We start from the raw sequence: 55,228 nt of genomic DNA, 5'->3' as shown, positions 1-55,228 counted from the left end.
CGCTGTCCGGCGCGCCGCTGATCGCCGTCGGCATGGAGCTGGACGTGATCGCGGCCGTCGTCATCGGCGGCACCGTGCTCACCGGCGGGTCCGGCTACGTCTTCGGCACCGTCCTCGGCGTGCTGGTGCTGGGGGTCATCCAGACCCTGATCACCTTCGACGGGAGTCTCAACTCCTGGTGGACCCGGATCGTGATCGGCGGCCTGCTCTTCGCCTTCATCCTCCTGCAGCGCCTCATCGGCATCCGCTTCAAGTGACCGCCCCTCTCGCGGAAGGCAACTCCATGGCAACGCATCCCGAACCCGAGGTCTGGTTCCTCACCGGCAGCCAGGGCCTGTACGGCGAGGACACCCTCCGGCAGGTCGCCGACCAGTCCCGGCGGATCGCCGCGCACCTCGACGACTCGCCGGGCATCCCGGTCCGGGTGGTCTGGAAGCCGGTCCTGACCTCCAGCGCCGACATCCTCAAGGCCTGTCGGGACGCGGCCGTGCAGGGAGCGGTCGGGGTGATCGCCTGGATGCACACCTTCTCGCCGGCCAAGATGTGGATCGCCGGCCTGGACGCGCTGCAGACGCCGCTGCTGCACCTGCACACCCAGGCCAACGTCCGGCTGCCGTGGGACGAGATCGACATGGACTTCATGAACCTGAACCAGGCGGCACACGGCGACCGCGAGTTCGGCTTCATCCAGACCCGGCTGGGCGTCGCCCGCAAGACCGTCGCCGGCCACGTGAGCGATCCGCGGGTGGTCGCGCGGGTCGGCGCCTGGTCCCGCGCGGCACTGGGCTGGTCGGCGATGCGCGGGCTGCGGCTGGCCCGCTTCGGCGACAACATGCGCGACGTCGCCGTGACCGAGGGCGACAAGGTGGAGGCCGAGCTGCGCTTCGGCGTGTCGGTGAACACCTACGGCGTCAACGACCTCGTCGCGGTCGTCGACCAGGTGGCCGAGGCGGAGATCGACGACCTGGTCAAGGAGTACGACGACACGTTCCGGGTCGACCCGCAACTGCGCCCGGGTGGGCCGCGCCACGACTCCCTGCGCTACGCCGCACGGTTGGAACTGGGACTGCGCGGCTTCCTCGACGAGGGCGGATTCCGGGCCTTCACCACCAACTTCGAGGACCTCGGCGGCCTGCGCCAGCTGCCCGGCATCGCCGTGCAGCGGCTGATGAGCGACGGCTACGGCTTCGGCGGTGAGGGCGACTGGAAGACCTCCGTGCTGGTGCACACCCTCAAGGCGATGGCGGTCGGGGTCGAGGGCGGGACGTCGTTCATGGAGGACTACACCTATGACCTCACCCCGGGCGACGAACTGGTGCTCGGTGCCCACATGCTCGAGGTGTGCCCGACGATCGCCGGTGACACCCCGCGCGTCGAGATCCATCCGTTGAGCATCGGCCGCCGGGAGGATCCGGTCCGGTTGGTGTTCGACGCCGCGCCGGGGCCGGCGGTGGTGCTCGGCCTGGCGGACATGGGGGAGCGCTTCCGCCTGGTCGCCAACGAGGTCGACGTGGTGGCCCCACCGCACCCACTGCGCCGGCTGCCGGTGGCGCGGGCGGTGTGGCGGCCCCGTCCGCACCTCGCCGGCTCGGCGGAAGCCTGGATCACCGCCGGCGCCCCGCACCACACCGTGCTGTCGCAGGCCGTCGGTGTGGAGGAGTTGCGCGACCTCGCCGAGATGACCCGTACCGAGCTGGTCGTCATCGACGCGGACACCGATCCGCGGCGCCTCGCCGACGAGATCCGCTGGAATCAGGCGTACTACCGGCTCGCCCGGGGGTTCTGAGTCGACGGGCTGTTCCGCGAGCGTCGGCCCCGGCAACCGTACGGCGGCGTTGTCGGCCCGTCCGGAAGGGCAACTGCGCCGGGGGTTCGCCGCACCGGGTCCGGCGGGACCGCTGGCGTAGACTGTCGGCGATCAATTATCGACCGCCCGGAAGAACCGCCGTGGCGGCTGCGTGAGCGATTCGCACCGCCCCGGCCGGCCCAGCCGACGCCGACCGGCCGCGGTCGCCGCGGGCACGTGGGGAAGTGAGGTGGCCGTGCGCGGTCCTGCGATGACGGACGTGGCTCGCCTCGCCGGCGTCTCCCACCAGACGGTGTCCCGGGTCCTCAACGGGCACCCGAACGTGCGCGAGCAGACCCGGCTGCGGGTCCAGGCGGCGATCGCCGAACTCGGCTACCGGCCGAACCGCGCCGCCCGCGCGCTGGTCACCGGCCGATCCCAGGTGATCGGCGTGGTGGCGCAGAACACCACCCTCTACGGCCCGGCCTCGCTGCTGGCCGCCCTCGAACAGGCCGCTGCCGAGGTCGGCTTCGCGGTCAGCGTCGGCAGCGTACGCGACCTCGACCATCGGTCGATCTCGGCCGCGGTCGAGCGGCACCTGGCGCACCGGGTCGCCGGCATCGTGGTGATCGCCCCGGTCGAGTCGGCCGGGGAGGCCCTCGAGCGGCTGCCCCACGACGTGCCCCTGGTGACCGTCGACGGCGATCCCCGCCGGCCGATCCCCCTGGTGACGGTCGACCAGGTCGCTGGTGCCCGAGCCGCCACGCAGCACCTCCTCGACGCCGGGCACCGGACGGTCTGGCACGTGTCCGGGCCGTCGGACTGGTTCGACAGCGCCGGGCGGATCGAAGGATGGCAGGCGGCGTTGCGGACGGCCGGAGCCGAGGTGCCGCCCCTGGTGCCGGCGGACTGGTCCGCGGCGGCCGGGTACCGGTGCGGGCAGATGCTGGCCCGGATGCCCGAGGTGACCGCGGTCTTCACCGCCAACGACCACCTGGCTCTCGGCGTGCTGCGGGCGCTGCACGAGCACGGCCGGCGGGTGCCGGACGACATCAGCGTGGTCGGCTTCGACGACGTACCCGAGGCGGCCTACTTCATCCCGCCGCTGACGACGGTGCGGCCCGACTTCGCCGCGGTCGGCCGGGCGAGCCTGGAGCTGCTGCTGACCCAGATCGAGTCGGACGTCGTCGGCCCGCTGAGGCAGACCATCGCACCGACCCTGATTCCACGTAGCAGCGTCGGCGCCCCGCCGCGCCGCTGAGCCGGCGGCACCGATGTGGGCGCCCCCCCGCGAAGCCCGGTCGATCCGGACAGTGGTGCTTGTCGTGCCACCGCACCGTGCTATGGTATCTGCATGCACATGCAGCCATCGGCAAACGGGATCACCCCTGCGGGCGGCGTGAGTTCGGCCTGGTCGCAGGTCACAGCCTTCGTCTCCGCGGTCGATGCGAGTCTGGGCAGGTGGCTCACGGACGCCTACCGGGTCGGACTGACGGAGTACCGCGCGCTGGTCCACCTCAGTCAGGCCGCCGACAAGGAGCTGCGGGTCAACGACCTCGCCCAACGGGTCGGCTTGAACCAGAGCTCCGTCACGCGGCTGGTGAGCCGGCTGGAGGCGAAGGGTCTGACGCGCCGCGACATCTGCCCGGATGACGGGCGCGGGGTGTACGCGGTCATCACCGAGCAGGGCGAGGCTCTGGTCAAGCGGGTGCGGGGTCCGTACGAGGAGCGGGTTCGGGAACTCCTCGGCAGCGCCGCAGTGCACTTTCCGCAGGTGGACGCGCGGCAGCTGAGTCAAGCCCTGGGCGACATCGGCCGCCTGCTCACTTCCTAGTGGGTCGCGGGTGGTGTCGCAGCCCCGATCTGACCCCGAAATATGCATGTACATGCAGATGGTCGACGCTTCGCGGCTGACCAACCTGCACCGGCCCCCGGTCACGCGCCGACTGGAGCCGTTCGACCGCCTCCGCCGCCTCGGACACGCGGGCGCGGATGCCGACCTTCCGTCAACGGACCCGAAAGGACCATCATGAGCTGGCTCTATCTGGGAATCGCCGTCATCTTCGAGGTGGCGGTCGGCCTCTTCGCAAGCAAGGCGACGGGCTTCACGCGCCTGTGGTGGACCATCGCCACCCTCGCCAGCGGCGCGATCGCTACCTTCTTCCTCAGCCTCGCGCTCCTGACCTTCGACGTCGGTGTCGGCTACGCGATCTGGACCAGCGTCGCCGGCGTCGGAATCGTGATCGTCGGCGCGCTCTTCCTCTCCCAGCGCCTCAACTGGAAGAAGGCGCTCGGCATCCTCATCGTCATCGGCGGCGTCGTCGGGCTGCAGCTCAGCGGCGCCGCGTGACCCGCGCCCATCCACCCACCTCACACGAAGGAAAGATTCGATGACTGTGACGACAACCAGGAACGACTCGAAGAAGGCCGGCCCCTGGCTCGTGCTGCTCCTCGCCGGCGCCTTCGAGGTCGGCTACGCGCTCAGTGTCGGCGGAAGCCGGGGGTTCAGCGTCCTCGGATGGTCGATCTCCGCTTTCGTCTTCTTCCTCCTGACGTTGTTCTCCCTCAGCGTCGCACTCAAGAGGATCGACGTCGGGATCGGTTACGCCGTCTGGGCGGGCATCGGCGCCGTCGGGGCGGCGCTGTTGGGCCCGGTGTTCTTCGACGAGTCGCTCACCCCGGTCCGCGCGGTCTGGCTGGCCGTGATCATCGGCGGTGTCGTCTGGCTGAAGCTCGCCGACAGCTCGGCGCTCGACGTACGGCAGGCCGCGGCCCCGTCCGACGCCATGCAGTGAGCGGTGGTCGAAACGGAGGGCTGGCGGTCATGGCCGTAGGGTCGGTGCCGAACTCGGTCAGAGTCGTTCGTCGATCGTGGTGAGCTATCGGCGGTGACCGCGGTGGAAGGGCCCCTTCCAGGTTTCCGCCTGGAGGGGCCCTTCCGGTATTCAGCCTTGAGCCGCGGTCAGGCCGGCCCTCACGGCGAGGTCGGCGGTTCGGCCTGGTACGCCCGGTGCAGCAGCGCCAGGAAGGACTGTGCCTCCGGCAGCGGCACCGAGCCGATCCGATGCACCGCCACGCCCGGCGTCCATGAGTTCATGACTACGGCCCCGGCCAGCATGGGCAGGTCGGCAAGGGTGATCTCCTGGACGCGTTGGGGGACACCGAGGCGATCCAACTGCCGGCGGACGATGCCCATCGTGGTCCCGCCCAGCATCTCGGCCGCGGGCCACACCACCGCGGCGCCGTCCCAGAAGGCCAGGTTCCAGATCGACCCTTCGCTGAGCCGACCCCGCCGGTCGACGAAGGCGGCGTCGTCGAAGCCCTGTCCAACGGCCTGGCGGAGGAAGTACGTCTTTCCCACCTCGCCGACATGCTTCACGGCCGGCAGGACCCGCTCGTACTCGACCGTCGCCAGCGTCAGCGGACCCGGCGGCCCGGACGCGGCCGGCCCGGTGCGGACCAGCACCTCGAGTTCGCCGTCGGGCCGGGCCGCGGTGAACTCGCCCGCCGGCGAGTACACCGTGGCGAGCAGCGAGAGGTCGTCAGGACCGGCCTTCAGTGCCGTCCGCAGGTAGGACCGGACCCGGTCGTCGGGCAGAGCCCGACCGAACATCTCCATCGAGGCGAGCCGTAGCCGGTCCAGATGAAGGTCGAGGCCCCGGACCTGGCCTCCGCGCACCTGCATGGCGGTGAAGTGGGCATAGCCCGCGAAGGCGAGCGGCGCCAACTCCTCGGCAGTCGCCGCACGGCCGTTACGTTGAACAACGAAGGAGGTCATGTCGGCAACCTAGAATTTGACACTGGTGTGAGGTTCAAGCGCGGATGAGGGAGGTCACAGGGAATGAAGATCGGGGAGCTGTCTCGCGAGACCGGCGTCAGCCCGCGCCTCCTGCGCTACTACGAGGAGCAGGGACTGCTCACCTCGTACCGGGTCGGAGGTGGCCACCGGCGGTATACCGACGACGCCCCGGTCGTGGTCGGCCACATCAGGGCGCTGCTCGCCGCTGGCCTGCCCACCAGCGTCATCCGCGAGGTGCTGCCCTGCGTCGAGGGTCCGGGCCCGGAACTGGAGCACTGCGCGGCGCCGACCCTGCGGGAACAGCTTCGTGGCCTCGACGACAAGATCTCGACGCTCCAGAACGCTCGGGCCGCACTCGCCGCGCTCCTCACCACCACCGCCCGCGCGGCCGACGCGCGAGCGACCTCCCGATGACGCGACGATCACGGGCGTCCGGGACGTGATCCACCACGTGGACTCCTCGGCACCGATGAGTTCCGGAGGGCTGACCGGTCTGCCCTCGTGACAGCCGACCGTTCAGGAGAGTTCCGATGACCTCGATCCAACCCGTCGTCAGTACGCCCGACCTGCCCCGCCTGCGCAGCTTCTACGAAGAGGTGCTCGGCGCGACACAGACCCTGCGCGTACCCGAGAAGGGCCCGGAGTTCTACGTCGAGCTGCGGATCGGCGACACCGCGCTCGGCCTCGTGCAGAACGATGACACCCAGATCGGCGCACCGGTACGGATCATCCTCAGCGCCGACGTACCGGACGTCGACGCGCTGCTGCCCAAGGTCGAGTCGGCCGGCGGCGCCGTGCCCGGCCAGCCCAACGACATGCCGTGGGGCCAGCGGGTCGCGCACGTGCTCGACCCCGACGGCAACATGCTCAACCTGACCAGGTGGCTGTAGCCGACAGGTGAGCCCGCCCCCGGCTACCTGGCGGGCTGTCGGCGCACCATCTCGGTGATCCAGACGGGCGCGAACGGAGACGTGCAGCCCGGGGAGGTCGGGTAGTCCTTGAGCACCTCCAGGCGCTCGCCGATGTCGATCGCGCGGGCGCGCTGCCCGGCGTGCTCGATGCCGATCTGAGCCAGGCAGTGGTTCATCGCCCACTGCAGGCGATCGGGGGCGTCCTTCATCTCCGCCTCGATGACGTCCAGCAGACCTGCGAGGTCGAGGCCCTCGGGCTTCTTCGCCACGCGTTCGGTGGTCAGCGCCCAGCCGGCACTCGCGACCACCGGATCCGGATCGGCGAACCAGGCCAGCCGCAGCTCTTCGGAGTGCGGGTGCTTCTTCACCACGTAGTTCACGAGCCAGTCGTGCACCTTGGGCGTGCGCGCCTCGCGCACCATGACGTCCAACTCGTCACGTGTGAACGCCTTCGGACGGCAGATCAGGATCGCCAGCAGGCGCGCCGCGGAGTCACCCGTCTCCCAGAGCTGCCGCGCGAGTTCCTGCTGCGTCTTGAGCCGCTTCGCGAGGGCGCGCAACCTGCCGAGGTTCACGCCATGATCGTCACCGTGCTTCTCGTTCACCTCGCGTGCCTTCGGGTCCTCGAGCGCGGCCAGCTCGGCCATCACCTCGGCCACCGTCGTCCCGCCCAGCGTCGTCCCGGCCACCTCAGCCTCCTGGTCCATCAGGTGCGCGAGATGCAGCCTACGACGCGGGTCGACCTGCTGTCGTCCACGCCGGGCCGGCGCCCGGCGCTGGCCGTCGCGGCTCCCGCAAACCGCGGCCAGGCCACCAACGGGCACGGTGCGAATCCAGGTCGCGGCCGTGCCGAGCCGGATCGTACGGTGGGTGGCGTGTCCGAGGACGGCTTTCCGAACGATGTCAGTGGCGACTTCGAGATCCACATCACGGTGTACGAGCGGAACACCGGCGAGCTGGCCGACTTCGCCGGGGAGCACGGCCTGAAGTACACCCACGTGGTCCTGGACCGCGGCGAGAAGCCCTCGCAGCCCATGCTGACCCTGACGGGATCCGGCCCGCTCCACCGGCAGCGCGACGCCGCCGACCAGTGGACCGCGCGGCTGCGGGCCGCCGGTCTCGGCGTCGCCCGGGTCAAGATCGAGGCCGCACCGTGGTGCGACGGTGTGCCGGTGACCGACGGGGACGCCGCGGCCCAGCCTTCCGGACGGTACTTCGAGCACCACGTCAAGCTGCTGTTGCCTCCCGGTGCCGGCGCGGTGGCCGCGGCATCGACGGTGGCGGAGGGGCACGACGCCCGACTGTCCCGCAACGCCCGGCGGGCACGGGACGACGGGCGGCAGGAGCGGTTCGTCACCCAACGGTGCCACCGGTTGGGCCGTGCCACCGCCCGGGCTCGTCTCGATGAGCTCGTCGCGGCTCTGCGGGCCGCCGGCCTGGAGATCGTCGCCGTCGAGCAGGAGTACGTCGTGTTCGACGACCGCATCGAGCTCGACGCGGGCTGGCTCGCCCCGACCGGACCCGATCGATCGCACTGACCAGGGAGCAGACGATGCCCGAGGCGACCGCCGGCGCGGCCGGCTACCCACCCACGTACCAGCCGTTGCCACCCCGGCCCAAGCTACGGCAGCGGGCCGTGTTCGATCCCGCGCTGAAGCAGTACGCGAACGCCTACCGGGCGGGCGAACCGGTGTTCACCGACCCCGGCACCGGCCAACGCTGGCATGCTGCCCGTCGGGCCGCCATGCGGCACCTGATCGACGTCATCGCCGACACGCCCTGGGCGCAGCAGCTGGTCCTGCGGGGCAGCGTCACGATGTCCGCGTGGTTCGGCGCGGCCGCGCGGGAGCCCGGTGACGTCGATTTCGTCGTGACGCCCTTCTCGATGAGCATCCGCAGCGACGAGGCCAAGGCGATGCTGGCCGGCGTTCTGTCCGCGCTGCGGGCCCGGCCGGGCGCCGGCCTCGACCCTGATCTGGTGGAGATGTCCGAAATCTGGACCTACGAACGGGCCGACGGACGGCGCCTGGTCATTCCGTTCGCCACCGACGACGAACTGACCGGATCCGTGCAGGCCGACTTCGTCTTCAACGAACACCTCGACCTGGAACCCGTCACGATCCGGCTGGATGGCGTAGGCCGCGCCATGCGGGCAGCGGGCCCGGCGCAGTCGCTGGCCTGGAAGCTCATGTGGCTCGCGACGGACATGTACCCCCAGGGCAAGGACCTCTACGACGCCACGCTGCTCGCCGAGCACACCACCGTGGACCTGCGGCTCGTGCGGGACCTGCTCCGGCCGGAGCTCGGCCGCGAAGCCGACGACTTCACCGCCGGGTCGGTCCTCCGCTGGAAGGTCGACTGGGACAACTTCATCGACGAGTACCCGGGCATCCCCGGCAACGCCGCGGCCTGGAAACGGCGACTGGCCCTCGCTCTCGAGCGAAAGTTCACGGAGTGAGCGCCGCAGGCTGCGCGAGTCGGCGGCCTCGATCAGCTGTCGTCCGGGTCCGAGGTGGGTGCGTTGTGCTGTAGCCGTTCGCGTAGTCGCCGCGCCTTGCGGCCCCGGTAGGCCCGCAGGACGCTCTCCAGGGTTTCGCGTACGTCGGGATCGGGGTGATCGGCCAGGTATGCCAGCTCCTCGGCGCCGCCGCGTCGGCCTCGGCCCAGCCCGGTTCGCCCTCGTCCCGGCCCGGCAGGCGGCGATGCCAGGATGGGATCATGGGCACCGGGGAGCTGTACGGGAGAAAGCCCGAACAGGACGCGATCGCCGACCTGCTGGCGGGGGCCCGGGCGGGTACCAGCTCGTCGCTGGTGCTGCGCGGCGAGCCCGGCATCGGCAAGACCGCCCTGCTCGACCACGCCGCCGCGGCGGCCGGGACCATGCGGCTGCTGCGCGGTACGGGGGTCGAGTTCGAGGCCGAGCTGCCCTACTCGGGGTTGCAGTTGCTGCTGCGCCCGACGCTCGGATCCCTCGCCGCGCTGCCCGGACCGCAGCGCGAGGCGCTGGAAGCGGCGTTCGGGCTCGGGCCCGCGGCCGGCGCCGACCCGATGCTGGTCGGGCTGGCGGTGCTCTCCCTGCTGACGGAGTACGCGGACGACACCGGGCTGCTGTGCCTCGTCGACGACGCGCAGTGGCTCGACCGGGCCTCCCGGGAGGCTCTCCTGTTCGCCGCCCGGCGCCTGCACGCCGAGGGCGTGGTCATGATCTTCGCCGCCCGCGACGGCGAGGGTTCGTTTCCCGCTCCCGGCCTTGCGGAGCTGCGCCTGTCCGGGCTGGCTCCGGAGGCGGCCGCGGCCCTGCTCGACCGGCATCCGCTCACGCCCGCCGTGCGCTACCGCCTGCTCGCCGAGGCCCGCGGCAACCCGCTGGCCCTGCTGGAGCTGCCGGTCGCCCTGGCCGCCGAAGGCGCCAGCGCGTTCTCGCCAGGAGCGCTACCGCTCACCGGGCGCCTGCAACTGGCCTTCCACGGCCAGGTCAGCCGCATGCCCGAGGCCTGCCAGAGCCTGCTCCTGGTGGCGGCGGCCGACGAGACCGGCGAGCTGGCCGTGATCCTGCGCGCCGCCGCCGCGCTGGGAGCGGCCATCGAGAACCTGGCCCCCGCCGAGCGGGCCGGCCTGGTGCGCCGCGGCGACGCCGACGGCACCACGATCCGCTTCCGCCATCCGCTGATCCGCGCCGCCGTCTACCAACGGGCACCGCTCGCACAACGCCTCGCCGTCCACCGCGCGCTCGCCGCCGCCCTCGGCTCGCCCGAACACGCCGACCGGCGGGCCTGGCACCTGGCGGCCGCCGCCACCGGCGCCGACGAGGAGGTCGCCGCCGCGCTGGAACGCACCGCCGCCCGGGCCCGTGACCGCAGCGGCCACGAGGCGGCCGCCGCGGCGTACGAACGGGCGGCCCGGCTGAGCGCCGAGCCGGCCGCCCGGGCCCACCGGGAGGCCCTGGCGGCGGAGGCGGCCCTGGAAGCGGGAGACCTGGAGCGGGCCAGAGCCCTCGGGGCACGCGCGGCCCGGCGGCTCGATGAGGCCCCGGTGATGCGGGCGCGAACCGCCCAGGTGCAGGCGGTTGCGGACTTCTGGCAGGGCTCCTACTCCACCGCCCACCGGTTGCTGCTCGGCGGCGCCGGGCTCGTGGGCGCCACCGACCCGGGCCAGGCCGCCCGGTTGCTGATCCAGGCCCTGCACACCTCCTGGTACCTGGGGGAACGGCAGCTCGCGGAAACGCTGGGCCGGCTGGCCGCGCTGCCGCTGGACGACGCGGACCCACTCGCGCCGGTCGGGCGCTACCTCGTTCATCTCGACCCGGGCCGCTCCGAGCGGCCGCCGCCGCTGGGCGACACCCTCGCGGCGGTGCGGCGGCGCGGCCCGGTCCCCGACCAGGTGCTGCTGATCCTCTGTGGGGCGGCGCTGGCGTTGGGCCAGGACTCCGACGCGTACGAGCTGGCCACCGCGCTTGCCGCCGAACACCGCGCCAGCGGCGGCGCCGGGCGACTGCCGACGGTGCTGTTCTTCGCCGCCGAGGGCGAGGTGTTCGCCGGTCGGCACCGGGACGCGCTCGCCACGGCGACCGAGGCCCTGGGGCTCGCCCGCGACACCGGTCAGCAGCAGTGGGTCAGCCAGTTCAGCAGCGTGCTCGCCTACCTCGGCGCGGCCACGGGGGAGGAGGCGGCCTGCCGGCGCAACGCCGAGGAAGGACTGGCGGGGGCCACCGCGGCGGCCATCTCCGCCGGGGCGCCGTGGGCGTACTGGTCGCTCGGGCTGCTGGATCTCGGCCTTGGCCGCGCCGAGGCGGCGCTCGCCCGCTTCGAGCGCCTGAACCGGGAGCCGATGCGGCATCACATCTGCGCCACCCGTTCCGTTCCCGACCTGGTGGAGTCGGCCGTCCGGGTGGGGGCGCCGGAGCGGGCCGCCGAGCCGCTGACACGCTTCGCGCGGTGGGCCGGGTCGGTCCGGCAGCCGTGGGCCGACGCGCTCGTGCTGCGCTGCCGTGGGCTGCTCGCCGCCGACGACCAGGCCGAGGCGTTCTACGCGGCGGCCCTCGACCTGCACGATCGGGACGCCCGCCCGCTGGACTACGCCCGGACCGCGTTGCTGTACGGGGAGTGGCTGCGTCGGGCCCGGCGCAAGGCCGAGGCGCGCACGCCGTTGCACGCCGCAGTGGAGGTCTTCGACCGGCTCGGCATGCGGCCGTGGGCCGCCCGTACCCGTGCCGAGCTGACCGCGACCGGCGTCCAGGACCAGGGCCCCACGCCCGGAGACGGTGTGGCGGCCGGCCTGACCCCGCAGGAGCTGCAGATCGCCCGGCTCGCCGCGCAGGGCCTGTCCAACCGCGACATCGCCGCGCGGTTGTTCCTCAGCCACCGCACGGTCGGCTACCACCTCTACAAGGCCTATCCCAAGCTCGGCGTCACCTCGCGTGGCGAACTCAAGGATCTCGCCGGGCAGCTCGGGCTGTGAGATCTTGTCCGGATGACCACCGCGGAACAGGTGCTGCCTGGGCAGATGATGGCTGTGGACGTCGACGAGGTCCCGCCGGTCGAGCTGGGTCCCGGTGTCCAGGTACGGGCGCTGCCGGGCATGCCGGGGATCAGGACGTGGGTGATCGACCTGGCCCCGGGCGCCGAGTGGCCGGACCTCGACGTACACGAGACCTACGGCGAGGCGTACTTCGTCGTGCGCGGCGAGGTCATCGAGGGTGACCGCACCCACGGCCCGGGCTCCTACGTCGCCTTCGGCCCGAAGACGAGCCACCGGCCCCGTACGCGGACCGGTGTACGCGCCTTCGGCTTCAACTACGACGTCACCGGTTGACGTACGCCGGAGCCGTTGCGCAGTTCGGCGGCCATCGCGGCCGAGTCGTGGTCGGGCCCGACGCCCTCGACGATGATCACCTCGCCCTCCAGGTGGTCCGCCCGCAGCGGCAGGATCTCCTGGTAGGCCGCCGACTCGTACCAGTTCCGCGCGTTCTCCGCCGACGGGAACTGGAGCATCACGACGCTGCCGGGCCAGCTGCCCTCGCGGACGTCGACCGGTCCGCCGTGCACGACGAAGCGGCCGGAGAACGGGTCCATCGTCGCCTGGATCCGCTCCATGTACTCCAGCACCTGCGGGTGGAGTTCCTCCGGGTCACGAAGATGCGCGATCACGTAGGCGGTCATGGTTCCTCCCTCTGTTGCGTCGACGACCGGGGGCGGACCGGCCCGGCGGTCCACCCCCGAGGTGTTCAGATCCCGCCCGGCACCTTGTCGAGGAAGCCCAGCACCTGGCGGATCCGCCCGTCGTCACCGATCACCACGACGTCGAAGCCGACGACGACCGGCTCGGCGCCCTCCGGGCCCAGGTGCCAGGTGAACCGCGCGATGTCGTGGTGGGCGTCCACGGCGCCGCCGAGGCTGAAGACCAGCCCGCCGAACTGCCCCTGGACGGCCGCGATGGTCGCGTCGAGCCCGTCGCGGCCCCGCACCGACACCAGCGGGTCGGTGTAGACCGCGTCGTCGGCGAAGACCTCCTGGAGAACGGCCTGTCGCGCGGCGGTGTCGGTCTCGTTCCAGGCGGCGAGGTAGCGCTGGACCAGCTCCCTGATGTCGCTCATGTCTGTCTCCTCAGTGGTCGTGCTTCCTGGTGACGACCACGCTATGGGCCCGGGAACGACAGCGAATCTGACGCGCTTAGGTACTTTCGCGCGCGGCTTCAGTACGGGGTGTTCCTCAGAGGCTGCGGGCGACGATGTCGCCGTAGGCGGTGGTCGCGCGGATGTCGAGCTCGGCGCCGACGCCTTCGGTGTTCATCAGCGCGTTGGTGATCCGGCCGTAGCCGGTGCCGGCGTCCAGGGAAGCGGACACCCCGTGGGCGGCCTGGACTGACACGTCGCCGGCCTGGGTGCGCAGGACGAGCGTGCCGCGCACGGCCTCGACGATCCGGATGTCGCCCTTTGCGGTGCTGATCTCGGCGGGGCCGTTGAGGCGGCCGACCTCGACGTCACCGCTGGCGGTGACGAGGCGGACGCTCGCGGCCTCGTCGACCTTGACCGCGCCGTGCGCGCCGTCGAAGGTGACGTCGCCGACGCGGCCGACGACCCGGAACTCGGCGCTGGCCGCCTTCGCCGTGAGCTGCGAACCGGCGGGCAGCTGGACCGTCACCTCGACGGATCCGGAGCTGCCGAGGATCTGGTGCTTCGCCGAGGCCTCGATCCGCAGGACGCCGTCGCCGTAGTCGACCGTGGTGCGCTCCGCCAGCTTCACGTCGCGGCCCTTCGCGGCGTCCGCTGGCCGGACCTCCACCGTGGTGTCGGTTCGGTCGGCGGCGATGACCTGGATGCGCCCCGCGGGAATGTCGACGACCGCGGAGATGGGGTGGGGGGTGTCGAAGGTCTGCATCGTGTTCTCCTCGCGTGCTCGGTCTTTCCGATGTCGGAAACGCTACGTTGCCTTCAAGAACTAAGCAACAAAATCGTTGCGTGCCGAAAGCGTTAGTGCAGGCAGACTGCTAGATATCGTTGCAACGGTCCTACACCTAACGCAACGAACATTGGCTGGCTCGTTGCAATGGATGAGGAGTGAACGCTAAGCTGGCGGCGTCAGGCAACCGGGAGAGGGAGATCGCGATGCCGGGAGGCAGGCTCACCCAGCAGGAACGCCAGCAGATCGCGCTGGGGCTGGCCGACGGGCTCGCCTACGCGGAGATCGCCCGACGTCTCGACCGCCCCACCTCGACGGTCACCCGTGAGGTGATGCGCAACGGCGGCCCCACCGCCTACCGGGCCGACCTGGCCCACCGCGCCACCGAACGCCGCGCCCACCGGCGCCGGCAGGCCGTTCCGCGCGGGCAGCAGGTGCCCGCGCAGGCCCACGGACGCGACGCCGAGGCCGTACGCGAGTACGAGGAGACGTTCACCACCCTGCTCATGCGACAGGGTCTGCCCAAGATGATGTCCCGGGTGCTGACCTGCCTCTTCACCGCCGACGCGGGCAGCCTCACCGCGTCCGAACTCGTCCAGCACCTCCAGGTTAGCCCGGCGTCCATCTCCAAGGCGACCACGTTCCTCGAAGGTCAGGGCCTCATCCGCCGGGAACGCGACGAACGCCGCCGCGAGCGCTACGTCGTCGACGACGACGTCTGGTACCAGTCGATGATCGCCAGCGCCCGATCCCACGCCCAACTCGCCGAGACCGCGCGGCAGGGCGTCCGCATCCTCGGCTCCCACACCCCGGCCGCCACCCGCCTGGAGAACATCGCCCGCTTCGTCGACTTCGTCGGCGAGAGCATCATCCGCGCCGCCGAGCAGGCCCGCGAGATCCTCTACACGAAGACCGACGCGACCTCGGGCGGCACCCCCACCCCGGCCCGCGCCTCCGATCACCAACCCTGACTGATCAGTGCGTCGCCGACGACATCGGTGGTGTGGGCGGTGCCGGGCGACGAGGGTGGGGCCGCCCGGCACCGCCGGCCGTGGACAGCGACCGGAGCAGCGCTGTCCACGGTGCCGGTCGGGCCCGTCCCGTCGCCGGGGGCGGGGCGGCCCGACCGACCGGTGAGGTCAGGGCAGCACCTTCCAGGCCCTGGTGATGGTCTGGTCGATGCGGTTGCCGGCGCGGTCGGTGGCGGTGACCCGGACCGTGGCGAACCGTGCGTCCGCCGGTGCCGCCGGCATGGTCGCCGTCACCGTCCCGGCGCCTCGGGTGGGCACCTTCCGCCAGCGGGCGCCGTCGTCGTAGGACACCGACACGGTGACCTCGAACCGGCCGGGCCCGGTCGCCCCCGGCTGGTAGCCCGGCTCGAGCGACAGCCGGTACGGCCGATCGGCGCGGACCGCGTTGGACAGGTCGGTCCGGAGGTCGTAGCGGAGCTGCGGCAGCGCCAGCACCAGCGGCTCGTCGCCCTTGGGGCGCCCGGAGCGGAACGTCCACGTGGTGGAGGTCGCGGTCGAGGTGGTCCACCAGACCCGCTCCGGGAACCGGTCCCGGGTCACGTCCAGGGTCAGCTGGTAGGTCCGGTTGCCCGGGCCGACCGTGAACTGCTGTGACGATCGGGTGGTGGTGCCGATGACCTGGTCACCGCAGCGCAGCGTCAGCCGGGCCCGGTCGGAGCCGCCGTCGATCCAGCCGTACGCCGTGGCGGCGCCGTCGGCGTACTGCGGCACGGCCACCCGGATCGTGTCGTGCCACCGGTTGGCCGGCGTCCCGTACGGGTGGTTCGGCGCACCCGCCGGGACGGCGGGCCGGGTCAGGGCCGGGAACCACACCTCCCGCGTCCGTTCACCGGGCCGGTACGCCCGCAGTGGGCCGTACATGGTGCCCTGGGTTCCCTGCCGGTTCTCGCCCTCGGCGGTGGCCTGGGCGCGCCAGAGCACCCCGCTGGTGTTGACGTGGTCGGTGCGTCGTTGCCCCGCGGTCACCGACCGGTTGAAGCTGAACGCGACGCTCACCCCGTCCGGGTAGCCGCCGCGCGAGTCCAGCGCCAACATCTCCGGCGCGTGCTGGTGGAACTCGTTGTCAACGGTGGCCAGCGCCAGCTCCCGCGACGTGTAGTGCAGGTCGGCCGGAATCCGGTCCGGCTCGGCCAGCAGCAGGTCGTAGTGGTAGGGGCTGGTTGCCACGCCGGTCAGGTCGACGGTCGCCGTCCCCGCCGCCAACCGCTCGCGCAGCCGCTGGCCGTCGGCGTACTCGATCTGGTAGGCCGGTACCGCTGAACCGTAGCCGCCGGCGTAGATCTTCCCGGGCTTGTCCGGGGCGAAGAGCACGACCACGGCGCCGGCCGCCGCCGCGGCCCGCAACTGCTCCGCGACCGCCTCGTCGCCGACGTACCGCAGCAGCAGCGCCGCGCCGCGGGCGGCGCCCAGCCCGGCCGGCCCGCCGTCGCCGCCGTCGACCAGTGGCAGCGTGTGGGTACCGTCGAGCAACGGCGCGTACTCCAGCGGCAGCGGGCGGGCCAGCCGGAAGCCGCCCTCGCCGGCCACCTCGGCGGTCAGCTCGGGGGCGCTGAGATCCCACCGGCTGAAGAACTGGAAGGTGCCGGTGGAGACCGGCCGGGTCGGCACCGCGTAGACCCGCCGGACGTTGGACGGGTTGAACGCCCAGCCGGACAGGTTCGACCGGCTCCCGGCGGTGCGCTGCCAGGAGACAGCGCCGCGGCTGATCACGGTCGGGTCGGCGACGTCCATCCGGATCTCGTTGCCGGCGCGCGCGTCGAGGCGCACCGTGCGGTCCGCGTCGACGAGCAGCTCCGGGTCGCCCGCCACGGTGACGTCCTTCTCGGTGCCGCCGGCGTCCAGGCTGTGCACGAGCGCCATCAGTGAGTACCGCCCGGCGGGCAGCTCCACCGTCGCCCGGCCGTCGGCGAAGAATCCGTAGTGCTGCGCGCCGGTGTCCAGGTTCCACAGCTCCGCCCGGTCGGGGAAGCCGGTGGCCGGGCGACCGTCCCGGTTGGTCGCCTCGATGGTGAGGGTGTGCACCGGCGGGGTCACGCTGAGGCCGACCGGGGTCCGCAGCCGCAGTCCGGCGGTGGTGGCGGTGAGCACCCCGGCGTACTGGTTCGGCCTGGTGGCCGCGGTGTCCAGCCGGACGGTCGCCGTCGCCCGTCCGCCGGCGGCGATGGTCAACCGGTCCGGCGTGACGGTCAACGCGGCAGCCCGGCCGGTGGCGCCGGTGTCGGTGGCGGCCACGGTCAGGTCGAGGGTGACCGGCTTCCGGCCGGTGTTGCGGTACACCACGTCGACGCTGCGCGGCTCGGACCCGGCCGGCACCTGCCCGAGTACGACATTGCCGGTGTCGACCTGGACGGTCTGGCCCAGCGCCGCCGGAACGTCCAGCCGGCCCACGCCCTGCGCCCAGACCGGCGCCGTGCCGACCGGCTCGGCGCTGCTGACCAGCGCGGCCTTGAGCTGTTCGGGCCGCCACTCGGGACGGGCCTGGGCGAGCAGCGCGGCCGCGCCGGCCACGTGCGGCGCCGCCATGGAGGTACCGGACATCGCTGTGTACTTCTGGTCGACCAGTTGGCCGAGCGAGGTGCCCGTCGCCCGGGCCGCCACGATCCCGACCCCGGGTGCGGTGATCTCGGGCTTGACCGCACCGTCGTCGAGGCGTGGGCCCCGGCTGGAGAAGTCCGCCAGAGCATCCTGCTTGGACACCGCGCCCACGGTCAGCGCGGCGGTGGCGATGCCCGGCGTGCCGACGGTCTGCGGCCCCGGGCCGGAGTTGCCGGCGCTGACCACGAAGAGCGCGTCCGAGCTGGCGCTCAGCGCGTCGACCGCCTCGCTGACCGGGTCCGAGCCGCCGTACGACGGCGCGCCGAGGCTCAGGTTGACCACGCGGGCGCCCTGGCGTACCGCCCACTCCATGCCGGCGATCACCCAGGAGAGGTCGCCGTATCCGGTGTCGTCGAGGACCTTGCCGACCAGCAGCCGGGCGCCCGGTGCCACGCCGCTGCCACCGGCGCGGCCGGCCTTGCCGCTGCCGGCGATGGTCGCGGCGACGTGCGTGCCGTGCCCGGACCGGTCGACCGCCGTACCGCCCTCGGTGGTGAAGTCCGCGGTGGCGGCCACCCGGCCGGCGAGGTCCGGGTGGGTCGGGTCGTAGCCGCTGTCGAGCACCGCCACGGTGACGCCCCGCCCGTCGTATCCGGCCTTCCACGCGGCCGGTGCGCCGATCTGGGGCACGCTGTCGATCAGGTCGGCCCGGACCCGCCGGTCCAGCCACACCCTCCGTTCGCCGGCGGCGAGGGTACGCGGCCCGGTGGTCAGCGCCGCCCAGAGCGCCCGCGCCTCCGACTTGCGTCCGGTGACCGCCACCGCGCCGATGCTGGACAGCACGCGGGTCCGGGTGGCGCCGGGCGGGGTGTCCGGCACCGCTGCCCGGGCGCCGGCGGTGGCGGGCGCCCCGGCCACGAGCAGCGGAAGGGTCGGGCTCGCCGCGTCGTGGTAGCCCTCGGCGACGAGATCCGTGACGTTGAACAGCGCCTCGTCCAGCACGCCGGCGGAGACGTACGGCAACGCCTCGTCCGGCACCACGTAGACGTCACCGTCGCGGTGGGACAGTCGGAAGCCGTGCCGGTTCGGCCTGCCCCGGTCGTCGATGGTCGCCTCCTGCCGGCCGTCGGCGAACCGGGTGAGCCGGACGACGTCACCGTTGATCAGCGTGACCGTGTACGCCGAGCCGGGCGCCGCGCTTGGCGCAACTGCGTCAGCGGCGAAGGCCGTCGCGGCCGCTGGCGTGACGGCGACCATGGTGACCGCAGCTACCGCTGCGGCGAACACCCTACGTAACGAGCTGAACACGAGGCCCCCTTCGACGTGCCGGCCGTACGGCAGGCAGCGTCACACCTCGTCAGCAGCACCGTAAAGGATCTAGAGTCAGCGCAGCTGTGACATGGCCCAGATGCGCCAGGGGAGGACGATCGTGCTTGGACCGGCGGGGCTGAGCGCGGCCGAGGAGGCCGCCTACCTCGCACTGGTCCGCCAGGGCGGCGCGACGCTGATCCAGCTGACCGCCCGGACCGGGCTCACCCCCGCCCGGGTGCGCCGCGCGGTGCTCTCCCTGCAGCGCAAGGGCTTCGTGCACCACACCCCGGCTCCGGAGGAGCGGGTCGTACCGGTTCCCCCTGAGCTGGCGGTGGAGCAGCAGGTCCGCCGCCGCCAGGAGGAGCTGGAGGGCGTACGGGCGGCCGCCCACCGCCTCGCCCAGGAGGCGCGCAGCCGGGCCAGCAATCGGCGTACCGAGGAGCTGATCGAGATCGTGTCCGGTCGGGCGGCGGTCGCGCAGGCCTTCGACCGGTTGCAACGTACCGCCCGGCAGCAGATGCGGGTGCTGGTCGCCCCGCCGTACGCGGTGCCGAAGGACGTCAACCGCCAGCAGCTCGAACGGCAGGCCGCCGGGATCACCTACCGGGCGGTGTACGACGTCGACGCGCTGACCGATCCCGGCTTCGTGGCCAGCGTCGTGGTGCATGTCCAGGAGGGCGAGCAGGCCCGACTGGCCCGCGGCCTCCCGACCAAGCTCGCCGTCGCCGACCGCGAGCTGGCCCTGCTGCCGCTGGCGTGGACGCAGGCGGCACACGACGCGGCATTGCTGGTGCACCCGTGTGGCCTGCTCGACGCGTTGATCGCGCTCTTCGAGACGGTCTGGAACCAGGCGACGCCGTTGTCCGTGGCGGACTCCGCCGACCTCGCCGCCGCCAACGCGATCTCCGCCGACGACCGGCACCTGCTGTCCCTGCTCGTCGCCGGCCTGACCGACGAGGCGGTCAGCGCGCGGCTGGGCGTCAGCCGCCGCACGGTGGTCCGTCGGGTGCAGCACCTCATGGAACTGACCAACTCGCGGTCGCGGCTGCAACTGGGGTGGCAGGCCCGCGACCGCGGCTGGCTCTGAGTTCGTGTCCCCTCGACGCGCCGCCGACCGGAGCACAATCGCATCGATGACGGCGGCCCCGCCCGGGGGGACGCCCACACTGCCCGAGCGGAGAAGAGCCACCCATGTTGCGGATGGTCTGGTCACAGCTGCGGAACACCCCCGGCCGGAGCCTGGCGATGTTCTCCGCCGTGCTGGTCGCGACCACCGGGTTCACCGTGCTCACCGGCGCCGCCAGCACCTCCCGGCTGGTCGCCCAGGGCTCCGTCGACGGGCAGTTCCGGCCGTCGTACGACATCCTGGTTCATCCCTCGGCGCCGGCCACCGGCCTGCTCGACCAGACCCGACCCACCGCGACCTACGGCGGCATCGGCCTGGACCAGTGGCGGCGGATCGAGCGGATCCCCGGGGTCGAGGTGGCCGCCCCGCTGGCGGTTCTCGGCCTCGCCGACATCCGGCCGGACCTGCGGGTGGACCTGACCGACCAGATCGACCGGTCGGCCGAGCGGCAGGTCATCGAGGTGGCAGCCCGGATCAGCGGCGACCGCGGACTGAGCACGCTGACCACCGCGCCGACCTACGTGTACGTGTCCCGGCGCCCCCTGGTGCCGCTTTCCGACCAGCGCGGGCGAATGTACGTCTACGCCGACGGCACCCGGATCAGCCAGTCCACCTCCGCTGCCGAGTGCCCGGGCACGGGTGGTGGCGGCATCCTGGAGGTGCAGCCCGACGGCCGCCACCGGCAGGTGTGCCAGACCGCGGTGAGCAGCTTCGACCCCGACGCCCGGCGGACCAGCGTCAGTGACGTGCAGGCGTACCAGGTGCTCGCGGACGGCACATTCCGGCTGGCCTCCGTCTTCACCAGCGGCCGTCCTGCGTCCGCCGTTCCCGCCACCGCACGGCTGGAGGTCCGGCTGCCGGCGGTGGTGCCGGTGCTGGTCGCCGGAATCGATCCAGCGGCAGAGGCCCGTCTGGTCGGCCTGGACCGGGCGGTCCGCCAGGGCCGTTATCTGACCGGTGCCGATGCCGTCGCTCCGGCGCCCCCGTTCACCCAGCTCTCCCCGTTGCCCACGACCGGCCCGGCCGGTCGGACGCTGCCGGTGCTCGCCGCCGCCGACCTCGCCTTGGACGAACGGATCGACCTCGCCGTGTCCCGGCTGACCGGCTCCACCGCCGACCGGGTGCCCGGCACCGCGACGGAGGCGCTCTGGACCTTGCTGCGCGACTCGGCGAAGACGCCGCCGCGGGCGGTCCAGCACGACCTGGCGCGGCTCTACCGCGCCCGACTCGACGCCGCCCTGGCCGAGCAGGCCCCGTTGTCCGGCATCCTGGCACTGCTCCGGCCCGGACCGTTGACCTACACACAGCAGCCCGACGGGGTCGCCCGGGTGCTGCCCCGATCAACCTCCGACTCGACCGACCCGACGATCGAGGACGTGTGGCGAGACTCCTGGTTCGGCGCCGGCGGTGTCGGGACGGCGGATCCGGTGAGTCTGCTTGGGCAGTCGGAGTGGTCGGTCACCCCGGTGGGCAGCTTCGCGCCGGATGCTGTCGACTCCCAGGCCGCGCAGCCGGCCCTCGACCTCTACCATCCGGCCCCGCCGGTGGGCGCCGACGGACGCTCCCGGGGCCTGCTCGGTGACCGCCCGCTGTTGCCGGGCGACGACCCGCTCGGCTACCCGCACCGTCCGCCCGGCCTGGTGACCAGCCTGACCGCGGCCGGTGAGCTGTACGCGAGCCTCGGGTCGGCGATGACCGCCGCTCCGCTGAGCTCGGTACGGGTCCGGGTCGCCGGGATCGACCGGTTCGACGAGGTGGCCCGGGAACGGGTCCGGATGGTGGCCGACGAGATCGTCCGGCAGACCGGCCTGACCGTCGAGATCGTGCTGGGCGGTTCGACGGTACCCAGCCCGGTGCTGCTGCCCGCCGGCCCGCACGGCCGTCCCGACCTCAACCTGTCGGAGGCGCGTACCCGCAAGGGCGTGGCGGCCGAGATCGTCACCGCGGTCGACCGCAAGAACGTCCTGCTGCTGGGGCTGCTGCTGGTGGTCTGCGCGCTGCTGGTCGGAAACGCGGTGTCCACCGCGGTCCGGGCCCGCCGCCGCGAGCTGGCCATCCTGGCCTGCGTCGGCTGGCCCGGCTGGCGGCTGAGCCTGTTGATCCTCGCCGAGACCACTGCACTCGGGCTGGCCGCGGGGCTGCTCGGCGCCGCGCTGTCGGGTCCGCTCGCCCAACTGGCCGACGTACGGGTCGCCGGCACGGTCACCCTGCTGTGCGTGCCGATCGCGGTGCTGCTGACCGCGGCGGCGAGCGCCCTGCCCGCACTGCGGGCCGCCCGTACCCGGTCGGCGGAGGCGCTCCAGGCGAGGGCGGCGCCCGCCCGCCGGGCCGCCGCGCGGACCGTCGCCGGACTCGCGGCGGCCAACCTGGTGCGGGCGCCGGCACGGACCCTCGCCGGAGCGGTGAGCCTCGCGGCCGGCGTCGGCGCTGTGACCCTGATCGCCGCCGCGCTCTGGGCGTTCAACGACGGCATGGTCGGCTCGCTGCTCGGGCAGGCGGTCTCCGTGCAGGTACGCGAAGTGGACCTGGTGGCGGCCGGTGGAGTGCTGCTGTTCGGCGTGCTCGGCGTGGCCGACGTGCTCTACCTCAACGTGCGGGAACGGGCGGCCGAGTTCGCCACGCTCCGGGCCGTCGGCTGGCCGGATTCCGCGCTCAACCGGTTGCTGATCTACGAGGCGCTCGGCATCGGCGCGCTCGGCTGCGTGCTCGGGGTTGCCGCCGGCCTCGGCTCGGTCGCCCTGCTGGTCGGCCGGGTGGACGGTCGGTTGGCGGTGCTGGGGCTGGCCGTGACCGCGGCGGCGCTGCTGCTGGCCGTGCTCGCCGCGCTGGTACCGGCGATCCTGATTCAGCGGCTGCCGACCGCCGAGCTGCTCAGTCACGAATGAGGACAGCTCGACTGCTGGTCTGAACGGAGAGACCGCACGCTGCCCGCGCCGGGCTTCCCGCTCCGAACGGTGTGCCGTCAGCGGCGGGCGACGTTGGCGTTCGTCGCCGCGGCGAGCGGAGACGACCCGAGGGGAGTGCGCTGGTACAGGACCCGGCGTCCGCGCCGGTTACGGTCCACGAGTCCGGCGGCCAGGAGAACACGCAGGTGATACGAGATCGTGGGCTCGGTCCAGTGCAGCTCCCGGCTGAGCTCCCCGGTCGACCTCGGTTCGGTCAGCGCGGTGAGCGGCGCCGCCACTACTGGGTGATGGGCGGCCCGTGGACCTACGAAACGGAGCGCGATCCCGGCGCCGGCATGACCGACGCGGACCGGGCCTACTACGACGCGCTGCTCGAGGGGACGAGCGCCGGCCGGTGCGGCCGGGGCATGTACGACAGCGCCGGCGCCTGGGGCGGCCGGAATCCGTTCGGCGGCACCCTGGTCGTGCTCACCCACCGCACCGCGTTCCAGCCCGACCCGAGCACCGGCTTCCTCATGGTCGACGGGTTCGAGGCGGCGTTGGCCGTGGCCCGGCGGGCGGCCGGCGACGGTGCCGTCGCCATCGGCGGGGGCGCCGACATCATCCGGCAGGCGCTCCGCGCGGGAGTGGTCACCGAACTCGGCATCACCACCGCCCCGGTCGTTCTCGGCGGCGGGAAGCGGCTCTTCGAGGGCTTCGACCGGGACATCGACCTCACGATTCCCTCGGTCCACCCGTCGCCGTACGCCGCCCACGTCCGGTACGCCGTCGTGTGTTGATCCCCAGGTCGACATGTCAGATCTCATGGTCGACTTCATCACCGCATTGGACGGCTTGCGCGTGGTCGTCATTCCGGTGGTCACCGGCAGATCAGGTCGGGAGCGGACCTACGACGAGTGGCCCGACGTCGTGCTCGAGATGGTCGGCAACCGGACGTTCGACGGCCGGCTCCAGTTGCTGGAGTTCGTCCCCACCGTGCTCGCCGGCCCGCCCGGGACGGCGGGATCGTAGGTCGGGACGCGGACGACGCGCTACGGGGACGCCCGGCCCGTCGGGGTCGTGGCCTCCACGCGGTCACCGGACGTGGACTGGGTGGCGCGGTAGTGCGACGGCGAGACGCCGTAGGTGCCGACGAACGCCTGGCGCAGGGCCTCGACGGTGCCGAAGCCACAGCGACCCGCGATCGCCGCCATCGTCAGGTCGGTCCCGGTGAGCAGGTGCGCGGCCGCCTCCACCCGGGCCCGCCGGACGAACCGGCCCGGTGTCACGCCGAGCTGCCGGTGGAACAGCCGGGCCAGATGCCGCTCGCTGACCCCGGCGAGCCGGGCCAGCGTCGCCGCGGAGAGGTCCGCGTGCAGGTGCGACGAGATGTACGCGACGGTGTCCTGGACCAGTGAGTGCCGGACCGCTGGCGGTGCCGTGAACATGCTCATCTGCGCCTGGTTGCCGGGCCGCTGGAGGTAGGTCACCAGATGGCGCGACACGTCCCTGGCCAGCGTCGGACCCTCGTCGGCCTCGATGAACGCCAGCATGAGGTCCAGCGCCGCCGTCACGCCCGCCGAGGTGCACACGTCACCCTCGGCGATGAAGATGGGGTCGCTGTCGAACCGCACCTGCGGGAACCGCCCCTGAAGGTACGCCGCGTGGTGCCAGTGCGTCGCGACCCGCCGCCCGTCGAGCAGGCCGGCCGCGGCCAGCACGCCGGCGCCGGTGCACACCGACGCGACGCGGCGCGCCTCCCGGCCGAGTCGACGGACGTGGGCGACCAGGCGCTCGTCCCGCATCGCGTCCACGTAGCCGATCCCGCCGCAGACGACGAGCGTGTCCAACGGTCCACGAGCCCGCTCCAGCGCCATCTCGGCGTTTACCACCAACCCGGTCGCGGTGCGGATCGGAACGCCGCCGGGGGACGCCAGCCGGAGCCCGTAGATCGCCCGGCCGCGCAGGTAGTTGGCCATCTGCATGGACGCCGTCACGCAGGCGATGTCGAGCAGTTCGGCCGCGGGATAGCCGACGACCAGGACGCGACGGGTGCTCCCCACGGTGCCACGCTACGTGCCGCTCCGCCCGCAGGCGACATGTCCGCCCGACAGCCAGCCCAAGTATTCGGACCAACACCGGGCCGAGCGTCGCCTCGACGGCGGCCCGCCGCGCACGGTGGGTCCATGACAACCACCGACCCGGCCACACCGGCCCACCGCCGATCCGTACGTCTCGTGCGTCCGCTGGTCCGCCACTACGTCGAGATGGTCGTCGCGATGACCGTCGGCATGCTGGTGGTCGGCACGCTCCGCTCGTTCATCGGGCTCACCGTCCCGTTCGCCGAGCGCCCCGGCGCCGCGTACCTCCTGATGGCGACGGACATGGCGATCGGCATGGCCGCCTGGATGGGCGTCCGCCGCCACCCATGGGCCGCGACCCTCGAGATGTGCGCGGCCATGTACGTCCCCGTCGCGCTGGTGCCCCTGGTGTGGGCCGGGGTCATCGGAACGATGCCGTTCATGATCGCGGTCCACGTCCTCATGCTGGCCGCCATGCTGGCCGTGCTGCTGCGCCGTCGCCACCACCTCACCGGCTGCTGACCCGGTCGGCCCGAGTCGGCCGCACCCCGGACCGTCCCGAGCGAGGAGTTGCGGATGCGCAGACGGATCGCACACATCGTCATCATCACGGTGGCGGCGCTCGGCCTGCCCGCCGCCGTGGGCACGCTGGGCGCCCGGCAAGCGGCCGGCGAGGTCTACCCCGAGCGGGCTCCGGGTGTCGCTTCGCCCGCGCGTCCGGCGCCCGTCCTTGATCCGGACCGGCCGACGGTGGCCGTCGTGCTCGGCTCGGCGGGCGCCAACGTCGCCGACACGCTCGCGCCGTACGAGGTCTTCGCGGCGACCGGCCGGTTCAACGTGGTGACCGTGGCGCCGACCGCCGACCCGGTGACGCTGACGGGCGGTCTCGACCTCGTTCCCGACCTGAGCTTCGCGGAACTGGCGGCCCGGGCGGCCGAGCCGCCCGACGTCATCGTCGTGCCGCAGTTGCACGGCCCCACGTCGGACGTGGTGGAGTGGCTGCGTACGCAGCGGCGGCACGGAGCCCCGCTGCTGATGAGCGTGTGCGTGGGCGCCGAGGTGCTCGCCGACGCGGGGCTCCTCGACGGCCGGCCGGCCACCTCGCACTGGCTCAAGCTGATCGGGCTGCGCCGCAGCGATCCGGAGGTGAACTGGACCGAGGGCGTCCGGTTCGTCGACGACGGCGACATCGTCACCACCGCGGGCGTGCTGTCCGGGATCGACGGCGCGCTCCGGGTCGTGGAGCGTCTCCTCGGGCCCGCGGAGGCCGAGCGGGTGTCTCGGGAACTGCGCTGGTCCGGCTACCGACCTGGCGGTCCGGTCGCCATCGCCGGCGAGAATCCGGCGCCGCGCGACCTGGTGGCGCTGTTGAGCGCCGCCTACCGGTGGGACCGGCCGACGACCGGCGTGCTGCTGGCCGACGGTGTGGGCGAGATCGAACTGGCCGCCGCCTTCCGCCCCTACACCGAACTGTCCTACCTGGCCCGCCTCGAGGCGTTCAGCGTCGACGGTCGGGCGGTCCGTTCCCGGCACGGCCTGACGGTCCTGCCTCGCTCCGGCTGGCAGCCGGCGAAGCCGGGCTTCGACCGCGTGCTGGTGCCCGACGGCGCTTCCGGCGGCTCCGCCGCCCTCGGCGACCCGTCCGTCCCGGTGGTCACGCTGCACGATCCGGGCGAGTTTCCCTTCGACGGGGCGCTGCGCGACATCGCCGACACCTACGACGTCGCCACCGCTCGCTGGGTCGGCAAGTCCCTCCAGTACCCGGTGCCCGACCGGGAGCTGGGCGGCCTTCGATGGCCGTGGCGCCTCACCGCGATCCCGCTGCTGCTGGCCGGCGCGGGGGCCGGCGCGGTGATCCTGGTCGGCCACCTTCTCAACCTGTGGCGCAGAGCGACGTCCGCCGCGACGGCGGCCCTCTTCGTGTCCAACCGCAGCTCAGGTTCCGTGTCCTCCCGCACACCGGACGTTCGCGGAGGCTGATCTGCCGCCCCGGAGACGCGACCGGGTCCGGCTGGGGAGGCGGAAGGCTGACCGACCGGAAACCGCCTTGTCGTCCCGCCGCGCCGTACCTACTGTGCAGTGATGCTCTCGCGAACCCTGACGGTGACCTTCGACGCGCACGACCCGACCCGCGTGGCGCGGTTCTGGGCCGGCCTGCTCGGTCGGGAGGTCGTCGAGGACGCCGGTGGCGCGTTCCTGCCGGGCGACGACACCCAGGTCGGCCTCCGGTTCGTCCCGAGCCCCGCGGAGCAGGTGGGGTCGGCCCGCCGCCTGCACCTGCACCTGACCAGCGCCGGCCCCGACGACCAGCAGCACACGGTCGCCACGGCGCTGCGGCTCGGCGGCGGCCACCTCGACGTCGGGCAGCGGCCCGAGGAGGGGCACATCGTCCTGGCCGACCCCGAGGGCAACGCGTTCTGCGTGATCGAGCCGGGCAACAACTTCCTCGCCGGGTGCGGCCTGCTCGGCGAGGTCGCCTGCGACGGCACCCGGGAGGTCGGGCTGTTCTGGAGCGAGGCGCTCGGCTGGCCGCTGGTGTGGGACCAGAACGAGGAGACCGCGATCCAGTCGCCGCACGGCGGTACGAAGGTCGCGTGGGGAGGGCCGCCCGTGACCCCGAAGGAGGGCCGGAACCGGCAGCGCTTCGACCTCACCCCGGCCGGTGGAGACCAGCAGGCGGAGGTCGACCGGCTGATCTCCCTCGGCGCCACCCGGCTGGAGGTCGGTGCGGACGGCGCCGTCGTGCTGGCCGACCCCGACGGCAACGAGTTCAGCGTCAGCCGGAAACCGGCTGCGGCGGCCCGTCGACCTCGGGTGACCGCCGACCCGACCGGCTCGGCGGTCACGTCCGGTTGGGCGCGCCGAGCAGGTAACGCAGCTCGTCCAACATGACGACCAGCACCCCGACGACCAGCGCGCCGACGACGGCCACCACCGCTTCGCCCGGGTGTACGGGCCCGGCCGGGGCGAGCGCGCCGGCGACGGCGACGGCGATGAGGAACGCGTTGCGCCACACGTGGTGCCGGCCCAGCGGCGCGGCTGTGCGGCCGAAACACCGGCAGGTGCCGCCGCCGCGCCGCAGGTTCGCGGCGATGGCGACGGTGAAGGCGAGCAGCAGGGCGGCCGAGGAGAGGAAGCCGGCCAGCGGGAACACCGCCAGCAGGACGACGGCGGTGAACTCGGCGGTCACCACGGCCGCGGCGAGTGGCCCGGCCGGCCGGTAGCCCAGGTCGCGGACCGAGTTGGTGAACTCGCGGTAGGCGGCCCGCCCGGACACCTTGCCGACCGCCGCGGCCAGCAGCACCGTACCGAGCAGCACCCGGCACCCGATCTCGACGTACACGTCATCGCCTCCCGCTGGCCACGCCGAGGATCGCCTCGCGTGGCACCGCCCCGAAATGCCGTGAGTCCTGGCTGTGGGCGTTGTCCCCGCGCACCGTCACGGCGCCGTCAGGTTCGACCCGGTGCACGCGTTTGACCATCCACGTCAGGTCCGCGTCCGGGACGACGTCCCGGGCCCGGAAGACGACCAGGTCACCCGCGGCCGGCGCCCGCCCGACGCGGACGAGGAGCCGGTCGCCGTCGCGCAGCGTCGGCGCCATGCTCTGCCCGCGTACGACCACCAGCCGCCAGCGGCGGCGCAGCCAGCCGGTCATGACGCCGCCAGTTGGTAGCCGTCGGCCTGGAGGCGGAACAGCCGTGCGTACTCGCCGTCGGCCGCCATCAACTCGTCGTGCGCGCCTGATTCGATGACGCGGCCGGCGTCCAGCACGACGATGCGCCGCGCGTCGCGCAGGGTGCTGAGCCGATGGGAGATCAACAGGCCGGTGCGGCCGTGCCGGATCCGGGCCAGCGACGCGTGCACCCGGGTCTCGGCATCGGCGTCGAGTCCGGAGCTGGGCTCGTCCAGGATGAGCAGGTCGGCGTCGGCGCGCATCAGCGACCGGGCGAGCGCGACCCGCTGCCACTGCCCGCCGGAGAGCGTCACCCCGGGCTCGCCGTCCTGGTCGGCGAAGGTACGGCTGAGCAGCGTGGCGTAGCCGTGGGGGAGGGCGCGGAGGCGGTCGTGGATCTCGGCGCGCGCGGCCGCCTCCTCGACCTGCCCGGTCGTGTGCGGCAGCCGGCCGATGCCGACGTTCTCCTCGGCGGTGAGGTCGTAGCACATGAAGTCCTGGAACACCGCGCCCATCCGCCGGCGCAGCGCCTCGACCCGCAGCTCGCGCAGGTCCACCCCGTCCCAGGTGATCCGGCCGCGGTCGGGGTCGTAGAAGCGGCAGAGCAGCTTGACGAGGGTGCTCTTGCCGGCTCCGTTGAGCCCGACCAGCCCGACGGCCTCACCGGCGGTGATCGTCAGGTCGACCCCCCGGAGGATCCACGGGCCGTCCTCGTCGTAGCGGAACCACACGTCCTCGAACCTGATGGCGGTACGCAGCGGCGGTGCCGGCAGGGTCCCGTCGGCCAGGTCGGCGGGGCTGTCGAGGACGGCGACGTAATGCCGGAACAGCCGCATGGCCGTGCCGGCCTCGCCGAACTGACCCGCGATGCCGGCCAGGCCGCTCTGCGTCGCGGCGAACGCGGCCAGCAGGAGGGTCAGGTCGCCGAGGCTGAGCCGGCCGCGCACCGCGGCGTTCACCGCGATCACCGTCGCGGCGAGGGTCACGGCGGCGCCGGCCAGCGCCCAGCAGGTCTGTACGACCGTGGCATGCCGCGCGGCGGCCAGCTCGATCCGGGAGGCCGCCCGCACCGCACCGGTGAGCCGGTCGTGGAAGAACCGGCCGAGTTGGTAGAGGCGCACCTCCCGGACGGCGCGCAGGTCGGTCAGCACGCTCTGGAACAGGAACCGGGCCCGGAACAGGCCGGCGCTGTCCTCCATGGCACGCGCGGCCCGCCGGGACAGCCGCAGTTGGATGAGGAACTCGGGCACGGCCACGGCGAGCAGGAGCAGGCCGGCCGGCGGCCAGATGGACGCCAGGATCGCGGCGAAGCCGCCGATGGTGACGACGTTCTGGGCCACGTCGACGGTGAACATGACGACGGCGTACGGCGCCTGGGTGGCGGCCTGCTGGGCCAGCGCCAGCCGGTCGCGCAGTGCCGGCTGCTCGAAGGGACCCAGCCCGACAAAGGTGTTCAGCTTCCGGTACAGCCGCACGTCGGCGGCGATCGTGATCGCGTTCTGCAGCGCTGTGGTGAAGTAGCCGGAAACGCGGCTGGCGATCGCCGCCAGGGCGCCCAGGACGGCGATCGCCACCGCGTACCAGGTGGCGGTCGACGGGCTCGCCTCGTGGCCCCTGCTGACCTCGTCGAAGAGCAGCTTCGTGAACCACGCGATGCCGAGCGGTGGTGCCGCGCCGACGAGGACGAGGGTGACCATGGCGGCGAGGGCCTTCGGGTCGGCGCAGCCCAGCCGCAGGGCGGCTCGCAGTGTGGCCACGTCTCAGGCCAGGACCGGAAGCTGGTGGCTGGCGTCGACGACGACGCCGTCGACGACCGACAGCACGGCGGGGAACCCCTTGACCCGGAACTCCTTCTCGGCCTGCGCCTCGGAGATCGTCGCCGTGTCGAAGGCGGCGAGGCGGGGGGCCATCGCCGCCGTCTCCGCCGGCGTGCCGATCATGAACACCAGGGTGTCGTTGCGGTAGCGCTCGGCGTCGTCGGTGAGGGTGTCCAGGAGATCCTGGCAGGGTGGGCAGGTGGGGGTCAGCATGACCACCGTGCGCCGGCCGGTGGCCAGGTCGGCGTGCGGGGAGCCGCTGACATCCAGGCCGGGGGCGGGTAGCACCTCGGGAACGGGCTCGCCGTCGTGGTCGTGGGCGTGGCCGGCCTGCACCTCGCGCAGCCGCCGGGCGAGGGCCAGGGTCAGGACGAGGTTGAGCACGGCGACCGCGCCGACGACGGCGATGGCGGCGTAGGCGAAACCTGACATGGGAACTCCTCGGCGAGTCAGAGGGGTGAGGGCCGCGCCGGACGGCGCGGCCCCCGGGGAAGTCAGGTCAGCAGACGCCGACCTTCTTGGTGTAGCAGATCGGCCGCGACGTCGAGGTCACGCAGGAGCCGTAGCAGTTGTAGTAGCCCTGCCGGTAGTAGCGGAAGTAGGAACCGCCCGAGCAGTAGCCGTTGGACGCGACGCACCCGCACGCCTGGCCGTGCTCCGGCACGCAGGCGCCGGCCTCCTCGCGGCCGAGCATCTTGCCGAGCATGGCGTCGCCGACGCGGTTGATGATCCTGGTCATGAGCGAACCTCCTTTGTGGGGGTGGTTGCCCATCACTGTGCGGGTCGCCGCTGCGCGCGCCCTGCGCTTCTACTGCGCGCCGGCTGCGCTCCGCCAGCCTGCCAGTCGTCCGCGCAGGTCATCGGCGTACGCGGCGTCGAAGTGCTCGAAGATGCGCAGCGCCTCCTCGCCCAGCACGACGGCCCGGTCCTGCCTGCCCAGGGCGGCCTGCGCCCGCGCCAGCAGGCTCAGCGAGTTCGCCAGCGGAAACGGTTGCCCGATCTCGCGCAGCATCGCCACCGAGCCTTCCAGCTCGGCCACCGCCTGACCCGCGTCGCCCTCCTCGAGGTGCACCTTCCCGAGCAGCCGGCGGGAGATCGCCTCGCCCCACTCGTGGCGCATCTCGCGGAACGCCGACACCGTACGGACCAGCAGCCGGCGTGCGGCGTCGGTGTCGCCAGCGGCGAGGTGCGTCGCGGCCAGCGCCTGCTCGCCGGTGGTCGCGCTCATCCGGTCACCGAGGCGGCGCGCGGCGGTCACCGCCTGCCGTAGCTGCTCCAGAGCCTGCGGCCACTGCTCGGCGTGTCGGTGCAGCAGCCCGATGCTCTCCCGCGCGAGCGCCTCGCCCCACAGGTCGCCACTGTCCTCGAAGAGCCGCAGGGCCGCGGTGAAGGCGGCGTGGGCGAACGGTGAGGTGAGTTGGTACTGCGCGTGTTGCTCGCCGAGGGTCAGCAGCACGTGCCCGCCGACCGGGCCGACCGGCCAGTGCGCGGCGCACAACCGCACCATCAGCAGCAGCGCGGCGTCCGCCGCCCGCAGCCGACCGAGCGTACGACAGCACAGCGAGTAGCCGTGCAGTGCGGCGAGCCGGTGTGCCACCAGCGGCCCGCGGCTGTCCCGGTGTGCCGTGCGCAGCAGCGGCACGGCTTCGGCGTGCCGGTTCACCATCCGGTAGGCCGTGCCCAGGTGCAGCCGCAGTGACATCCGGGTCGGTGACGGCAGGTCGGGGTGGCGATCGAGCACGCCGCGCAGGCAGTCGACGAACTCGGGCAGGTGCTGGCTGCGCATCATCGCGAAGTTGCCCATCGTGCAGGCCAACCGCCCCGCCAGGTCGACCGCGTCCAGCCGCAGCAGGTCGTGCACCGCCGCGACCAGGTTCTCCCGCTCCGCCTCGAACCAGTCGACGGCGTCCCAGGCGTCGATCGCGCACGCCACGTCCGCCACCGGCAGGGCCTTGCAGGGCAGCGACGCGGCGGCGCGCTCGGCGTACGCGTGCAGTCGTGCGTACCAGGCGATCACCTGGTCGGCGGGGATCTCGGTGCGCTCCCTGGCGTGCAGGCGGACCAGGTCGTGCATGCGTACCCGGCCGCTGGAATCGGCGGTCAGCAGGTGGGCCCGGCACAGCTGTTCCAGCAGCGGCTCGGTGCTCTCGTCCCACATGCCGAAGCTGCGCAGCGACGTACGGCTGAGCACCGCGAGCAGCCGCGCGGCGGGCGGTGGCAACCGCTCCAACCCGACGGTGAAGCTGCTGCGTACGTCGAGCCCGTCGAGCGACAGTTCATCGAGGCGGCGCCGCTCGTCGCGCAGCCGGTCGCGCAGCCGCGCCACCGGCATCGCCTCCCGCTCGGCCAGCCGCACGCCGGCGATGCGCAAGGCCAGCGGCAGGCGACCGCACAGCTCCACCACGTCGGCGGCCGCCGCGGCCTCCCGGTTGATCCGCTCGGCGCCGGCGAGCCCGGCCAGCAGGTCCAGGCCGTCGTCGACCGGCAGGACGTCGAGCGGGACGACCTCGGTGCCGGCCAGCCCGGGCAACGCCGTGGTGCTGGTGATGAGCGCCCCGCTGCCACCGGGCGGCAGCAGCGGCCGTACCTGCGCCGCGTCCGCCGCGCTGTCCAGCATCACCAGCATGGGCTGGTCGGCGAGCACGGATCGGTACAGCGCCGCACGTTCCTCGTCGGCCGCCGGGATGGCCTCGCCGGCCACCCCGAGGGCACGCAGGAACGCGCCGAGCACCGTGCCGGGCCGCGCCGGGTCCGTGGTGTTGCCGCGCAGGTCCGCGTAGAGGCACCCGGCCGGGAAGCGGTGGCGGCTCTCGTGCGCCGCGCGCAGTGCGAGGGTGGTCTTGCCCGTTCCCGCAAGCCCGGTCACGACGACGATCTGCGCGGCTCCCGCGGCCGGTGGGGTGCGCCCCAGCAACGACAGCAGCAGCCCGAGTTCCTTGTCCCGTCCGATGAAGTCGCCGGTGACGCCCGGGAGCTGGTTGGGCCGCACCCGGGCCGGCGGGGACACCTCCTGATCGCTGCCGAGGATCTCCCGGTGCAACTGCCGCAGCTGCGGCCCCGGGTCGATACCGTGCTCCTCCGTGAGCAGCCGGGCTCCGGCCCGGTACACGGCGAGCGCCTCCGCCTTCCGGCCGCTGCGGTGCAGGGCCACCATGAGCTGGCCGCGCAGCCGCTCCCGCAGGGGCCGGTCACGCACCATCGTGGTCAGCTCCGGCACCAGTTCCTGGTGTAGGCCGAGTGAGAGCAGTGCCTCGACGCGCAGCTCGACCGCGTGCCCGCGGAGCTCGTGAAGGCGGTCACGCTCGACGTCGACCAGTCTCGCGTCGACGTCGACGAACGCGTCGTCGCGCCAGCGCGCCAGCGCCCGGTCGAGCCGCTCCACGGCACAGCGGGCGTCCGTGGCGGCCGCGGCGGCCTGCACGTCGGCGGCGAACTCCGCCGCGTCCACCACCACCGCGGCGTCCAGCTCGTAGCCGGGTGACCTGGTGCGGATCAGCTCCGGCGTCGTCCTGCGCCGGACCGAGGCGACGATCGCCTGGACCCGGTTGCGCGCTCCCGCGGGCGAGCGGTTCGGCCAGAGGCCGTCGACCAGGCGGTCGACGGAAACGATGCGTCCATGGTGGGCTGGCAGGCTCGCGACGAACGCCCGTTCCAGCGGGGCGAGCGACACAGCTACCCCGTCGACGCTCACCTCGATCCGTCCGAGGACGCCGATCCGATACCCGCGCACCGCGCAAAGCTAGCGCGGTGGCCACTGGTTGCGCTTTGGGCGGTTCGTCCGACCTACCGCCGCCGCGCCTGGCCCGGGCGGTGGCTGCGGTGCGGGCCGGCTCGGATGGCGGCGGCCACAGTGATCAACACCTCACCCGGCGCTCAAGATCCTCGCTGTCGGCCCGACCGCGGTCAGGGCCGTTGTTGGCCGGGCCGGCGGCGGATGATGCCCAGGTCGGTGGCGGCGGCGGTGGCGGCGGTGCGCGAGTCGACGCCGAGCTTGGTGTAGATCCGGGCCAGGTGGGACTTCACGGTCCCCTCGGTGAGGTGAAGGCGGCGCCCGATGGCCTGATTCGACAGCCCGTCGGCGACCAGGGCGAGGACCTCGATCTCGCGCCGGGTCAGCGCGGTGCCGGGGGTGCGCAGCCGGTTCATGAGCCGGTCCGCGACCGCCGGGGCCAGGGTGGCGCGGCCGGCGGCGGCGGTGCGTACGGCGGCGGCCAGGTCCTCGGTGGGGGCGTCCTTGAGCAGGTATCCGGTGGCACCGGCCTCGATGGCGGGCAGGGTGTCGGCATCGGAGTCGTAGGTGGTGACGATCAGGACGCGGGGGGCGTCCGGCCGGGCGGTGATCGCGGCGGTGGCCTCGGCGCCGTTCATGCCGGTGCCGAACTGCAGGTCCATCAGCACGACGTCGATGTCGCCCGCGGCCGCGCGGGCGACGGCGCCCTCGGCGGTGTCGGCCTCGGCCACGACGACGAGACCGGGTTCGGCCGCCAGCACGGCGCGCAGCCCGGCCCGCACGACGGGGTGGTCGTCGGCGAGGAGGAGTCGGATGGGGCTGTCGGTCATGGGCCGGCCTCGGGTTCGTTCTCGCCGCGGGTGACGAGGGGAAGTCGGGCGGCCAGGGCGGTGCCGTGGCCGGGAGCGGATTCGACGCTCAGGGTGCCGCCGATCGACTGTATGCGGGCGCGCATGGCGGCCAGGCCGAACCCGCCGTTCTCGGATTCCCGCGTGAGCGGTTGGTCGGGGTCGAAGCCGGTTCCGTCGTCCACGACGTCGAGGACGACGTGGTCGCCGAGGTAGCTGAGGGCGAGCTCGGCGGTGGTGGCGTCGGCATGGCGGACGGTGTTGGCGAGAGCGGACTGGGCGATCCGTAGCAGGGCGACCTCGTGTGCGGTGGGCAGCGGGACAGGCGTGCCGGTGAGGCGGAAGTGTGCGGTGATCCGGTGTCGAGCGCTGGTGGTGGCGCACAGCCGCTCCAGCGCGCCGGCCAGCGTGGTGCCGGCCAAAGCCGGCGGGCTGAGGGCGGCGACGAAGCGGCGCGCCTCGGCGAGGTTGTCCACAGCGGCCTGGCGGGCCTGGCCCACATGGTCGACGGCGGCCTCCGGCCGGCCGGGCAGGGCGCGTTCGGCGGCGCGCAGCAGCAGCTGAATGCTGGACAGTCCCTGGGCGAGCGTGTCGTGGATCTCGCGGGCGAGACGCTCCCGCTCGGCCAGCACACCGGCGTCGTGCTGCGCTCGAGCGAGGTCCGCGCGGGTGGCGGTCAGCTGTTCGATCAGGCGCCGGCGTCGTTCGCTCTCCCGGTACAGGGCCTGGTATCCCCACACCACCGCCACCGCCACCGCGGCGCCGAGCGCCGGGCCGATCACCAGGGCGGTGCTGAAGGAGCCCCGATGGCCGGCGAGGGCGATGATCGCCGCCAGCGCGGTCGCGGCGACGGCGAGCAGCCCGGCCCGGCGCGGCAGCAGGTGCAGCTGGAGGAAGTACAGCGGGAAGGCGACCCACACCCCGTCGGGGGACAGGGCCAGCAGCACCAACCACGCCGCTGCCATCGCGGCCAGCCACCAGACGGCGGCCCTCCGGCGGTGACGGATGCCGGGCAGCAGCGCGCCGGCCGCGTACACCAGCGCGAACACCGCCGCGGCGACGACGACGATCGCGGCATCCGGTTCGCCGTCGGCCACGGCGCGTCCGCCGGCCAGGACGAGCAGGGTGACGACCAGCAGGTGGAGGCACCAGACCAGGGCCCGCGTGGTCGGGGTCAGGGCGGGAGCGGTGGTGTCCACAGGTCCTCCACCTTAGGGAGCGGACCGGCGAGCGGCCCTCCATCAAAAGTTAGAACCCGCATGCCGCCTACCGGGCCCGGAAGTGCCATTCCGTGGCAGATGCCGGGGCCGGGGCCTGGCGGCGACCGTGGAGGTAACAGCTTCCACCGTCAGAAGGGCAGGCCAGGGCCGTGTTCGTCGCCTGGAGAGACCTGAGGTTCGCCAAGGGGCGGTTTGCCCTGATCGGCACGGTCATCGTGCTGATCACCCTGCTGGTCGGCCTGCTGTCCGGGTTGACCGCCGGTCTGGCCCAGCAGAACGTCTCCGCGATCACCGGCCTGCCCGCCGACAAGATCGCTTTCGGTCCGCCGAGCGGGCAGGACCTCTCGTACGCCAACTCCACCGTCACCGAGAATCAGTGGCGGCGGTGGGCCCGGACTCCGGGGGTCACCAGCGCCGAACCGATCGGCATCACGACGACCATGGCCACCGCGGGCGACAGGAGCGCCGGGGTCTCCGCCTTCGGCGTCGAGCCGGGCTCCCGGCTCGTCCCGCACAGCGGCAAGCTCGACCGACACGGGGTGGTGCTGTCCGCCCAGGCCGCCGACGACCTGGGCCTGGCCCCGGGTGACCAGCTCACCCTGGCCGGACAGCACCTGACCGTCGCCGCCATCCACGGCGACGCCTTCTTCAGCCACACCCCCGTCATCTGGACCAGTCTCGCCGTCTGGCAGCAGATCGCACCGCCCACCGGCAGCAGCGGCAGCCCGACCGCCACCGTGATCGCCCTGACCACCACGGCCGGCGCCGACCTGGCAGCCGCCGACCGGGCTGCGGGCACCAGGACGACATCCCGGAACGACTCGCTGTCCGCGATCGGCTCCTACACCGCCGAGAACGGCTCCCTGCAGCTCATGCGTGGCTTCCTGTTCGCCATCTCCGCCCTGGTCATCGGCGCCTTCGTTCACCGTCTGGACCATCCAGCGCAGCGCTGACGTCGCCGTCCTCAAGGCCCTCGGCGCCCCCACCGCTCACCTGCTGAAGGACGCCCTCGGCCAGGCCGTCGTCCTGCTCGTCGGCGGCACGCTGACCGGCACCGGCATCGCCGCCGGACTCGGCGCCGTCGTCTCCGGTTCGGCCGTGCCGTTCGTCCTGGCCCCCGCCACGGTTCTCGTTCCGGCCGCGGTGATGATCCTGCTCGGCGTGCTCGGGGCCGCGCTGTCCATCCGCCGGATCACCTCCGTCGACCCGCTCACCGCCCTGGGAGCCGCACGATGAGCCTCAGCCTGACCGACGTCACCCTCACCTACCCCGACGGGGATTCCCGCCTGACCGCCCTCGACCGCGTCACCCTGGACGTCGCCAGGGGCAGCCTGACCGCCGTCATCGGCCCCTCGGGCTCCGGCAAGTCGAGCCTCCTCGCGGTCGCGGCCACCCTGATCACCCCTGACTCCGGCGTCCTCGCCATCGACGGCACCGCCACCTCCGGTCTGACCCGGGCAGCGCTGACCGACCTTCGCCGCCGCAAGATCGGTATCGTCTTCCAGCAGCCGAACCTGCTGCCGTCCCTGACCGCCGCCGAACAGCTGCAGGTGATGGCGGAGATGGACGGCCGGTCTCCCGCCAAGGCCCGTGGCCGCGCCATGGAGCTGCTCGACGCCGTCGGCCTCGCCGGCCAGGCCCGGCGCCACCCCCACCAGCTCTCCGGCGGTCAACGTCAGCGCATCAACATCGCCCGGGCGCTGATGAACGACCCCACCATCCTCCTGGTCGACGAACCCACCAGCGCCCTCGACCACGAACGAGGCACGGCGGTCATCGACCTGATCACACGCCTCACCCACCAGCAGCGCACCGCTACCGTCCTGGTCACCCACGACCGCGGCCACCTCGCGGCCGTCGACCGGGTCGTCGAGATGCACGACGGACGCCTCCACGTCCCGACACCAGCCTGACTGGAACACGGTCCGGACTGCCGATGAGAGGGAAGGAACGGCGCGACGGCCGCGGTCCGGTCGGCCGACCACTCAGGCGGCCGGCGTCGCCTCGCCGATCGCCTGGTCCAGGATCTCCAGACCGAGGGCCACTTCCTCACGCGTCGTGGTGAGCGGCGGCGCGATCCGGAAGGTGCCACCCATGCCGGGCAGTTGCACGACGTTCATGTGCAGTCCGAGTTCGAGGCAGCGGCGGGTGACCTGGACGCCGAGAGCGTCCGAGCCCTGCCCGGTTTCCCGGTCGACGACGAGTTCGACGCCCTGCATCAGGCCGCGTCCCCGTACGTCTCCCACGACGTGGTGGCGGTCCCGCATCTCGAGCAGGCCGGCGCGGAGGAACTCGCCGAGTCCCCGCGCCCGTACGTCCATCTGCTCCTGTTCGAGGACGTCGAGCACGGTGTTGCCGACGGCGGCGACGAGGGGATCGGACACGTGGGTGGTGTAGAAGAGGTAGCCGCGGTCGTGTGCCGTTCGTTCGATCTCCTCGGTGGTGACCACCGCGGCGAGTGGTAGGCCGGCGCCCAGCGTCTTGGAGAGGGTGAGGATGTCGGGCACGATGCCGTCGCGCTGGAAGGCGTACCACGTGCCGGTGCGGCACAGACCGGTTTGCGCCTCGTCGACGATCAGCAGCATGCCGCGTTCGCGGCACTTACGTGCCAGCGCGGCGAAGTACCCCGGGGGCGGCTCGATGACGCCGCCAGAGCTGAGGATCGGCTCGACGATGCAGGCCGCGAGACTCCCCGACGACTGGGCGTCGACGAGGGCGAAGCCGTAGTCGAGCTGCCGCTGCCAGTCGAACCCGCCATCCGGGGTGGTGAAGTCGGGGCGGTACGGGTTGGGGGCGGGGATGGCGAAGTTTCCCGGCGGGGTGGGCCCGTACCCCTGGTGGCCGGCGCTGTACGTCGCGGCGGCCGCGGCGTGCGTCATGCCGTGCCACGACCGGGCGAAGGCGACGATCTCATGCCGGCCTGTCACGAGCTTGGCCATCCGGATGGCCGCCTCGTTCGACTCGGCGCCGGTGGTCAGCAGCAGCGCCTTCTCCAGTGGCGGCGGGAGAGATCCGGCGAGCCGGCGCGCGAGGTCGACGACCGGGCGCGACAGCATGCCGCTGAACAGGTGGTCGAGGCTCGCGATCCCCCGCTGCACAGTCTGGACGATCGCGGGGTGGCTGTGGCCGAGAATCGCGCTCATCTGGCCCGAGGTGAAGTCCAGGATCCGCCGGCCGTCGGCGGTGTACACGAAGCTTCCGGCCGCGCGCTCGATGATCGCGGGCGTGAACGGAGCGCCGTAACGCACCAGGTGGCGGTCGACGTCGGACCAGAATTGTCCGGCGGCAGTCTGGTCAGCGGTCAGCGTCATGAGCCTGACGATAGGACCGTTCGTTGTACGCGAATAGCTGAAGTTTGTGGCTACGCTGTGCGGAAATCGCGTACAAGGAGTTCCGATGCGGCTGAACACGGCCCGCCTGGAGATGCTCAGCCTGCTGGACAGCCTCGGCACCGTACGGGCCGTCGCCGCCGCCCTGCATCTGAGCCCGTCGGCGGTGTCGGCGCAGCTGGCGGTGCTGGAGACGGAGGCCCGCGCCGAACTGCTGCGGCGCACCGGCCGTCGCGTCCAGCTCACCACCGCCGGGCGCACGCTTGCCCGGCACGCCCGCATCATCCTCGACCAGCTCAAGGCCGCCGAGGCCGACCTGGCGGGCGCCTCCGGACAACCAGCGGGACCGGTACGCCTCGCGGCGTTCTCCAGCGCCATCCGCACTCTGGTCATTCCCCTCGTCGCGCGGCTGCGGCGGAGGCATCCACAGATCGACCTGTCCGTCTCCGAACTCGATCCGCAGGCCAGCCATCCGGCGCTGCGTCGGGGGGACTACGACGTCATCGTGACCGCGGATTTCATCGACGGATCCATGCCGCTGCACCCGGACGTGCACACCATCCCCCTGCTCACCGACGCGATAGTGCTCGTGGTGCCCCGGTCGCAGGCCGGCCCGGAGGCTCCGGCGGATGTGGCCGACTTCGCCGATGCGGCCTGGTCCATCGACATGCCCGGTACGTACCTGTCGAGCCTGGTCACGAGCACCTGCCGGAAGGCCGGTTTCGAACCGGTCGTGGCGGGCCGCTTCGCCAGCTACGAGCTGTTGCTGGCGCACGTCGAGGCGGGCCTGTCCGTGTCGCTCCTGCCCGAACTGGCCGTCGACCGGCGCTACCACGTCGCCACCCGCCCGCTGCGCCGACCGCTGACCCGCCACGTCTACGCGGCCGTCCGCAGTCGATCGGCGCTCACCGCGGCGAGCCAGATCGTGCTGGACGAACTGTGCGACCTCGCGCGGACGTTCGCTGACGAATGGCGCGACAGGTCCGGCCCGGCCTGGGATGTCGAGGTGGACAAGGGGTAGCGGCAGAGGAGCCGGGGCGGGCCTCAGCGTGCGGTGGCGCGCCGACGGTAGCGGGTCATCTTGTCGCGGCTGCCGCAGACCTCCATCGCGCACCAGCGGCGGCTGCCCGCCCGCGAGGTGTCCAGGTAGAGCAGCGTGCACGTGTGGCGCCTTGGCCGCCCAGCGGTAACCTCTCGGCGCATGAGGATTCTTGTGGTCGGGGCCGGCGCGACCGGAGGCTACTTCGGGGCCAAGCTCCAGCAGGCCGGGCGGGACGTCACCTTCCTCGTTCGGCCCAGGCGTGCCGACGTGCTGCGGGAGCGAGGGCTGCGGATCACCGGCCTGGGTGCCGAGACCGTGCTCACGCCCCGGCTGCTCACCGCCGCCCAGCTCGACGGGCATTACGACATCGTCCTCGTCTCGGTGAAGGCCACCGCGCTGCCGGCGGCGATCGACGACGTCGCCGCCGCGGTCGGCCCGCATACCACGGTGATTCCGTTCCTCAACGGGATGGCGCACATGGACGCGTTGAACGAGCGGTTCGGTGTGGACGCCGTGCTCGGCGGCGTGGTCCGGGTCCTCACCACACTCGACGCCTCGGGTGACATCGTCCGGCTGGGCGCCCTGGCCGAGATCGTGGTCGGCGAGCAGCGGGGCGGCACGTCGCAGCGCGTCGAGGAGATCGGCGGGTTGCTCTCCGGTGCGGGCTTCGACCTCTCCATCTCGCCCGACATCCGCCGTGCCATGTGGCACAAGTGGGTCTTCATCAGCACGCTCGGCGCGCTCAACACCCTGGCGCGCGGCTCCGTGGGCGACGCCGTGGCGGTTCCCGACGGCGACCGCCTCGGCGCGCAGATCGCAGCCGAGGTCGCGGCCGTCGCCGCGGCGGCCGGGTATCCGGTGCCGCAGCCGGCCCTCGACACCGTCCGGGCCTTCGTGACCCGCTCCGGTTCGGCCGACACCGCCTCGCTCTACCGGGACCTGATCGCAGGACAGCCGACCGAGGCCGAGCAGATCTTCGGCGACCTCACGACGCGGGCCCGGGCGCTCGGCGTACCCACACCGTTGCTGGACGCCACGACGGTGGCGCTGCGCGTGCACGAGCAGCGCCTCCGCGGATAGCCGCCACCGTGGACGGGAGCGGGGTCGACCGACGGCCGATAGAGTCCTCCGCCGGACCACCGCCGCGCCGGCACCACCCGCCCGCTCGGCGCGGGTGGTGCCGGCGCGACGTGGACGTCCTGCCGTGCCGGGGCGGCGCGCCGGCTGGGGACGTTGGTCGGCCGGCTCAGCGAACCCGGTCGTAGACGAGTGCCAGGGTGCCGTGCTCGCCCGCGGCCTGGCTGGCGAGCGTCCACCGCCCGGCGGGTAGGCCGTCGTCGAAGAGTCGCGGCCCGCCACCGAGGAAGACCGGGAAGATCGTCATCGCCAGCCGGTCGACCATGTCGGCCGCCAGCAGCGCCTTGATGACGCTCGCGCTGGAGACCACGAGGATGTCGCCGCCTCCGGCGGCCTTGAGGTCCGCCACCACCTCGGCGGTCGGCTTGTCGACGATCGTGGTCCGCTCCCACGGCGCCTCGCCGAGGGTGCCGGAGAAGACCACCTTGTCGGTGTCGACGAGCCACTTCGCGAAGCCCTCGTCACGCGGGTCGACGCCTTCGGAGCCGATCACGGTGGGCCAGAAAGCGAGGAACCCCTCGGCGTTGACCCGCCCGAGCAGGGCCGTCGTTGCCGGCTCCCAGAGGCTCGTCAGGTGGTCACGGGCGACGTCGGTATGGGCGTACGGCATCACCCAGCTCATGTCCTCCGGGTTGCGCGGCGAGGCGTAGTGGCCGTCGAGGGAGAGGGCGATGTTGGTGACGACCCTGCGGCCGGCGGTCTGCTGTGTCACGTCGTGCTCCTTGTGTCGGTGCCGGTGCCATCGGTGGCGTCGGCGTCGTGCGGGTCCGCGGCGAGAACCGCCGCGAGCTTGTCGAGGCTCTGGCCGAAGCCGATCTCGATGCCGGCGATGAAGTCGGCGGAGTCGACGGTGCTGCCGGTGAGCCGCCACCGGACGTCGAGGTCCGTGCCGGTGTCGGTGGGCCGGAGGTGGAGGCCGACGTGGGCGGTGAAGGCGAGGCCGCCGTCGGGAAGCAGCGGGGAGAGCCGGTAGATGAGGCGTTCAGCCGGGCGTACGTCGTCGACGACGCCCTCCGCGCGCCCGGCGACCAGGTCGGAGCCGTCGGCGTCCTCGGCGTCGCGGTACTCCTGGACGATCCGTCCGCCCGGTCGGGCCTCGAAGACGAGTTCGGAGACGCGCAGGCCGTCGGGGGTCCACCAGCGGGCGAGCAGGCCGGCCTCGGTCAGGTGGCGCCAGACCAGCCCGGGGTGCGCCGGCAGTGACCGGAGGAACCCGAACGAGCGGCCGTCGGCCCAGCCCGGCGCCGTCGCGGCGAGCCGCTCGGCCTGCAGGCTGATGCCGTAGCGGTCGTAGGTCGCGAGCGGGCCGCCGGCCTGGTCCGCGCTGTCGGCGAGCCGGCCGAGCGCAGTCGCCAGCTCCCGCAGGGCGTCGGGCCGGAGCGCGTAGATGCGGCGCTGGCCGGTGCGCTGCGAGGTCACCAGCCCGGCACGCTCGAGGGCCTGCAGGTGCTTGGTCGTCTGCGGCTGGCGTGCCCCGGCGAGCTTGGCGAGGACGCCGACCGGGCGGGGCCGCTCGGCCAGCAGGGTCACGAGCCGCCAGCGGGCCGGATCGGCCAGCGCGGTGAGGAGTGCGTCCACGGGTTCGAGTATTCCCGACAGGGAATATTCCTGTCAAGGAATAACTCGACCCCGTGGCGCACCGTTCCGTTCGGCTCCGCAGCCAGGCCTGGCTTTTCGTCGTCACGAGCAGGGCGGTGGCGCCCCGCTCAGGCGAGAACGGCTCTGGCCCGCCGCAGCACCTCGTTGAGCACCCGCGTGGTGGCGGCCACGTCGTCCGGAGGCAGGTCCGCCCAGACCGGGGCGACCCGCTCGGCGGTCTGCGCCTGGATCTGCGAGACGGCCCGCCGGCCGTCGTCGGTCAGCCGCCCGCCGCGAAGCAGCCCGGCCGTGGTGAGGTCCCGCACGAGCTCGCCGGCGTTGTCGAAGCGCGCTCTGTCGGCGACCTTCCGAGCGAGGTCGTCGCCGCTGGAGATCTCCTGCTCCAGCAGGCTCGCGAGTCGCAGCGTCACCCACTGCGGCTCGGTCAGCCGGTCACCGAGGATCGTGGTGAGGATGGCGTTGAGGGTCTTCTCGGTCTGTCCGATCAGTTGGGGACCGAAGGGGATGTGCATGGCGATCTCCCGGGATAATTGTTGGTGCGGCCAACGGTACAGGATGTTGGTCGCACCAACAACCCTTGTGCGGTTGCCGGTGGATCGATGGTGGGCAGGGGCGTCTCAGCCTGTCGTCCAGGGCCGGAGCTTCTCCGGGTTGAGGATCGCCCAGATGTGCTTGATCCGGTCGCCCGCGACGCGGAACGCGTAGACCGCCACCGGGACGCCGTCGAGCTGAGCCACGAGACCGGGCTGACCGTTGACGCTGCGCTCCACGATCGCCATGCCGGCCACCGGACCAGCCCGGTCGGCGAAGAAGCGCGCAATCCGCTCGGCGCCGTCAACCGGGCGGGGTTCGGACCGGACGAGTCCGCCGCCGTCGCCGGTCGCGGTGGCGTCGGGGGCCAGCAGGCCGACGAGGGCGGTGATGTCCCTGGCTTCCCATGCCTGCTTGAAGGCCCTGACGATGTCGGCCTGCTGAGCTGTCGGAGTCGTGGGCACCCGCGCCGCGCGAACGCGACGGCGTGCCGACGAGGCCAGCTGGCGACATGCCGCCGGCGTACGGCCGACGATCTCGGCCACCTCCGCGAAGGAGTAGCGGAAGACGTCGTGCAGCACGAACGCGACGCGCTCGGCGGGGCTCATCGAATCGAGCACGACCAGGAAGGCCATGCTGAGCGACTCGTCGAGGGTGACCCGGTCGACCGGGTCGACCGTGGCGTCACCCGGGCGCCCATGGATCCACCCCGGGTGCCCGGGTAGCGGCTCCGGAAGCCATTCGCCCACGTACCGTTCCCGCCTGACGCGTGCCGAGCGGAGCACGTCGAGGCAGATGCGACCGGCGACCTTCGTCAGCCAGGCGCCGGGGGACTCGATGGCGTCCTGCTGCTGCGCCGACATGGCGTACCAGCGGGCGTAGGTCTCCTGCACGACATCCTCGGCGTCGGCCAGGGACCCGAGGAGCCGGTACGCGAGACCGATCAGTTGACGCCGTTCGCTCATGATCGCGCTCAGGCCCGGATCGGGCCCGTCCTGTCCTGGCCGGGGTGGGGTGGTCATGGTGCCGCCAACTCCCTCGGTCGTTCTGCCTTCACCGGTTCGACGAGACAGCGCACCCGATTGTGCGGGCCGGCGCCCCGCCTGACATTCCGCCGGGTCGCGCCGTCGTACCGCTGAACGGCACCATCCTGGAACCTGAGGTGGAGAACGAGCATGGAACCCGTGAACGTGGCGATCATCTACTACAGCGCCACCGGCACCGTGTACGCCCTGGCGCAAGCCGCCGTCGAGGGCGCGGAGAAGGCCGGCGCGCAGGTGCGACTGCGCAAGGTCGCCGAACTGGCACCACCGGAGGCGATCAACGCCAGGCCGGAGTGGGCCCGGCACCGCGCGGACACCGCTGACGTCGCCGAGGCCGGTCTCGACGACCTGGCCTGGGCCGACGTGGTGTTGTTCGGCACCCCCACCCGCTTCGGCAACGTGGCCAGCCAGCTCAAGGCGTTCATCGACACCACCGGCCCGCTGTGGCTGCGGGGCGGGCTCGCCGACAAGGTGTACTCGGCCTTCACCGCCTCCAACACCGCCCACGGCGGACAGGAAGCCACCCTTCTGGCGCTGGGGAACGTCTTCCACCACTGGGGCGGCATCATCGTGCCGCCCGGCTACACCGACCCCATCCAGTTCCAGTCGGGCAATCCCTACGGCACCTCCCACGTCGCCGGCGACGGCCCGCCCGGAGACGTGGCCTTGCAGGCGGCCCGTCACCAGGCCCGCCGAGCCGTCGACACCGCAGCCGCACTCAAGGCCGGTCGCGCCGCCTGAGCCGCACGGTCCAGCTGAGCCCCGGCAGCCTGCCGCGTCAGGCGCGGGCGGCGGACCAGTTTGGCCGCCGCCCGCGACTGACGGCCGGCGTGACGAGCGGTCAGCGCCGCCGCAGCGCCGGGTCGAGCAGGGCGGGCGGGGTGTCGTGCTTCTCGTCGGGGGCGAGGTCGACGCCGGGGGCGACGATCGCGTCGATCGCGTCGAGCACGTCGCCGGAGAGCACGGTGTCGGCGGCGGCGAGCTGGGAGCGCAGGTGGTCCATCGTGCGGGGGCCGACGATCGCGCTGGTCACGGCGCGGTGCGAGGTGACGAATCCGAGCGCGAGCTGGATCATCGTCAGACCGGCCTCGTCGGCGAGCGTGGCCAGCCGCTCGACGGCGTCGAGCCGGGCCTGGTTTGCGGGGGTCGCGACGTCGAAGCGCTGCGGCATGAAGGCCGAGCGGCTGGTGGTGATCTCCCGGCCCTTCCGGATGGCGCCGGACAGCCAGCCCGAGGCCAACGGGCTCCACGCCAGCACGCCGAGCCCGTACTGCTCGGTGACCGGCAGTACGTGGGTCTCGATCCCGCGCTGCAGGATCGAGTAGCTCGGCTGTTCGGTGACGTACCGGCTCAGGTGGTTCTCCCGGGCGGCCCACTCCGCCTGCACGATGCGGTACGCGGGGAACGTCGAGGAGCCGAAGTAGCGGATCTTTCCCGCGCGCTGCAGGTCGGTCAACGCCGACAGGGTCTCCTCGTCGCCGGTCCTCGGATCCCAGCGGTGGATCTGGTAGAGGTCGACGTGGTCGACGCCGAGCCGGCGCAGGCTGTTGTCCAGCGCGGTCACCAGCCAGCGGCGCGAACTGCCCTGCTGGTTGCGCTCGTCGCCCATCGGCATGCCCGCCTTCGTGGCCAGCACGAGGTCGTCGCGGCGGCCGGCGATGGCCTTGCCGACCATCTCCTCCGACTCGCCCCGGCCGTACATGTCGGCGGTGTCCACGAGGTTGATTCCCCCATCGATGGCGGCGTCGACCATGGCGGTGACCTCGTCCTGGGTGGTACGGCCCAGGCTGCCGAAGTTCATCGCGCCGAGCACGAGCGTGCTGACCTGCACGCCGGTGCGGCCCAAGGTGCGGTACTGCATGGCTGTTTCCTCCGTCAGAGGTTGCGGGGCATGGCGGTGCGCCGCTCGCTCTGGCATGCTGAACAAGCGGAGCAACGTTCCGTTAAACAGAATACGGAACTCCGTTCCGTTTGCCAAGTGACGATGGGAGTGGGGCTGGTGGTCGACACCGACGGCGGTCCAGGGTCATCCGCAACGCGCAAGCGGGCCGACGCCCGACGCAACGAGAAGACGCTGCTGGACGCTGCCGCAGCCGCCTTCATCGCGTCCGGCGTCGACGTGCCCGTGCGCGACATCGCCGCCCGGGCCGGCGTCGGCGTCGGCACGATCTACCGCCACTTCCCGACCCGCGCCGACCTGATCGTCGCCGTCTACCGGCACCAGGTCGAGGCGCTCGCCGAGGCCGGCCCGACACTGCTGGCGGACAGCGCCGCACCGCACGCCGCCCTGGCGCGATGGATCGACACCTTCGTCGACTTCCTGGTCACCAAGCACGGCCTCGCCGAGGCGTTGCAGTCCGACGACGCCGCCTTCGAGGCGCTGCACGCGTACTTCCTCGACCGACTCGTCCCCGTGTGCGCCCAGCTGCTCGACGCCGCCGCGGCGGCCGGCGAGATCCGTCCCGACGTGGACGCCTACGAACTGCTGCGCGGCGTCGGCAATCTCTGTATCGGCGCGGACAGCAACCCCCGTTACGACGCACGGCGCATGGTCGGACTCCTGATCGCCGGACTGCGCCTGCGCTGACGGGGGTTCCACCGGTCGTGCCGCGCCGGCCCAGCAACGCGATCAGCGCCGCGACCGCGCCTCCTCCTGCCGCCCGGTCGCCGGCCCCGTCGCGCTCCGCCCGGCGTCCGCTCGCCGCGCCGTCCAAGCCTGAGCGAGCAGGAGGCCGAGCAGGACGAGGGAGGCGACGAAGCTCCCGGGCAGTGCCCAGAGCACGGACAGGGACGTCGCTGCCTTCGCCCCGACGCAGTCCGCCGGTGAGCCACTCGCTCCAGTAGGGGTGGCGGAGGAGCACCGCGGCGGGCAGGACGCCGATGGCCGCCAGCGACCGTCCCGCAGTCAGCGTGAGCTGTTTCCTGATCATGTTCCCGGCCTCGCTACCTCGCCCGGGCGACGCCTCCCCTCGCACGAGCGGACCCCTCCCCTCGGGGGAGGGAGCGGGCCCACGGCGGATGGCCCGGCCTGGAGGCAGCGACCGGGTGGATCACGTGACGGCGGCACTGCTGCCGGCCTGCCTTCCCCGCAGGCGATCGGCCGAAGTGGTCTGACCACTGGCTGAAATGGCGTGGCGGAGGGGGAGTTGGTGCTCTTCCTGTGGCTTCTCCGAGCCTCGGACGGGTCGGATTGATCCCGGTTGTGTCGGCGGCCGTGATGCCCAGAACCCGTCCCGACCAGCGGGAACGTCAGCGCTTTTCGATAACGGTCAGATTACGAGGTATTCCGAAGTCCGGTATCCCTCGATACCTTCCCAGCACGAGGCATGAGGTCAGACCTCATTCCTCAGGCCTCCTGACTTACGAGGTGAGTTGACGAGTGCAGGAACCCGCCCCCCGCTATGCCGGATACCGGTCCTTCGACTACCTGACGGCGCACGTTGACTACAAGGTCTTCGAGCTCGCGCCACAGATCGGCCGGGTCCCCGAACACGACCTCGGCCTGAGCGACGAGCAGCGAGCCCGGGTCTCCCGGCTGCTGCGCGAACACCTGGCCATCTCGCTGCACGAGCACCCGAAGATCCTGCCGGCCGACGTGACGCAGCTGCGCGACTACAACCGCACCGGCCGCAACGCCTTCGGGTTCGAAGGTCTGGCCCGGTCCGGTCTGACCGCGGTCTTCGACAACTTCATGAACGGCACCGGCTGCGTGACCAGCGAGCACGCCTGGAAGTGGGACGACGTCATCTACGACATCGGCCTGCGCTTCGCCGACGTCGCCAAGCAGGACCACGTGGTGGTGGCGACCACCCTGGAACAGATCTTCGAGGCCAAGCGCAACGGCCAGATCGCCCTGGTGGCCGGTCTGGAAGCGGCCACGATGATCGAGAACGAGCTGGACCGGATCGACATCCTCTACGGCTTCGGTGTCCGCCAGATGGGCATCGCGTACAGCCAGGCGAACATGCTCGGTTCCGGCCTCTCCGAGGACCGCGACGGTGGCCTGACCCACTTCGGTCGGCGTGCGGTGGACCGGATGAACAAGCTCGGCATCGCCATCGACATCTCGCACTCCGGCGACCAGACCTCGCTGGATGTGATCGAGGCCAGTCGGGTCCCGGTGTTCATCACCCACGCCGGTGCCCGTTCGGTCTGGAACACCCCTCGGATGAAGCCGGACGAGGTGATCCGGGCCTGCGCCGACCGGGGTGGCGTGATCGGCATCGAGGCCGCTCCGCACACCACCCTGTCGGCGGGCCACCCGCACCATTCGATCGAGTCGGTGATGGACCACTTCACCTACTGCGTGGAGCTGGTCGGCATCGACCATGTGGCGTTCGGTCCGGACACCAACTTCGGTGACCACGTCGGGCTGCACGACAGCTTCACCCAGCACCTGGCGATCGGGAAGGCCCACGGCGTGGTGGACCACCCCCGGGTGCCCTACGTGAGCGGCATGGAGAACCCGGCGGAGTGCTTCAGCAACATCGTCGGGTGGCTTGTCGCGCACGGCTACTCCGACGACGAGATCGCCAAGGTCATCGGCGGCAACATCATCCGGGTTCTTGAGGAGGTTTGGTGAAAAAGACAGTCAAGGGTCGGTGGCGGGTCGCTGTCGCGCTTGGCGTGGCGGCCGCGCTGGGTATCTCCGGCTGTGGTCTGAACGAGGGCAACTCGTCCTCCGGTGGCTCGTCGTCGGACGCGGTGTTGCGGATCGGTACCACCACCGACGTGAGCAACTTCAACCCGCTGCAGTCGCTGAGCAAGACCGACTCGTGGATTCTCAACGCGATGTACCCGCACCTGCTGCGGATCGACGAGAACGCGAAAAAGGCGCCGGAGCTGGCCAAGGAGTACCGCTACGAGGACGACGGCAGGACCGCTGTCTTTGTGCTGCGGGACGACTTCAAGTGGACCGACGGCAAGCCGGTGGTCGCCGAGGACGTCAAGTTCAGTGCCGAGATGATCATGAAGTACAAGCTCGGCAACGTCGCGGCGAAGCTGACCTGGGTCGAGTCGATCGAGGCGCCGGACGCGACCACTGTGAAGTTCAAGCTCTCCCAGCCGTACGCGCCGTTCGCCGAGGGCGTCGGCTTCTGGATGTCGATCGTGCCGAAGCACGTCTTCGAGCCGGCCGGCGACCTGTCCAAGTTCGCCAACGACTCGAACTGGGTCGGTGCCGGCCCCTTCGTGCTGGAGAGCGTGACCAAGGGTCAGCGCTACGTGCTGAAGCGCAACGAGCACTACCCGCTCGCGCCCCAGGGCAAGGCCGCGGTCAGCCAGGTCGAGTACCGGGTCTACCCGGACGTGAACACGATGATGCTGGCGCTGCGCAACGGTGACATCGACATGATGGGCACCCCGGTGCCGATCTCGGCGGCCAAGACGTTCGAGAACGACCAGAAGATCAAGCTGAAGAAGGTCGGCGCGCTCGGATTCGCGCACCTTACCTACAACACGAAGAACAAGTATCTGGCCGACCAGGACGTCCGGCAGGCGCTGTCGATGGCGGTCGACACCGAGTCGATCATCTCGGCCGTGCTCCAGGGCGACGCCCAGCGGATGGCCGGCCCGATCTCGCCGATCTTCTCGGAGTACGACAACACCGCGATCCAGCCGTACCCGTTCGATCCGGCGGGCGCGAAGGCCAAGCTGAGCGCGGCGGGCTACCAGGACGCCAACAACGACGGCCTCTTCGACGAGCTGAGCTTCGGCGTGGCGTGCGACCAGTCCAACGCGAACATGACGCGCGTGGTGCAGCTCTTCCGGGAGAGCGCGGCCAAGGCCGGCATCAAGCTGGAGAACGAGTGCGTGGAGCGGAACACCTTCCTCACCCGTACCAAGAACGGCGAGTACGACATCGACGCCTCGCAGTGGGGGGTGTTCGACAACCCGATGGACCAGCTGCGCAGCACCTACCTGTCCAGCAATCCGGGTGGCATCAACTACAACCTGCTCGAGTCGGCGGAGATGGACGCGTTGATCAACGACGCGGCCGCCACCACCGACCCGGAGGCGTTCCGCACCAAGATCAAGAACATTGACAAGGTCGTGCACGAGCAGGCGTACCTGACCCCGCTGTACGTGGAGAACTTCCGGTTCGCCTACAACGCCAGCAAGTTCACCGGCTTCGTCCCGTCGCCGTCGGACCTGCTCGGCATGGTCACCGCGTACTCGCTGGCTCAGGTCACCCCGGTCAAGTAACCCCCGAACCAGAGGGAAAGGAGGGGTCCCCCGTGGTGCGTTTCGTGCTCAGCCGGGCACTGAAGGCCGTCCTGACCATATGGATTGCGATCACTTCGACGTTCTTCCTGCTCCGGCTCCTGCCGGGGGACCCCACGACCCTCATGGTCGAGGGAGACATGACGCCGGAGATGCAGGCGGCGCTGCTCAAGACGTACGGCCTGGACCGTCCACTGTGGGAGCAGTACGTCTCGTACCTGCGCGAGCTGGTCCAGGGCAACCTGGGCATCTCGTTCCGGCAGATCCAGCCGGTAACCGACATCATCCTCGACCGGCTGCCCTGGACGTTGCTGCTGGCCGGCACCGCGTTCGTCCTCACCATCGCCGTCGGCATCCCGATCGGCGTGGCCGCCGCGGTCAACCGCGGCAGGTGGCTCGACCGCGCGTTGCAGGGCTTCGGGATCAGCGCGAACGCCCTCTTCGTGCCGAGCGTCGCCATCCTGCTGCTGGTCTTCTTCGGCGCCCGGCTCGGCTGGTTCCCGATCGGTGGGGCCGTCGACCCGGACACCCGCGGCGCGGCGGCCTACCTGAGCCTGGTCCACCACCTGGTGCTGCCGGTGCTGTCCCTGGTCCTGGTGCAGCTCGGCCCGTACGCGCTGACCCTGCGCACCAACATGATCGAGGTCCTCGGTGAGGACTACATCCGCGCCGCGCAGGCGCGCGGTCTGTCGGCCCGGCGCCGGGTCTGGAAGCACGGCCTGCGCAACGCGATCCTGCCGGCGCTGACCCTGATGGGTCTGCAACTGGGCACCCTGGTCGGCGGCGCGGTGCTGACCGAGACGGTCTTCGCCTACCCCGGGGTCGGCCGGCTGATCTACGAGGCGGTCGGGCAGCAGGACTACCCGGTGATCCAGGGCGCCTTCATCATGCTCGCGGTCACCGTGGTGATCGCCAATGCACTGACCGACATGCTCTACGCGGTCCTCAACCCCCGGATCCGGCTGTGAACGCGCGCGGCCCGGCGAGGCGCGCCCCCGCCCGCGCGACGACACGAATTGCCGCGAGCGCCCCGGACGGGGCGCGCCCGGACCCGTTCGCCGCCACCAACGAAGGGAGGGTGCTGTGAGTGCCCCCGTGCTGACCGAGCAGGCACTGCCGCCAGCCCCGGCCGCGCCCAAGCGGTCCTCCTGGTTCGGCTACCTGCGTCAGCCCACCGTTGCGCTGTCGGTGCTGGTGCTGCTCGTGATGGTGCTGATGGCGGTCTTCGCGCCGCTGATCGCCGACGAACCCGCCGGCGCCGGCCCGGACGTGCTGCAACCTCCGTCCGGGGCGCACTGGTTCGGCACCGACGACCTCGGGCAGGACATCTTCGCCCAAGTGGTCTGGGGCACCCGGACCAGTCTGGTGATCGGCCTGGCCGCCTCCCTGATCGCGATCGTGCTGGGCACCGCGATCGGCCTCGCCGCGGCGTACTTCCGTCCGTTCGACGCGGTCGCAACGGTGATCACCGACGTGATGCTGGCGCTGCCCACCCTGCCCTTGATGATCATGCTCGCCGCGGTGGTGAACCCGAGCGTCTGGACGCTGACCCTGATCATCGGATTCTTCGCCTGGCCCGAGGTGGCCCGGCTGATCCGGTCGCAGGGTCTGGTGATCAGCGCGATGCCCTACATCGACGGGGCCCGGGTGCTCGGCGCCACCGGCTGGCGCATCGTCACCCGGGAGATCCTGCCCGCGGTCGTCTCGCTGATGATCGTCAGTGTGCTGCTCACCGCCTCCCGGGCGGTGATCTCCGAGGCCGGTCTGAGCTTCCTCGGCCTCGGCGACCCGGACGCCTGGTCCTGGGGACGCATCCTGCTCAACGCCCAGCGCAGCGGCACGATCGCGATCGCCTGGTGGCAGACGCTCTTCCCGTCCCTGGCGATCTTGTTCCTGGTGCTGGCGGCGACCCTCGCCGGAACCCGGTTCAACGACACCCGTGACCCCCGCCGCAACGGAGGCTGACCCATGCGACTGCCTGAGAGCTTCTACACCCGCGTCCGCGGCCGGCTCAGCGAGGCCCTCGACGCACGCGGCCTGGACGGTTTCCTGGCCACGTCCCCGGCGGACGTCGCCTTCCTCAGCGGCTTCTTCTACATCGCCACCGAGCGTCCGGTCTATCTCTGGATGCCGCGCGAAGGAGACCCGCTGCTGGTGATCCCGCGTCTCGACGAGGAGTACGCCGCCCAGCAGGGCGTGACAAGCCCGACGGTCAGCTATTTCGAGTACCCCGGGGTGGTCACCCCCGAGGAGACGCTCGCCTCGGCGCTGTCAAGCCCCGGTGGCCCGGTCCGCCGGATCGGGGTGAGCGCCGGGGTGTCGGTCGGCGCGTTCACGGCGCTGTCGCGGGCCATCGCCGGGGCGAGTCTGGAGACCACCGACGTGGTGGCGCAGTTGCGGCTGCGCAAGTTCCCTGAGGAGATCCCGTTCCACGAGGCCGCCGCCCGGATCTGCGACGAGATGCTCGCGGTCGGGCGAGCGCTGATCGAGGAGGCGCTGGCCAGCGGGGGCCCGCTGCCCCGCGAGGACGAGCTCGCCCGGCACGTGATCGGCCACGGCACCGACCGGATGTACGCCGAGTACGACCTTGTCGTCTACACCACCAAGCTGGCCGGCGGGCTGGTCTACGCCGGCCCGAACTCGGCGCTGCCGCACGGACTGCCGACCCGTCGGCGGATCCAGCCGGGCGACACCCTGATCCTCTCCCTCGGCGCGGCGGTGGCCAGCCGGTTCGTGGAGAGCGAACGCACCTTCATCATCGGCGAACCCACCGCCGAGCAGGTGCGCTACTACGAGGCCGACCGGCAGGCGCAGGAGATCGGCACCCAGGCGATGATCGCCGGTCGGACCTGTGCCGAGGTCAACAAGATCTGCCTGGACGTGCTGCGTGAGCAGGGACTGGGCGACTACATCCGGCACCGGCAGGGGCACGGCATCGGGCTGCAGAACCACGAAGCGCCGTGGGTCGAGGACGGCGACGACACCGTGCTCGCCCCCGGAATGCTGCTCTCCAGCGAGCCCGGTGTCTACGTCCCCGGCCACGCCGGCTACCGCATTTCCGACACGGTCCTGGTGCAGGAGGCCGGTCCACGCCGGCTCACCGGCTACCCGCGCGACCTGGCATCCAACGTCATCGAGGGGGTCCGATGAAGATCAACGGAGCGGAACTGGTCGTCGAGGCGTTCGGCCCGACCGACGCGCCGGCGATGATCGTGCACCACGGGGCGCCTGGCCTCGGCTCACGCAGCGAGCCGAAGCGCTCGTTCGGCCCGTTCGCCGACCGGATGCGGGTCATCGTCTTCGACGCCCGCGGATCCGGCGAATCCAGCGACGACGAGCCGTTCACCCACGAGCAGTGGGTGGCCGACGTGGACGCCATCCGCGAGCAGTTCGGCTACGAGAAGATCGTCATGGCCGGCGGGTCGTACGGCGGGTTCATCGCCATGGAGTACGCCATCGCCCACCCGGACCGGGTCTCCGCCCTGGTGCTGCGGGACACCGCGGCGGACACCGCGCACGACCACCTCGCGGTCGATCGGGCCCGTAACACCGACCGATCGGTGATCCCGGAGTGGGTCATCGACCGGATCGGCACCGGCCGGTTCGAGAGCGACGGGCAGCTGCGCGAGTACTGGCGGGCCATCCTGCCGCTCTACGACCACCAGCACGACCCGGTCAAGGACGAGGCGCGGCTGGCCGCCACCCGGTTCCACTACCGGACCCACAACGCCGCCTTCGGGCAGAACATGCCCCGCTACGACGTCAAGCCGAAGCTGCCGTCGATCACTTGCCCGACCCTGGTCACCGTGGGCCGGCACGACTGGCGTACCCCGGTGGCGGCCTCGCAGGTCATCGCGGACCTGATCCCGGACAGCGAGCTGGTGATCTTCGAGAAGTCCGGCCACTCGCCGCAGCTGGAGGAGCCGGACAGGTTCCAGCAGGTGGTGCGGGACTTCCTCGGCAGGGCCGGGGTGCTGCGATGACCCTGTTGGAGATCGTCGACGTGCGGGTCGCGTTCCCCGGCCCGAACGGGCCGGTGAACGCGGTCAACGGGGTGTCGCTGCGGGTCGATTCCGGACAGACCCTGGCCATCCTCGGCGAGTCCGGCTCCGGTAAGAGCGTCACCGCGCAGGCGGTGATGGGCATCCTCGACGCGCCGCCCGCCACGATCACC

General features: G+C 72.1%; 57 protein-coding genes (2 of these 57 cut by a window edge). 34 read left to right on the top strand and 23 right to left on the bottom strand.

Annotated elements, in window-relative coordinates; translation table 11 throughout:
- From yjfF to FHX32_RS18900, 6 genes are all read left to right on the top strand, one after another.
- On the top strand, positions 1 to 257 hold the final stretch of the coding sequence (gene yjfF, locus FHX32_RS18925) for a galactofuranose ABC transporter, permease protein YjfF (protein ID WP_167184681.1). The gene continues 736 nt to the left of window position 1, outside the view; 257 of the gene's 993 nt are visible here — the last part of the coding sequence; the start codon falls outside the window, past its left edge; its stop codon occupies positions 255 to 257.
- Positions 258 to 283: 26 nt separating this feature from the next.
- Positions 284 to 1,786 (top strand): L-arabinose isomerase, encoded by a 1,503-nt coding sequence (gene araA / locus FHX32_RS18920; RefSeq protein WP_167184678.1) that lies wholly within the window; start codon positions 284 to 286, stop codon positions 1,784 to 1,786.
- Between the two features lie 271 nt (positions 1,787 to 2,057).
- Entirely contained in the window at positions 2,058 to 3,047 is a 990-nt protein-coding gene (locus tag FHX32_RS18915) for a LacI family DNA-binding transcriptional regulator (protein ID WP_208418867.1), read from the top strand.
- A gap of 93 nt (positions 3,048 to 3,140) precedes the next feature.
- On the top strand, positions 3,141 to 3,620 hold the full coding sequence (locus FHX32_RS18910; protein ID WP_167184673.1) for a MarR family transcriptional regulator: 480 nt from the start codon (positions 3,141 to 3,143) through the stop codon (positions 3,618 to 3,620).
- Between the two features lie 195 nt (positions 3,621 to 3,815).
- Complete coding sequence (locus tag FHX32_RS18905) at positions 3,816 to 4,136, top strand: SMR family transporter (protein ID WP_167184670.1); 321 nt, start codon at positions 3,816 to 3,818, stop codon at positions 4,134 to 4,136.
- Positions 4,137 to 4,176: 40 nt separating this feature from the next.
- Entirely contained in the window at positions 4,177 to 4,581 is a 405-nt protein-coding gene (locus FHX32_RS18900; protein WP_167184668.1) for a DMT family transporter, read from the top strand.
- A gap of 179 nt (positions 4,582 to 4,760) precedes the next feature.
- Here the strand turns inward: FHX32_RS18900 and FHX32_RS18895 are convergent, their stop codons facing one another.
- Complete coding sequence (locus tag FHX32_RS18895; protein WP_208418866.1) at positions 4,761 to 5,564, bottom strand: aminotransferase class IV family protein; 804 nt, start codon at positions 5,562 to 5,564, stop codon at positions 4,761 to 4,763.
- A 63-nt stretch (positions 5,565 to 5,627) separates the two neighbouring features.
- Here FHX32_RS18895 and FHX32_RS18890 point away from each other — a divergent pair, with 63 nt between their 5' ends.
- Together FHX32_RS18890 and FHX32_RS18885 are read left to right on the top strand one after the other, a co-directional pair.
- Positions 5,628 to 5,999 carry a MerR family transcriptional regulator gene (locus FHX32_RS18890; RefSeq protein WP_167184665.1) on the top strand — a complete coding sequence of 124 codons (372 nt, stop codon included), beginning with the start codon at positions 5,628 to 5,630 and terminating at the stop codon, positions 5,997 to 5,999.
- 116 nt (positions 6,000 to 6,115) lie between these two features.
- On the top strand, positions 6,116 to 6,475 hold the full coding sequence (locus FHX32_RS18885) for a VOC family protein (protein ID WP_167184662.1): 360 nt from the start codon (positions 6,116 to 6,118) through the stop codon (positions 6,473 to 6,475).
- A gap of 23 nt (positions 6,476 to 6,498) precedes the next feature.
- Here the strand turns inward: FHX32_RS18885 and FHX32_RS18880 are convergent, their stop codons facing one another.
- On the bottom strand, positions 6,499 to 7,143 hold the full coding sequence (locus tag FHX32_RS18880) for a DNA alkylation repair protein (protein ID WP_486481237.1): 645 nt from the start codon (positions 7,141 to 7,143) through the stop codon (positions 6,499 to 6,501).
- A 228-nt stretch (positions 7,144 to 7,371) separates the two neighbouring features.
- On the opposite strand from FHX32_RS18880, the gene FHX32_RS35205 reads away from it, so the two are divergent.
- From FHX32_RS35205 to FHX32_RS18865, 4 genes are all read left to right on the top strand, one after another.
- The gene (locus FHX32_RS35205) at positions 7,372 to 8,034 is read left to right on the top strand and encodes a hypothetical protein (RefSeq protein WP_486481182.1); all 663 of its coding nucleotides are present in this window, start codon (positions 7,372 to 7,374) and stop codon (positions 8,032 to 8,034) included.
- Between the two features lie 14 nt (positions 8,035 to 8,048).
- The gene (locus FHX32_RS35200; RefSeq protein ID WP_486481181.1) at positions 8,049 to 8,954 is read left to right on the top strand and encodes a nucleotidyl transferase AbiEii/AbiGii toxin family protein; all 906 of its coding nucleotides are present in this window, start codon (positions 8,049 to 8,051) and stop codon (positions 8,952 to 8,954) included.
- Between the two features lie 260 nt (positions 8,955 to 9,214).
- Entirely contained in the window at positions 9,215 to 11,953 is a 2,739-nt protein-coding gene (locus FHX32_RS18870; RefSeq protein ID WP_167184657.1) for a LuxR family transcriptional regulator, read from the top strand.
- Positions 11,954 to 11,965: 12 nt separating this feature from the next.
- Positions 11,966 to 12,307, top strand: coding sequence for a cupin domain-containing protein (locus tag FHX32_RS18865; RefSeq protein WP_167184654.1), 342 nt, complete (start codon positions 11,966 to 11,968; stop codon positions 12,305 to 12,307).
- Here FHX32_RS18865 and FHX32_RS18860 read toward each other — a convergent pair.
- From FHX32_RS18860 to FHX32_RS18850, 3 genes are all read right to left on the bottom strand, one after another.
- Entirely contained in the window at positions 12,289 to 12,654 is a 366-nt protein-coding gene (locus FHX32_RS18860) for a DUF1330 domain-containing protein (protein ID WP_167184651.1), read from the bottom strand. The two genes, FHX32_RS18865 and FHX32_RS18860, sit on opposite strands and share 19 nt — an antisense overlap.
- A gap of 65 nt (positions 12,655 to 12,719) precedes the next feature.
- Positions 12,720 to 13,088: a nuclear transport factor 2 family protein gene (locus FHX32_RS18855; protein WP_167184648.1), complete on the bottom strand. Its 369-nt coding sequence runs from the start codon at positions 13,086 to 13,088 to the stop codon at positions 12,720 to 12,722.
- Between the two features lie 115 nt (positions 13,089 to 13,203).
- Positions 13,204 to 13,872 carry a DUF4097 family beta strand repeat-containing protein gene (locus FHX32_RS18850; RefSeq protein WP_167184645.1) on the bottom strand — a complete coding sequence of 223 codons (669 nt, stop codon included), beginning with the start codon at positions 13,870 to 13,872 and terminating at the stop codon, positions 13,204 to 13,206.
- A gap of 227 nt (positions 13,873 to 14,099) precedes the next feature.
- On the opposite strand from FHX32_RS18850, the gene FHX32_RS18845 reads away from it, so the two are divergent.
- Positions 14,100 to 14,864, top strand: a complete 765-nt coding sequence (locus FHX32_RS18845; protein WP_167184642.1) for a helix-turn-helix domain-containing protein — start codon at positions 14,100 to 14,102, stop codon at positions 14,862 to 14,864.
- Between the two features lie 168 nt (positions 14,865 to 15,032).
- Here FHX32_RS18845 and FHX32_RS18840 read toward each other — a convergent pair whose 3' ends face one another.
- Positions 15,033 to 18,716: a S8 family serine peptidase gene (locus tag FHX32_RS18840; RefSeq protein ID WP_167184638.1), complete on the bottom strand. Its 3,684-nt coding sequence runs from the start codon at positions 18,714 to 18,716 to the stop codon at positions 15,033 to 15,035.
- A 172-nt stretch (positions 18,717 to 18,888) separates the two neighbouring features.
- Here FHX32_RS18840 and FHX32_RS18835 point away from each other — a divergent pair, with 172 nt between their 5' ends.
- Together FHX32_RS18835 and FHX32_RS18830 are read left to right on the top strand one after the other, a co-directional pair.
- A complete protein-coding gene (locus tag FHX32_RS18835) occupies positions 18,889 to 19,857 on the top strand; it encodes a helix-turn-helix domain-containing protein (protein ID WP_208418864.1) in 969 nt (322 codons plus the stop codon).
- Between the two features lie 104 nt (positions 19,858 to 19,961).
- Positions 19,962 to 22,781, top strand: a complete 2,820-nt coding sequence (locus tag FHX32_RS18830; RefSeq protein WP_167184633.1) for an ABC transporter permease — start codon at positions 19,962 to 19,964, stop codon at positions 22,779 to 22,781.
- 77 nt (positions 22,782 to 22,858) lie between these two features.
- Here FHX32_RS18830 and FHX32_RS18825 read toward each other — a convergent pair whose 3' ends face one another.
- Positions 22,859 to 23,080: a helix-turn-helix domain-containing protein gene (locus FHX32_RS18825; RefSeq protein WP_167184630.1), complete on the bottom strand. Its 222-nt coding sequence runs from the start codon at positions 23,078 to 23,080 to the stop codon at positions 22,859 to 22,861.
- 57 nt (positions 23,081 to 23,137) lie between these two features.
- Here FHX32_RS18825 and FHX32_RS18820 point away from each other — a divergent pair, with 57 nt between their 5' ends.
- Entirely contained in the window at positions 23,138 to 23,581 is a 444-nt protein-coding gene (locus FHX32_RS18820) for a dihydrofolate reductase family protein (RefSeq protein WP_167184628.1), read from the top strand.
- Positions 23,582 to 23,594: 13 nt separating this feature from the next.
- Entirely contained in the window at positions 23,595 to 23,813 is a 219-nt protein-coding gene (locus tag FHX32_RS18815; RefSeq protein WP_208418863.1) for a hypothetical protein, read from the top strand.
- 20 nt (positions 23,814 to 23,833) lie between these two features.
- Here FHX32_RS18815 and FHX32_RS18810 read toward each other — a convergent pair whose 3' ends face one another.
- Positions 23,834 to 24,844 (bottom strand): GlxA family transcriptional regulator, encoded by a 1,011-nt coding sequence (locus tag FHX32_RS18810; protein ID WP_486481180.1) that lies wholly within the window; start codon positions 24,842 to 24,844, stop codon positions 23,834 to 23,836.
- Between the two features lie 123 nt (positions 24,845 to 24,967).
- Here FHX32_RS18810 and FHX32_RS18805 point away from each other — a divergent pair, with 123 nt between their 5' ends.
- The 3 genes from FHX32_RS18805 (at position 24,968) to FHX32_RS18795 (ending at position 27,754) form a co-directional block, all read left to right on the top strand.
- The gene (locus FHX32_RS18805) at positions 24,968 to 25,384 is read left to right on the top strand and encodes a hypothetical protein (protein WP_208418862.1); all 417 of its coding nucleotides are present in this window, start codon (positions 24,968 to 24,970) and stop codon (positions 25,382 to 25,384) included.
- A 54-nt stretch (positions 25,385 to 25,438) separates the two neighbouring features.
- Entirely contained in the window at positions 25,439 to 26,842 is a 1,404-nt protein-coding gene (locus FHX32_RS18800) for a DJ-1/PfpI family protein (RefSeq protein ID WP_167184625.1), read from the top strand.
- Positions 26,843 to 26,944: 102 nt separating this feature from the next.
- Positions 26,945 to 27,754, top strand: coding sequence for a VOC family protein (locus tag FHX32_RS18795; RefSeq protein ID WP_208418861.1), 810 nt, complete (start codon positions 26,945 to 26,947; stop codon positions 27,752 to 27,754).
- On the opposite strand, the gene FHX32_RS18790 is transcribed toward FHX32_RS18795, so the two are convergent.
- From FHX32_RS18790 to FHX32_RS18755, 8 genes are all read right to left on the bottom strand, one after another.
- Positions 27,705 to 28,205 carry a MauE/DoxX family redox-associated membrane protein gene (locus tag FHX32_RS18790; protein WP_167184619.1) on the bottom strand — a complete coding sequence of 167 codons (501 nt, stop codon included), beginning with the start codon at positions 28,203 to 28,205 and terminating at the stop codon, positions 27,705 to 27,707. The two genes, FHX32_RS18795 and FHX32_RS18790, sit on opposite strands and share 50 nt — an antisense overlap.
- A gap of 1 nt (position 28,206) precedes the next feature.
- Positions 28,207 to 28,518, bottom strand: coding sequence for a S24/S26 family peptidase (locus tag FHX32_RS18785; RefSeq protein WP_167184616.1), 312 nt, complete (start codon positions 28,516 to 28,518; stop codon positions 28,207 to 28,209).
- A complete protein-coding gene (locus FHX32_RS18780) occupies positions 28,515 to 30,293 on the bottom strand; it encodes an ABC transporter ATP-binding protein (RefSeq protein WP_167184613.1) in 1,779 nt (592 codons plus the stop codon). Before FHX32_RS18780 ends, FHX32_RS18785 begins: the two co-directional genes overlap by 4 nt.
- 3 nt (positions 30,294 to 30,296) lie before the next feature.
- Positions 30,297 to 30,785, bottom strand: a complete 489-nt coding sequence (locus FHX32_RS18775; protein WP_167184610.1) for a thioredoxin domain-containing protein — start codon at positions 30,783 to 30,785, stop codon at positions 30,297 to 30,299.
- A 67-nt stretch (positions 30,786 to 30,852) separates the two neighbouring features.
- A complete protein-coding gene (locus FHX32_RS18770; RefSeq protein ID WP_167184607.1) occupies positions 30,853 to 31,092 on the bottom strand; it encodes a hypothetical protein in 240 nt (79 codons plus the stop codon).
- A gap of 69 nt (positions 31,093 to 31,161) precedes the next feature.
- Positions 31,162 to 34,083 (bottom strand): AfsR/SARP family transcriptional regulator, encoded by a 2,922-nt coding sequence (locus tag FHX32_RS18765; RefSeq protein ID WP_167184604.1) that lies wholly within the window; start codon positions 34,081 to 34,083, stop codon positions 31,162 to 31,164.
- Between the two features lie 173 nt (positions 34,084 to 34,256).
- Positions 34,257 to 34,913, bottom strand: coding sequence for a response regulator transcription factor (locus FHX32_RS18760; protein WP_167184601.1), 657 nt, complete (start codon positions 34,911 to 34,913; stop codon positions 34,257 to 34,259).
- Positions 34,910 to 36,130, bottom strand: a complete 1,221-nt coding sequence (locus FHX32_RS18755; protein ID WP_167184598.1) for a sensor histidine kinase — start codon at positions 36,128 to 36,130, stop codon at positions 34,910 to 34,912. Before FHX32_RS18755 ends, FHX32_RS18760 begins: the two co-directional genes overlap by 4 nt.
- Before the next feature lie 170 nt (positions 36,131 to 36,300).
- Here FHX32_RS18755 and FHX32_RS18750 point away from each other — a divergent pair, with 170 nt between their 5' ends.
- Genes FHX32_RS18750 through FHX32_RS18745 form a run of 3 tightly spaced genes read left to right on the top strand, consistent with a single transcriptional unit; the run spans position 36,301 to position 38,064 of the window.
- On the top strand, positions 36,301 to 37,104 hold the full coding sequence (locus FHX32_RS18750; RefSeq protein ID WP_486481179.1) for an ABC transporter permease: 804 nt from the start codon (positions 36,301 to 36,303) through the stop codon (positions 37,102 to 37,104).
- On the top strand, positions 37,028 to 37,387 hold the full coding sequence (locus FHX32_RS35195; protein ID WP_486481178.1) for an FtsX-like permease family protein: 360 nt from the start codon (positions 37,028 to 37,030) through the stop codon (positions 37,385 to 37,387). Before FHX32_RS18750 ends, FHX32_RS35195 begins: the two co-directional genes overlap by 77 nt.
- On the top strand, positions 37,384 to 38,064 hold the full coding sequence (locus FHX32_RS18745; RefSeq protein WP_167184595.1) for an ABC transporter ATP-binding protein: 681 nt from the start codon (positions 37,384 to 37,386) through the stop codon (positions 38,062 to 38,064). Before FHX32_RS35195 ends, FHX32_RS18745 begins: the two co-directional genes overlap by 4 nt.
- Before the next feature lie 72 nt (positions 38,065 to 38,136).
- On the opposite strand, the gene FHX32_RS18740 is transcribed toward FHX32_RS18745, so the two are convergent.
- Positions 38,137 to 39,561, bottom strand: coding sequence for an aspartate aminotransferase family protein (locus FHX32_RS18740; RefSeq protein ID WP_486481177.1), 1,425 nt, complete (start codon positions 39,559 to 39,561; stop codon positions 38,137 to 38,139).
- Between FHX32_RS18740 and FHX32_RS18735 the strand changes: the two genes are divergently transcribed.
- Positions 39,548 to 40,501 carry a LysR substrate-binding domain-containing protein gene (locus FHX32_RS18735; protein ID WP_167184591.1) on the top strand — a complete coding sequence of 318 codons (954 nt, stop codon included), beginning with the start codon at positions 39,548 to 39,550 and terminating at the stop codon, positions 40,499 to 40,501. The genes FHX32_RS18740 and FHX32_RS18735 overlap by 14 nt on opposite strands.
- Positions 40,502 to 40,524: 23 nt before the next feature.
- On the opposite strand, the gene FHX32_RS18730 is transcribed toward FHX32_RS18735, so the two are convergent.
- Positions 40,525 to 40,683 carry a CGNR zinc finger domain-containing protein gene (locus FHX32_RS18730; protein WP_167184588.1) on the bottom strand — a complete coding sequence of 53 codons (159 nt, stop codon included), beginning with the start codon at positions 40,681 to 40,683 and terminating at the stop codon, positions 40,525 to 40,527.
- Here FHX32_RS18730 and FHX32_RS18725 point away from each other — a divergent pair.
- Entirely contained in the window at positions 40,682 to 41,602 is a 921-nt protein-coding gene (locus FHX32_RS18725) for a ketopantoate reductase family protein (protein ID WP_167184585.1), read from the top strand. The two genes, FHX32_RS18730 and FHX32_RS18725, sit on opposite strands and share 2 nt — an antisense overlap.
- 166 nt (positions 41,603 to 41,768) lie before the next feature.
- Here the strand turns inward: FHX32_RS18725 and FHX32_RS18720 are convergent, their stop codons facing one another.
- The 4 genes from FHX32_RS18720 to sigJ form a co-directional block, all read right to left on the bottom strand.
- Positions 41,769 to 42,371 carry a dihydrofolate reductase family protein gene (locus tag FHX32_RS18720; protein ID WP_167184582.1) on the bottom strand — a complete coding sequence of 201 codons (603 nt, stop codon included), beginning with the start codon at positions 42,369 to 42,371 and terminating at the stop codon, positions 41,769 to 41,771.
- Positions 42,368 to 43,237 (bottom strand): metalloregulator ArsR/SmtB family transcription factor, encoded by an 870-nt coding sequence (locus tag FHX32_RS18715; protein ID WP_167184579.1) that lies wholly within the window; start codon positions 43,235 to 43,237, stop codon positions 42,368 to 42,370. Before FHX32_RS18715 ends, FHX32_RS18720 begins: the two co-directional genes overlap by 4 nt.
- Before the next feature lie 128 nt (positions 43,238 to 43,365).
- Complete coding sequence (locus FHX32_RS18710) at positions 43,366 to 43,770, bottom strand: helix-turn-helix domain-containing protein (RefSeq protein ID WP_167184576.1); 405 nt, start codon at positions 43,768 to 43,770, stop codon at positions 43,366 to 43,368.
- A gap of 105 nt (positions 43,771 to 43,875) precedes the next feature.
- Complete coding sequence (gene sigJ / locus FHX32_RS18705; RefSeq protein ID WP_167184573.1) at positions 43,876 to 44,811, bottom strand: RNA polymerase sigma factor SigJ; 936 nt, start codon at positions 44,809 to 44,811, stop codon at positions 43,876 to 43,878.
- A 153-nt stretch (positions 44,812 to 44,964) separates the two neighbouring features.
- On the opposite strand from sigJ, the gene wrbA reads away from it, so the two are divergent.
- Positions 44,965 to 45,573 carry an NAD(P)H:quinone oxidoreductase gene (gene wrbA, locus FHX32_RS18700; protein WP_167184570.1) on the top strand — a complete coding sequence of 203 codons (609 nt, stop codon included), beginning with the start codon at positions 44,965 to 44,967 and terminating at the stop codon, positions 45,571 to 45,573.
- Between the two features lie 100 nt (positions 45,574 to 45,673).
- Here wrbA and FHX32_RS18695 read toward each other — a convergent pair whose 3' ends face one another.
- Positions 45,674 to 46,693: an aldo/keto reductase gene (locus FHX32_RS18695; protein WP_167184568.1), complete on the bottom strand. Its 1,020-nt coding sequence runs from the start codon at positions 46,691 to 46,693 to the stop codon at positions 45,674 to 45,676.
- Positions 46,694 to 46,816: 123 nt separating this feature from the next.
- On the opposite strand from FHX32_RS18695, the gene FHX32_RS18690 reads away from it, so the two are divergent.
- The 8 genes from FHX32_RS18690 to FHX32_RS18655 all read left to right on the top strand — a co-directional run.
- Entirely contained in the window at positions 46,817 to 47,419 is a 603-nt protein-coding gene (locus FHX32_RS18690) for a TetR/AcrR family transcriptional regulator (protein WP_208419061.1), read from the top strand.
- A 792-nt stretch (positions 47,420 to 48,211) separates the two neighbouring features.
- Positions 48,212 to 49,414 carry a membrane dipeptidase gene (locus FHX32_RS18685; protein ID WP_167184566.1) on the top strand — a complete coding sequence of 401 codons (1,203 nt, stop codon included), beginning with the start codon at positions 48,212 to 48,214 and terminating at the stop codon, positions 49,412 to 49,414.
- Positions 49,411 to 51,036, top strand: a complete 1,626-nt coding sequence (locus tag FHX32_RS18680; RefSeq protein ID WP_167184564.1) for an ABC transporter substrate-binding protein — start codon at positions 49,411 to 49,413, stop codon at positions 51,034 to 51,036. The genes FHX32_RS18685 and FHX32_RS18680 overlap by 4 nt, the downstream gene beginning before the upstream one ends.
- A gap of 32 nt (positions 51,037 to 51,068) precedes the next feature.
- Complete coding sequence (locus FHX32_RS18675) at positions 51,069 to 52,022, top strand: ABC transporter permease (RefSeq protein ID WP_167184562.1); 954 nt, start codon at positions 51,069 to 51,071, stop codon at positions 52,020 to 52,022.
- Between the two features lie 115 nt (positions 52,023 to 52,137).
- The gene (locus tag FHX32_RS18670) at positions 52,138 to 53,019 is read left to right on the top strand and encodes an ABC transporter permease (RefSeq protein WP_486481176.1); all 882 of its coding nucleotides are present in this window, start codon (positions 52,138 to 52,140) and stop codon (positions 53,017 to 53,019) included.
- A gap of 3 nt (positions 53,020 to 53,022) precedes the next feature.
- A complete protein-coding gene (locus FHX32_RS18665) occupies positions 53,023 to 54,204 on the top strand; it encodes a M24 family metallopeptidase (protein WP_167184560.1) in 1,182 nt (393 codons plus the stop codon).
- Complete coding sequence (locus FHX32_RS18660) at positions 54,201 to 55,037, top strand: alpha/beta fold hydrolase (RefSeq protein WP_167184558.1); 837 nt, start codon at positions 54,201 to 54,203, stop codon at positions 55,035 to 55,037. Before FHX32_RS18665 ends, FHX32_RS18660 begins: the two co-directional genes overlap by 4 nt.
- On the top strand, positions 55,034 to 55,228 hold the beginning of the coding sequence (locus tag FHX32_RS18655; protein WP_167184556.1) for an ABC transporter ATP-binding protein. The gene runs 789 nt beyond the window's last position; the window shows 195 of its 984 coding nt (coding positions 1-195); the start codon lies at positions 55,034 to 55,036; the stop codon falls past the right edge of the window. The genes FHX32_RS18660 and FHX32_RS18655 overlap by 4 nt, the downstream gene beginning before the upstream one ends.

This window comes from Micromonospora sp. CNZ280 (assembly GCF_011759515.1).
This window is presented reverse-complemented; position numbering and strand designations above follow the sequence as displayed.

What these genes read in the sequence shown, in the direction of transcription:
- araA (WP_167184678.1), top strand. Translation starts at nt 284, where the DNA reads ATGGCAACGCATCCCGAACCCGAGGTCTGGTTCCTCACCGGCAGCCAG.
- FHX32_RS18915 (WP_208418867.1), top strand. Translation starts at nt 2,058, where the DNA reads ATGACGGACGTGGCTCGCCTCGCCGGCGTCTCCCACCAGACGGTGTCC.
- FHX32_RS18910 (WP_167184673.1), top strand. Translation starts at nt 3,141, where the DNA reads ATGCACATGCAGCCATCGGCAAACGGGATCACCCCTGCGGGCGGCGTG.
- FHX32_RS18905 (WP_167184670.1), top strand. Translation starts at nt 3,816, where the DNA reads ATGAGCTGGCTCTATCTGGGAATCGCCGTCATCTTCGAGGTGGCGGTC.
- FHX32_RS18900 (WP_167184668.1), top strand. Translation starts at nt 4,177, where the DNA reads ATGACTGTGACGACAACCAGGAACGACTCGAAGAAGGCCGGCCCCTGG.
- FHX32_RS18895 (WP_208418866.1), bottom strand. Translation starts at nt 5,564, where the DNA reads ATGACCTCCTTCGTTGTTCAACGTAACGGCCGTGCGGCGACTGCCGAG.
- FHX32_RS18890 (WP_167184665.1), top strand. Translation starts at nt 5,628, where the DNA reads ATGAAGATCGGGGAGCTGTCTCGCGAGACCGGCGTCAGCCCGCGCCTC.
- FHX32_RS18885 (WP_167184662.1), top strand. Translation starts at nt 6,116, where the DNA reads ATGACCTCGATCCAACCCGTCGTCAGTACGCCCGACCTGCCCCGCCTG.
- FHX32_RS18880 (WP_486481237.1), bottom strand. Translation starts at nt 7,143, where the DNA reads ATGGCCGAGCTGGCCGCGCTCGAGGACCCGAAGGCACGCGAGGTGAAC.
- FHX32_RS35200 (WP_486481181.1), top strand. Translation starts at nt 8,049, where the DNA reads ATGCCCGAGGCGACCGCCGGCGCGGCCGGCTACCCACCCACGTACCAG.
- FHX32_RS18870 (WP_167184657.1), top strand. Translation starts at nt 9,215, where the DNA reads ATGGGCACCGGGGAGCTGTACGGGAGAAAGCCCGAACAGGACGCGATC.
- FHX32_RS18865 (WP_167184654.1), top strand. Translation starts at nt 11,966, where the DNA reads ATGACCACCGCGGAACAGGTGCTGCCTGGGCAGATGATGGCTGTGGAC.
- FHX32_RS18860 (WP_167184651.1), bottom strand. Translation starts at nt 12,654, where the DNA reads ATGACCGCCTACGTGATCGCGCATCTTCGTGACCCGGAGGAACTCCAC.
- FHX32_RS18855 (WP_167184648.1), bottom strand. Translation starts at nt 13,088, where the DNA reads ATGAGCGACATCAGGGAGCTGGTCCAGCGCTACCTCGCCGCCTGGAAC.
- FHX32_RS18850 (WP_167184645.1), bottom strand. Translation starts at nt 13,872, where the DNA reads ATGCAGACCTTCGACACCCCCCACCCCATCTCCGCGGTCGTCGACATT.
- FHX32_RS18845 (WP_167184642.1), top strand. Translation starts at nt 14,100, where the DNA reads ATGCCGGGAGGCAGGCTCACCCAGCAGGAACGCCAGCAGATCGCGCTG.
- FHX32_RS18840 (WP_167184638.1), bottom strand. Translation starts at nt 18,716, where the DNA reads ATGGTCGCCGTCACGCCAGCGGCCGCGACGGCCTTCGCCGCTGACGCA.
- FHX32_RS18830 (WP_167184633.1), top strand. Translation starts at nt 19,962, where the DNA reads ATGTTGCGGATGGTCTGGTCACAGCTGCGGAACACCCCCGGCCGGAGC.
- FHX32_RS18820 (WP_167184628.1), top strand. Translation starts at nt 23,138, where the DNA reads ATGACCGACGCGGACCGGGCCTACTACGACGCGCTGCTCGAGGGGACG.
- FHX32_RS18815 (WP_208418863.1), top strand. Translation starts at nt 23,595, where the DNA reads ATGTCAGATCTCATGGTCGACTTCATCACCGCATTGGACGGCTTGCGC.
- FHX32_RS18805 (WP_208418862.1), top strand. Translation starts at nt 24,968, where the DNA reads ATGACAACCACCGACCCGGCCACACCGGCCCACCGCCGATCCGTACGT.
- FHX32_RS18800 (WP_167184625.1), top strand. Translation starts at nt 25,439, where the DNA reads ATGCGCAGACGGATCGCACACATCGTCATCATCACGGTGGCGGCGCTC.
- FHX32_RS18795 (WP_208418861.1), top strand. Translation starts at nt 26,945, where the DNA reads ATGCTCTCGCGAACCCTGACGGTGACCTTCGACGCGCACGACCCGACC.
- FHX32_RS18785 (WP_167184616.1), bottom strand. Translation starts at nt 28,518, where the DNA reads ATGACCGGCTGGCTGCGCCGCCGCTGGCGGCTGGTGGTCGTACGCGGG.
- FHX32_RS18775 (WP_167184610.1), bottom strand. Translation starts at nt 30,785, where the DNA reads ATGTCAGGTTTCGCCTACGCCGCCATCGCCGTCGTCGGCGCGGTCGCC.
- FHX32_RS18770 (WP_167184607.1), bottom strand. Translation starts at nt 31,092, where the DNA reads ATGACCAGGATCATCAACCGCGTCGGCGACGCCATGCTCGGCAAGATG.
- FHX32_RS18760 (WP_167184601.1), bottom strand. Translation starts at nt 34,913, where the DNA reads ATGACCGACAGCCCCATCCGACTCCTCCTCGCCGACGACCACCCCGTC.
- FHX32_RS18745 (WP_167184595.1), top strand. Translation starts at nt 37,384, where the DNA reads ATGAGCCTCAGCCTGACCGACGTCACCCTCACCTACCCCGACGGGGAT.
- FHX32_RS18735 (WP_167184591.1), top strand. Translation starts at nt 39,548, where the DNA reads ATGCGGCTGAACACGGCCCGCCTGGAGATGCTCAGCCTGCTGGACAGC.
- FHX32_RS18725 (WP_167184585.1), top strand. Translation starts at nt 40,682, where the DNA reads ATGAGGATTCTTGTGGTCGGGGCCGGCGCGACCGGAGGCTACTTCGGG.
- FHX32_RS18730 (WP_167184588.1), bottom strand. Translation starts at nt 40,683, where the DNA reads ATGCGCCGAGAGGTTACCGCTGGGCGGCCAAGGCGCCACACGTGCACG.
- FHX32_RS18710 (WP_167184576.1), bottom strand. Translation starts at nt 43,770, where the DNA reads ATGCACATCCCCTTCGGTCCCCAACTGATCGGACAGACCGAGAAGACC.
- sigJ (WP_167184573.1), bottom strand. Translation starts at nt 44,811, where the DNA reads ATGACCACCCCACCCCGGCCAGGACAGGACGGGCCCGATCCGGGCCTG.
- wrbA (WP_167184570.1), top strand. Translation starts at nt 44,965, where the DNA reads ATGGAACCCGTGAACGTGGCGATCATCTACTACAGCGCCACCGGCACC.
- FHX32_RS18695 (WP_167184568.1), bottom strand. Translation starts at nt 46,693, where the DNA reads ATGCAGTACCGCACCTTGGGCCGCACCGGCGTGCAGGTCAGCACGCTC.
- FHX32_RS18690 (WP_208419061.1), top strand. Translation starts at nt 46,817, where the DNA reads ATGGGAGTGGGGCTGGTGGTCGACACCGACGGCGGTCCAGGGTCATCC.
- FHX32_RS18665 (WP_167184560.1), top strand. Translation starts at nt 53,023, where the DNA reads ATGCGACTGCCTGAGAGCTTCTACACCCGCGTCCGCGGCCGGCTCAGC.
- FHX32_RS18660 (WP_167184558.1), top strand. Translation starts at nt 54,201, where the DNA reads ATGAAGATCAACGGAGCGGAACTGGTCGTCGAGGCGTTCGGCCCGACC.